Origin of the sequence: uncultured Senegalimassilia sp. (assembly GCF_934636665.1) — a bacterium.
GTDB lineage: Bacteria > Actinomycetota > Coriobacteriia > Coriobacteriales > Eggerthellaceae > Senegalimassilia.
In genome coordinates this window covers 1-57,671 of record NZ_CAKUAT010000014.1, presented here as the reverse complement: position 1 = coordinate 57,671, position 57,671 = coordinate 1, and the positions used below count along the sequence as shown (strand labels likewise).

Annotated in this window: 42 protein-coding genes and 1 tRNA gene (1 of these 43 running past the window's edge); 20 read left to right on the top strand and 23 right to left on the bottom strand. The window is 64.2% G+C overall.

The window, feature by feature from the left end:
• A protein-coding gene (locus Q0G75_RS06860) for a universal stress protein (RefSeq protein WP_114620622.1) crosses the window boundary here: on the top strand, window positions 1–186 show its end. The gene continues 258 nt to the left of window position 1, outside the view; 186 of the gene's 444 nt are visible here — the last part of the coding sequence; its start codon lies beyond the left edge, outside the window; it ends in the stop codon at window positions 184–186.
• A 236-nt stretch (window positions 187–422) separates the two neighbouring features.
• Here the strand turns inward: Q0G75_RS06860 and Q0G75_RS06855 are convergent, their stop codons facing one another.
• On the bottom strand, window positions 423–1,139 hold the full coding sequence (locus Q0G75_RS06855) for a sulfite exporter TauE/SafE family protein (RefSeq protein ID WP_294415138.1): 717 nt from the start codon (window positions 1,137–1,139) through the stop codon (window positions 423–425).
• A gap of 348 nt (window positions 1,140–1,487) precedes the next feature.
• Between Q0G75_RS06855 and pxpB the strand changes: the two genes are divergently transcribed.
• The 6 genes from pxpB to Q0G75_RS06825 all read left to right on the top strand — a co-directional run bounded on the left by pxpB (window position 1,488) and on the right by Q0G75_RS06825 (window position 7,006).
• Window positions 1,488–2,216, top strand: a complete 729-nt coding sequence (pxpB, locus tag Q0G75_RS06850) for a 5-oxoprolinase subunit PxpB (RefSeq protein WP_294415140.1) — start codon at window positions 1,488–1,490, stop codon at window positions 2,214–2,216.
• Window position 2,217: 1 nt separating this feature from the next.
• Window positions 2,218–3,351 carry a biotin-dependent carboxyltransferase family protein gene (locus tag Q0G75_RS06845; protein ID WP_294415142.1) on the top strand — a complete coding sequence of 378 codons (1,134 nt, stop codon included), beginning with the start codon at window positions 2,218–2,220 and terminating at the stop codon, window positions 3,349–3,351.
• A gap of 9 nt (window positions 3,352–3,360) precedes the next feature.
• Window positions 3,361–3,891 carry an acetyl-CoA carboxylase biotin carboxyl carrier protein gene (accB, locus tag Q0G75_RS06840; RefSeq protein WP_294415143.1) on the top strand — a complete coding sequence of 177 codons (531 nt, stop codon included), beginning with the start codon at window positions 3,361–3,363 and terminating at the stop codon, window positions 3,889–3,891.
• A gap of 15 nt (window positions 3,892–3,906) precedes the next feature.
• On the top strand, window positions 3,907–5,262 hold the full coding sequence (gene accC, locus Q0G75_RS06835) for an acetyl-CoA carboxylase biotin carboxylase subunit (protein ID WP_294415146.1): 1,356 nt from the start codon (window positions 3,907–3,909) through the stop codon (window positions 5,260–5,262).
• Between the two features lie 21 nt (window positions 5,263–5,283).
• The gene (locus Q0G75_RS06830; RefSeq protein WP_294415148.1) at window positions 5,284–6,126 is read left to right on the top strand and encodes a putative hydro-lyase; all 843 of its coding nucleotides are present in this window, start codon (window positions 5,284–5,286) and stop codon (window positions 6,124–6,126) included.
• A gap of 124 nt (window positions 6,127–6,250) precedes the next feature.
• Window positions 6,251–7,006, top strand: coding sequence for a 5-oxoprolinase subunit PxpA (locus Q0G75_RS06825; RefSeq protein WP_294415150.1), 756 nt, complete (start codon window positions 6,251–6,253; stop codon window positions 7,004–7,006).
• 128 nt (window positions 7,007–7,134) lie between these two features.
• On the opposite strand, the gene Q0G75_RS06820 is transcribed toward Q0G75_RS06825, so the two are convergent.
• Window positions 7,135–14,436, bottom strand: a complete 7,302-nt coding sequence (locus Q0G75_RS06820; protein ID WP_294415151.1) for an FctA domain-containing protein — start codon at window positions 14,434–14,436, stop codon at window positions 7,135–7,137.
• Between the two features lie 502 nt (window positions 14,437–14,938).
• Here Q0G75_RS06820 and Q0G75_RS06815 point away from each other — a divergent pair.
• Window positions 14,939–16,570 carry a helix-turn-helix domain-containing protein gene (locus Q0G75_RS06815; protein WP_294415153.1) on the top strand — a complete coding sequence of 544 codons (1,632 nt, stop codon included), beginning with the start codon at window positions 14,939–14,941 and terminating at the stop codon, window positions 16,568–16,570.
• 251 nt (window positions 16,571–16,821) lie between these two features.
• Here Q0G75_RS06815 and Q0G75_RS06810 read toward each other — a convergent pair whose 3' ends face one another.
• The 11 genes from Q0G75_RS06810 to serS all read right to left on the bottom strand — a co-directional run bounded on the left by Q0G75_RS06810 (window position 16,822) and on the right by serS (window position 28,906).
• The gene (locus Q0G75_RS06810; RefSeq protein ID WP_294415154.1) at window positions 16,822–18,627 is read right to left on the bottom strand and encodes a carbon starvation CstA family protein; all 1,806 of its coding nucleotides are present in this window, start codon (window positions 18,625–18,627) and stop codon (window positions 16,822–16,824) included.
• A 30-nt stretch (window positions 18,628–18,657) separates the two neighbouring features.
• Window positions 18,658–19,329: a hypothetical protein gene (locus Q0G75_RS06805; RefSeq protein ID WP_294415156.1), complete on the bottom strand. Its 672-nt coding sequence runs from the start codon at window positions 19,327–19,329 to the stop codon at window positions 18,658–18,660.
• A 326-nt stretch (window positions 19,330–19,655) separates the two neighbouring features.
• Complete coding sequence (locus Q0G75_RS06800; RefSeq protein ID WP_294415159.1) at window positions 19,656–20,606, bottom strand: hypothetical protein; 951 nt, start codon at window positions 20,604–20,606, stop codon at window positions 19,656–19,658.
• Window positions 20,607–21,029: 423 nt separating this feature from the next.
• On the bottom strand, window positions 21,030–21,794 hold the full coding sequence (locus Q0G75_RS06795) for a TM2 domain-containing protein (RefSeq protein WP_294415161.1): 765 nt from the start codon (window positions 21,792–21,794) through the stop codon (window positions 21,030–21,032).
• 10 nt (window positions 21,795–21,804) lie between these two features.
• The gene (locus Q0G75_RS06790) at window positions 21,805–22,686 is read right to left on the bottom strand and encodes a TVP38/TMEM64 family protein (RefSeq protein ID WP_294415164.1); all 882 of its coding nucleotides are present in this window, start codon (window positions 22,684–22,686) and stop codon (window positions 21,805–21,807) included.
• Between the two features lie 22 nt (window positions 22,687–22,708).
• Window positions 22,709–23,653 carry a PRC-barrel domain-containing protein gene (locus tag Q0G75_RS06785; RefSeq protein WP_294415167.1) on the bottom strand — a complete coding sequence of 315 codons (945 nt, stop codon included), beginning with the start codon at window positions 23,651–23,653 and terminating at the stop codon, window positions 22,709–22,711.
• 88 nt (window positions 23,654–23,741) lie between these two features.
• The gene (locus Q0G75_RS06780) at window positions 23,742–24,236 is read right to left on the bottom strand and encodes a YtxH domain-containing protein (protein WP_294415168.1); all 495 of its coding nucleotides are present in this window, start codon (window positions 24,234–24,236) and stop codon (window positions 23,742–23,744) included.
• A gap of 168 nt (window positions 24,237–24,404) precedes the next feature.
• Window positions 24,405–25,397: a hypothetical protein gene (locus Q0G75_RS06775; protein WP_294415171.1), complete on the bottom strand. Its 993-nt coding sequence runs from the start codon at window positions 25,395–25,397 to the stop codon at window positions 24,405–24,407.
• Between the two features lie 30 nt (window positions 25,398–25,427).
• Complete coding sequence (locus Q0G75_RS06770) at window positions 25,428–25,925, bottom strand: hypothetical protein (RefSeq protein WP_294415173.1); 498 nt, start codon at window positions 25,923–25,925, stop codon at window positions 25,428–25,430.
• Window positions 25,922–27,559 (bottom strand): hypothetical protein, encoded by a 1,638-nt coding sequence (locus Q0G75_RS06765; RefSeq protein WP_294415175.1) that lies wholly within the window; start codon window positions 27,557–27,559, stop codon window positions 25,922–25,924. Before Q0G75_RS06765 ends, Q0G75_RS06770 begins: the two co-directional genes overlap by 4 nt.
• A 54-nt stretch (window positions 27,560–27,613) precedes the next feature.
• A complete protein-coding gene (serS, locus tag Q0G75_RS06760; protein ID WP_294415177.1) occupies window positions 27,614–28,906 on the bottom strand; it encodes a serine--tRNA ligase in 1,293 nt (430 codons plus the stop codon).
• A 195-nt stretch (window positions 28,907–29,101) separates the two neighbouring features.
• Between serS and Q0G75_RS06755 the strand changes: the two genes are divergently transcribed.
• Both Q0G75_RS06755 and Q0G75_RS06750 read left to right on the top strand, forming a co-directional pair.
• Entirely contained in the window at window positions 29,102–31,726 is a 2,625-nt protein-coding gene (locus Q0G75_RS06755) for a molybdopterin-dependent oxidoreductase (RefSeq protein WP_294415179.1), read from the top strand.
• Window positions 31,727–32,046: 320 nt separating this feature from the next.
• Window positions 32,047–32,244, top strand: a complete 198-nt coding sequence (locus Q0G75_RS06750) for a DUF6724 family protein (protein WP_042432175.1) — start codon at window positions 32,047–32,049, stop codon at window positions 32,242–32,244.
• A 136-nt stretch (window positions 32,245–32,380) separates the two neighbouring features.
• On the opposite strand, the gene Q0G75_RS06745 is transcribed toward Q0G75_RS06750, so the two are convergent.
• Both Q0G75_RS06745 and Q0G75_RS06740 read right to left on the bottom strand, forming a co-directional pair.
• A complete protein-coding gene (locus Q0G75_RS06745) occupies window positions 32,381–33,277 on the bottom strand; it encodes an acetamidase/formamidase family protein (RefSeq protein ID WP_294382586.1) in 897 nt (298 codons plus the stop codon).
• Between the two features lie 98 nt (window positions 33,278–33,375).
• Window positions 33,376–35,421, bottom strand: coding sequence for a protein kinase (locus Q0G75_RS06740; protein WP_294415181.1), 2,046 nt, complete (start codon window positions 35,419–35,421; stop codon window positions 33,376–33,378).
• A gap of 300 nt (window positions 35,422–35,721) precedes the next feature.
• Here Q0G75_RS06740 and Q0G75_RS06735 point away from each other — a divergent pair, with 300 nt between their 5' ends.
• Both Q0G75_RS06735 and Q0G75_RS06730 read left to right on the top strand, forming a co-directional pair.
• Window positions 35,722–37,143, top strand: coding sequence for an FAD-binding oxidoreductase (locus Q0G75_RS06735; protein ID WP_294415183.1), 1,422 nt, complete (start codon window positions 35,722–35,724; stop codon window positions 37,141–37,143).
• A gap of 160 nt (window positions 37,144–37,303) precedes the next feature.
• Complete coding sequence (locus Q0G75_RS06730; protein WP_294415185.1) at window positions 37,304–38,461, top strand: DNA/RNA non-specific endonuclease; 1,158 nt, start codon at window positions 37,304–37,306, stop codon at window positions 38,459–38,461.
• Window positions 38,462–38,611: 150 nt separating this feature from the next.
• Here Q0G75_RS06730 and Q0G75_RS06725 read toward each other — a convergent pair whose 3' ends face one another.
• The 7 genes from Q0G75_RS06725 to Q0G75_RS06695 all read right to left on the bottom strand — a co-directional run bounded on the left by Q0G75_RS06725 (window position 38,612) and on the right by Q0G75_RS06695 (window position 45,722).
• Complete coding sequence (locus Q0G75_RS06725; protein WP_294415187.1) at window positions 38,612–39,691, bottom strand: HNH endonuclease; 1,080 nt, start codon at window positions 39,689–39,691, stop codon at window positions 38,612–38,614.
• Between the two features lie 149 nt (window positions 39,692–39,840).
• Entirely contained in the window at window positions 39,841–40,545 is a 705-nt protein-coding gene (locus Q0G75_RS06720) for an SOS response-associated peptidase family protein (protein WP_294415189.1), read from the bottom strand.
• A gap of 368 nt (window positions 40,546–40,913) precedes the next feature.
• Complete coding sequence (gene groL / locus Q0G75_RS06715) at window positions 40,914–42,512, bottom strand: chaperonin GroEL (protein WP_294415190.1); 1,599 nt, start codon at window positions 42,510–42,512, stop codon at window positions 40,914–40,916.
• A 126-nt stretch (window positions 42,513–42,638) separates the two neighbouring features.
• On the bottom strand, window positions 42,639–43,172 hold the full coding sequence (locus Q0G75_RS06710) for a TIGR00730 family Rossman fold protein (protein ID WP_294397104.1): 534 nt from the start codon (window positions 43,170–43,172) through the stop codon (window positions 42,639–42,641).
• A gap of 64 nt (window positions 43,173–43,236) precedes the next feature.
• Window positions 43,237–44,151 (bottom strand): transporter substrate-binding domain-containing protein, encoded by a 915-nt coding sequence (locus tag Q0G75_RS06705; RefSeq protein WP_294415192.1) that lies wholly within the window; start codon window positions 44,149–44,151, stop codon window positions 43,237–43,239.
• A gap of 44 nt (window positions 44,152–44,195) precedes the next feature.
• Window positions 44,196–44,903, bottom strand: a complete 708-nt coding sequence (locus tag Q0G75_RS06700; protein WP_294415194.1) for a molecular chaperone — start codon at window positions 44,901–44,903, stop codon at window positions 44,196–44,198.
• A 3-nt stretch (window positions 44,904–44,906) separates the two neighbouring features.
• The gene (locus Q0G75_RS06695; protein ID WP_294415196.1) at window positions 44,907–45,722 is read right to left on the bottom strand and encodes a hypothetical protein; all 816 of its coding nucleotides are present in this window, start codon (window positions 45,720–45,722) and stop codon (window positions 44,907–44,909) included.
• A 365-nt stretch (window positions 45,723–46,087) separates the two neighbouring features.
• Here Q0G75_RS06695 and Q0G75_RS06690 point away from each other — a divergent pair, with 365 nt between their 5' ends.
• A complete protein-coding gene (locus tag Q0G75_RS06690) occupies window positions 46,088–46,549 on the top strand; it encodes a hypothetical protein (protein ID WP_294415198.1) in 462 nt (153 codons plus the stop codon).
• Here Q0G75_RS06690 and Q0G75_RS06685 read toward each other — a convergent pair.
• Window positions 46,546–46,737 carry a hypothetical protein gene (locus Q0G75_RS06685; RefSeq protein WP_294417910.1) on the bottom strand — a complete coding sequence of 64 codons (192 nt, stop codon included), beginning with the start codon at window positions 46,735–46,737 and terminating at the stop codon, window positions 46,546–46,548. The genes Q0G75_RS06690 and Q0G75_RS06685 overlap by 4 nt on opposite strands.
• Window positions 46,738–46,908: 171 nt before the next feature.
• On the opposite strand from Q0G75_RS06685, the gene Q0G75_RS06680 reads away from it, so the two are divergent.
• The 7 genes from Q0G75_RS06680 (at window position 46,909) to Q0G75_RS06650 (ending at window position 57,671) form a co-directional block, all read left to right on the top strand.
• Window positions 46,909–48,990, top strand: a complete 2,082-nt coding sequence (locus tag Q0G75_RS06680; RefSeq protein WP_294415200.1) for a LuxR C-terminal-related transcriptional regulator — start codon at window positions 46,909–46,911, stop codon at window positions 48,988–48,990.
• A gap of 475 nt (window positions 48,991–49,465) precedes the next feature.
• On the top strand, window positions 49,466–50,656 hold the full coding sequence (locus tag Q0G75_RS06675) for an FhaA domain-containing protein (RefSeq protein WP_118349384.1): 1,191 nt from the start codon (window positions 49,466–49,468) through the stop codon (window positions 50,654–50,656).
• A gap of 21 nt (window positions 50,657–50,677) precedes the next feature.
• A complete protein-coding gene (locus Q0G75_RS06670) occupies window positions 50,678–51,091 on the top strand; it encodes an FHA domain-containing protein (RefSeq protein WP_042432199.1) in 414 nt (137 codons plus the stop codon).
• Window positions 51,091–52,311, top strand: a complete 1,221-nt coding sequence (locus tag Q0G75_RS06665; protein WP_294415204.1) for a Stp1/IreP family PP2C-type Ser/Thr phosphatase — start codon at window positions 51,091–51,093, stop codon at window positions 52,309–52,311. Before Q0G75_RS06670 ends, Q0G75_RS06665 begins: the two co-directional genes overlap by 1 nt.
• A gap of 6 nt (window positions 52,312–52,317) precedes the next feature.
• The gene (locus tag Q0G75_RS06660) at window positions 52,318–55,113 is read left to right on the top strand and encodes an FtsW/RodA/SpoVE family cell cycle protein (RefSeq protein WP_294415206.1); all 2,796 of its coding nucleotides are present in this window, start codon (window positions 52,318–52,320) and stop codon (window positions 55,111–55,113) included.
• A 75-nt stretch (window positions 55,114–55,188) separates the two neighbouring features.
• Complete coding sequence (gene pknB, locus Q0G75_RS06655; RefSeq protein ID WP_294415208.1) at window positions 55,189–57,231, top strand: Stk1 family PASTA domain-containing Ser/Thr kinase; 2,043 nt, start codon at window positions 55,189–55,191, stop codon at window positions 57,229–57,231.
• A 367-nt stretch (window positions 57,232–57,598) separates the two neighbouring features.
• A tRNA-Arg gene (locus Q0G75_RS06650) sits at window positions 57,599–57,671 on the top strand.

The following is a 57,671-nucleotide window of genomic DNA, read 5'->3' as shown; positions in this document are numbered from 1 at the left end:
CTGATCGTCCGTGCCGGCCGCATCACTGACACGCTGCAGAAGCAGCTCATCGAGCCCACCGAGCCCGACCTGGTCATCTGCGGCGAGCGTGGCCTGAGCAACATCAAGTACGTGTTCGTGGGCAGCGTCTCCACGTACCTCATCCGCAACGTCCGCTGCGACGTGCTGGTGGTCAAACAGGACTAACCGCGCGAAGCGGCTGGCAAAACAAGCACGAACGTGAAAGCGGGGGCCATCGGCCCCCGCTTTTCAGTTTCTAGACACTGGTCAAAACCCCAAGTCGGCTTTCCCTGCGTACGCTCTGCCCCATACGCCCCGCCCGTGAACCCCGGCACCGGATACCGCCCAAGACGGCAAAGCCCGAGCAGCGCCCTGGGCCAAACCGAGCCGGCGCTCAAGGCCGCCGAAGCGCCGAAGGACCCTTACGACGTGACCAGCAAAACGGTGCCGATGACCAGCAGCAGCACGTACGTCAGCTTCAGGAAGCGCTCCTGGCTGATGCGCTTGGCAAGCTTGCCGCCCACCACCGTGGCAAGCACGATGAGCGGGATGCAGCACAGCACCATGATCCACACCTCGTGGGTGAAGTGCCCCTGGTACAGCTGCACGCCGGCGTACAGCAGGTTGAGGATGGACCACACCGCCGACAGCGTGGCGCGGAACTGTTCCTTGTCCGTAAGCTTCTGCACCGCGTAGATGACCAGCAGCGCGCCGCCGGAAACGAACATGCCCTGGATCAGGCCCGCCGCCACCAGCACGCCCCACAGCGCCCACTCCGGCAGGAACGACTGCTTGCGCTGCACCAGGTTCTTGATGCCCACGGCAAGGATGACCAGGCCGTATATCTTCAACAGCGCATGCAGCGGCACCACGGAGTCAAGCCAGGCGCCCAGCGCCACGAACGGCAGCATGACGCCCACGATCTTGCCGAGCTCGCGCCAATGGATGCTGCGGAAGTTGAGCACCGCCAGCACCGTGCAGGCCAGAAAGCCCGTGGCGTTCAAGATGGACACCGAGCTTTGCAGCCCCAACGTGAGCGTGCCCACCGGCATGCAGAAGATGTTGCCGGCGAAACCGGTGATGGCCTGCACGGTGTAGCCGAACAAAAACACCGCCAGGAATATGACGTTCTTAACCAACCGAGACCCTCGCTCCCGTTATCTTGCGATCGGCGAAACAACGCGGCGAACGCTCCGCTGCCGCGCAACCGCCGCAACGACGCCGCAGGCGCAGCAACGCCGCGCGCTTCGGCGCCGCTGCCGGCACCCGAATGCCGCAGGCGGCTCAACGCTACGCTATCAGGCCCCGCAAACGGGAAACCCACCTGCGCAGCCGCGCCTTTTGCCGCCTATCCGCGGCTTCATCGTTATCCATGAAATAAGTTGCAAGTATATTACCAAAATGCCTATTTGCGGCTAATTGCCTTAGCATGAGGGGAAACATCATCTACCATAGGCAGGTACGCAATCCGAAAGCATAGGGGAACAGTGGCTGGATTTAACATCACCATCGCTGGCGACTCCGCTATCAACTTGGAGTTCGCCAAAACCATATCGCCGCAAACCAGCGGCATGATCCGCGTTGCCGCGCAGACGCTCACCGACGATCCCATCCCCGGGGTCACCGAGCTGGTGCCCACGTTCTGCTCGCTCATGGTCACCTACGACCCGTGCGTCATCGGCTACGACGAGCTGTGCCAGCGCGTGCAGGGCAAGCTGCGCAACCTGGCCGCCGCCGAGACGGGCGTGAAGCGCATCGTGGTCATCCCCGTCTGCTACGGCGGGGAGTTCGGCCCCGACCTGCCCACGGTGGCGCACCATGCCGGCATGTCCGAGCAGGACGTTATCAGCCTGCACTGCGCGCACGACTACCTCATCGACATGCTGGGCTTCCTGCCCGGCTTCGCCTACCTGGGCGGCCTGGACCCGCGGCTGCACACGCCGCGCCTTTCCGTTCCGCGCACCGAGATCCCTGCGGGCAGCGTGGGCATCGGCGGCGCGCAGACGGGCATCTACCCGCTGGCAAGCCCCGGAGGCTGGCAGATCATCGGCCGCAGCCCCGTGCGCCCGTACGACCCCGAGCGCGCCCAGCCCATCCTGTACCGCGCAGGCGAGTACCTTCGCTTCCAGCCCATCACGCAGAAGCAGTATGACGCCATCGAGGCGCAGATCGCCGCAGGCGGCTATGAGTGCGACGTTATCGTAGAGGAGGCCTAGCATGGGAGTCACCGCCATCAAACCCGGCATCCTGACCACCGTGCAGGACCGGGGCCGCACCGGCTATCTGGGCAGCGGCTTCAGCCCGTCGGGCGTCATGGACACCCGCGCGCTGCACACGGCCAACCTGCTGGTCGACAACGACCCCGACGCCCCCGTCCTGGAGTTCTGCCTGGCCGGTCCCACGCTTCGCTTCACCACCAGCACCTACGTCGCCATCACCGGCGGCGATTTCCGCCCCACGCTCGACGGCCGTCCCGCGCCCATGTACACCGCGCTGGCCGTGCACCGCGGCAGCGTGCTGGCCTTCGGCGCCCCGAAAACGGGCATGTACGGCTACCTGGCCATCGCGGGCGGATCGATCAACGCGCCCGAGGTCATGGGCAGCCGCTCCACCAACCTGAAGTGCGGCATCGGCGGATGGAAGGGCCGCGCGCTCATCACCGGCGACTACCTGCCGTTTTGCACGCGCAACATCGACTTCATCCCCAACCTGGGCTCGCACACCGTCGACCGCGACGATGATTTCTACGGCTTCGACGACCCCGAGATCACGCTGCGCGTGGTGCCCGGCCCGCAGGAGGACATGTTCACGCAAGACGGCGTGGACACCTTCTACGGCCAGGCCTACACCACCACCAGCCGCTGCGACCGCATGGGGTTCCGCCTGGACGGCCCCGAGATCGAGACGGTGAACGGCAGCGACATCATCTCGGACGGCATCGCGCTGGGCGCCGTGCAGATCCCCGCCGACGGCCGCCCCATCATCATGCTCTCAGACCGCCAGACCACCGGCGGCTACGCCAAGATCGGCACCGTCTGCAGCGTCGACCTGCCCAAGCTGGTGCAGTGCACGCCGGGCCGCGTCATCCGCTTCGCCCCCGTCACCATCCAGCAGGCGCAGGACCTGTACCGCCAGGAGGCGCGCCGCATGGAGGCGCTCGCCAAGATGGTCAAGCGCCCCTGCTACGGCGGCATATCGCCGCGAAGGACGGCGCGAAGGCTGACGCCCATCCTGGAAGCGCAGGCCCGCGCGCACGCGTCCGGCAGCCAGAAGCTGTGGATCGAACTGAGCAGAACCGAGCAACAACGCTTGCAGCCCGCAGAGCAGCCCGCAAGCGAGTCGAACCGATAGGAGCACCCCATGACCACGAACGAAACCAACGGCACCGCCGACGCCATGAAGCAGCGCCGCGAGAACATCCTCGACCTTCTCAACATCATGGACGAGGGCGATCTGACCGCCCTGCGCTTCAAGGACGGCCAGGTGGAGATCGAGCTCGAGCGCAAGCCCGCCGCCGGCGCGCTGTCCGGCGCCACCCTGCCCCTCATGGCCGAGCGCGTCGGCCAGCTGCTCAACGCCCGCGAGGACGCCACCGGCGTGGTGGCCGGCGCCGCAAGCGCGCCCGTGGCCGGCGACGACGACGCCAGCGTGGTCCGCAGCCCCATGGTGGGCACGTTCTACGCCGGCCCCAGCCCCGACGAGGACCCGTTCGTGAAGGTTGGCCAGGAGGTGCTGACCGGCCAGACGCTGGCCATCGTCGAGGCCATGAAGATGATGAACGAGATCACGGCCCCCGCGCCGGGCGTCATCACCGAGGTGCTGGCCGCCAACGGCACGCAGGTCGAGTACGACCAGCCGCTGTTCCGCATCTCCACCAGCGCGAACGCGTAAGGCCAGGCGAGCCCCATGTTCAACAAGATCCTCATAGCCAACCGCGGCGAGATAGCCGTGCGCATCATCCGCGCATGCCGCGCCATGGGCATCAAGACGGTTGCCGTGTACTCCACGGCCGACCGCCACGCCCTGCACACCTACCTGGCCGACGAGGCCGTGTGCATCGGCCCCGCGCCGGCGCGCGATTCGTACCTGAACACCACCGCCATCCTGGCCGCGGCCCAGGGCACGGGCGCCGACGCCATCCACCCCGGCTACGGCTTCCTGTCCGAGAACTCCACGTTCGCCAAGCTGTGCCGCGACAACGACATCGTGTTCATCGGCCCCACGCCCGAGGTCATCGACCGCATGGGCAACAAAAGCCAGGCCCGCCGCACCATGATGGACGCCGGCGTACCCGTGGTGCCCGGCACGAAGAAGGGCATCCACGACGTTGACGTGGCCCTTGAGCAGGCCCGCACCATCGGCTGGCCCATCATGATCAAGGCGTCGTCGGGCGGCGGCGGCAAGGGCATGCGCGTGTCGGAGAGCGAAGAGGACTTCGCCGACATGTTCAACATCGCCCAGCGCGAAAGCGTCAACGCCTTCGGCGACAACACCATGTACCTGGAGCGCGCCGTGCAGAACCCGCGCCACGTGGAGGTGCAGATCATCGCCGACAACCACGGCAACGTGGTGGCCCTGGGCGAGCGCGACTGCAGCGTGCAGCGCAACCACCAGAAGATGATCGAGGAAAGCCCCAGCCCGCTGCTGGACGCCGACGAGAGCCTGCGCCGCCGCATGATGGACGACGCCGTGAAGGCCGCGCGCGCCGTGGGCTACACGTCCGCCGGCACCATCGAGTTCCTCATGGACGCCGAGCGCAACTACTACTTCATGGAGATGAACACGCGTATCCAGGTGGAGCACTGCGTCACCGAGATGGTCACGCACACCGACCTGGTGGGCGAGATGATCCGCGTGGCCGCCGGCGAGCCGCTGTCGTTTTCCCAGGACGACATCGTGCTGCGCGGGCACGCCATCGAGTGCCGCATCAACGCCGAAACGCCCGAGAAGAACTTCATGCCCAGCCCCGGCACCATCTCGCAGATGCACCTGCCCGGCGGCAACGGCGTGCGCGTGGACACCGCGGCCTACGACGGCTTCGAGATCTCGCCGTACTACGACTCCATGATCGCCAAGATCATCGTGCAGGGCCGCAACCGCACCGAGGCCATCGCCAAGATGCGCACCGCGCTCGAGGAGATGGTGGTCGTGGGCGTGAACACCAACCTTGACTTCCAATACGCCATCATGGAGAACGAGACGTTCCGCGCCGGCCTGGCCGACACGGGCTTCATCGAGCAGTTCCTTGCAGGCGAAGTGTAGGGATCAACGAAAGGAAGCGTTATGGGAATCGAAATGCCGGTACCTGCAAAGCCCGAAGGCGTCGACGCCGACGTGTGGGAGCAGATGCTCCACGCCACGCCGGCCGAGGCGCGCCATCTGATCCGCGAAGGCAAGTTCGCCGCTCCCACGAGCGGCCTGTGCCCGGGTTACGCGCAGGCGAACCTGATCATCCTGCCGCGCGAGCAGGCCTATGATTTCCTGCTGTTCGCGCAGCGCAACCCCAAGCCCTGCCCCATCCTGGAGGTCACCGAGGTGGGCGAGCGCATGACGCACATCTGCGCGAAGGACTGCGACGTTGCCACCGACTTCCCCGGATACCGCATCTACAAGGACGGCGTCATGGTGGACGAGGTCGACGACGTGGTGGACTACTGGCGCGACGACCTGGTGGCGTTCATCATCGGCTGCTCGTTCAGCTTCGAGAGCGAGCTCATCGAGGCGGGCATCGAGATGCGCCACAACACGCAGGGCCGCAACGTGTCCATGTACCTGACCAACCTGGCGTGCGAACCGGCCGGCTCCATGAGCGGCAACACGGTGGTCAGCATGCGCCCCATCCCCTACGACCAGGTGGTGAAGGCGGTGCAGATCTCCGGCGCCATCCCGAAGGTGCACGGCGCACCCGTGCATATCGGCGACCCCTCCGTCATCGGCATCAAGGACATCGCCAAGCCCGACTTCGGCGACCCGGTGGACATCAACCCCGGCGAGGTGCCGGTGTTCTGGGCATGCGGCGTCACCCCGCAGTCCATCGTCATGAACAGCAAGCCGCCGTTCGCCATCACGCACGCCCCCGGCTACATGCTGATCACGGACACCAAGAACGTTGATCTGAAGGGCTAGCCGGGCTATCACGCCGATTCGCCTGAGGCTTGCCCGAGGGAGAACAACCCGAACCGACGCCGTGCGCGGTTGCGACATGCCGCAACCGCGCACGCTCATGTATATGGAAATGGAAGTGTTGAACATGCCGAGCATCGATCTTAACTCCGACCTGGGGGAAAGCTTCGGGCGATACACGCTCGGGCTTGACGATCAGGTCATCCCGCTGGTTTCCAGCGTCAACGTGGCGTGCGGCATGCACGCCGGCGACCCGGCGGTCATGCGCCGCACCGTCAAGCTTGCCGCCGATGCGGGCGTGGCCGTGGGCGCGCACCCGGGCTACCCCGACCTGCAGGGCTTCGGCCGCCGCGACATCGCCATGTCGCCCGACGAGGCCTACGACTACATCCTGTACCAGATCGGCGCGCTGCAGGCCTTCTGCCACGCCACCGGCGCGCGCATGCACCACGTCAAGCCGCACGGCCAGCTGTACAACCGCGCCGCCGTGGACCCGGAGCTTGCCCGCGCCGTGGCCGCCGCCGTGCACGACGCCAGCCTGGACCTGGTGCTGGTGGGCCTGGCGAACAGCGAGCTCATCCGCGCAGGCCAGGCGGAGGGCATCCGCACCGCGCAGGAGTTCTTCGCCGACCGCAACTACACCGACGAGGGCCTGCTGGTGTCGCGCAAGCTTCCTGACGCCGTCATCACCGACGAGGACTTCGCCGTGGCGCGCGTGGTGCGCGCCGTGAAGGAGGGCACCATCGAGTCCGCATCGGGCAAGCTGATCACCGTGAAGCCCGACACCATCTGCATCCACGGCGACAACGTGCACGCGCTCGAGTTCGCCGGCAAGATCCGCACCGCGCTGACCGAGGCCGGCATCGAGGTAAAGCCCGTGTAGGAATCCACAACATAGCGAAACGCGAAGAGGGCCGGGTATCAACCCGGCCCTCTTCTTGCATCCCGCCGCCGCCCTACCCAGGTGCGGCAGCGGGTTTCCGTATCCGGCCTTCGCCGGGTTCGGCTGCGCTAGCGCTTATCGCGACGGCGCATGATGACCAGCGCCGCGATGGACGCCGCGCCCGCCAGGGCCACCGCCGCAAGCGGCAGGACCAGGGCAAGCTTGTCGTCGCCTGTCTGCGTCAGCACCTTGCCGACCAGCCCGCTCGGCGTGAAGGTCTTGCCGCCAGGCTGCGTGGGCTGCACAGGCGTCGCGGGCTCGGTGTACGTGTTCGTGAACGCGAGCACGTCGGCATCGCCTGCCACCGTTGCATTCAAGTGGCCGAGCCCGTCATCGACGACCGTCACGGTCACCTTGTACGCGTGCTTGTCGTACGTCACGTTCGCCTGCGCATCGTCGAGCTCGGTGAGCGCGAACTCGTACGTGCCGGGCTTGTCGAACGTCAGCGCCGGGAAGGCGATCTTGCCATCGGCGGCGTTCTTCGCCTTAAGCTCGGTGCCGTCGGCCGCGGTCAGCACGAACGTGAACTGCCCGTCCTGAAGGTTCTTGCCCACCAGCGTCTTGGAGGCGCCGATGGTCACGGTCGTGGGCGCTGCCTGGTAGGCGTTGGCGAAGGTGGCCTCGCGCGCGCCTTCCAGCGCATGGGTCACGCTGAGCGTGCCGTCGCGGTTGTCCTTCACCGTGGTGACCACGGTGTACGTCGCGCCGTCATAGGTCACGCCGTTGGCGACGGCGCCGCCCCCGACCTCGTGCAACGTGTAGCGATGCGTGTTGGGATACGTGTACTCCACCGGGCTCAGCGCCACGCTGCCGTCGGCGGCGTTAGTTCCGGTCGCCACCACATCTTCGCCCTCGAGCAACTCGAACGCGAACTCGCCGGCGGCCATGTCGCGGCCCGTCAGCGTCTTGGTCACCGTCACCTGGTCGGTCACGCTGGAGCTAGCAGGCTTCACCGTGTAGGTGTTGGTGAAGGAGAACGCCGGGTTAGCTGCGGCGCCCTGGCGCTCGACCGTCAGCTTGCCGTTGCCGTCGTCGGTCACCTTGAAGCTGACCGTCTTGGTCGCCGCGGCGTCGTTGATCACGCCGGGCGCGGAACCGCTCTCCGTCACCTTATAGGTGAACACGTGAGAACGGGGCTTGCCGGACTCGGGCTCCGGGTTCGCCGGCTGGTCGGCCGGCTGGTTGCCGGGAGCGACCTCGTCAACCGTACCGTTGTCGGTATCGAGAGCCGCTACGGCACCCGCACCCTGCTCGTCGCCTGCCGCGGGCTTGTCACCCTCGTTGGAGGCAGCAGGCTTGTCGCCTTCGTCGGCTGCCTGGGCGGAAGCGTTATCCGCACCCGCGGCGGCCTTGTCAGCGTCCGCGGCAGCCTTCGATGCATCGGCATCGGCGGCCTTCGCAGCATCGGCGTCGGTTTCCTTAGCCGGTGCTGCAGCCTGGTCGGCGGCCTTCGCAGCATCCGCTTCGGCCTTGTCGGCGTCCGCGGCGGCCGTCTGGTCGTTCACGCCCAGGGCGCTGTTGAGGTCGTCCAACGTGAACTTGATGGTGCCGAAGTCCACGCTGCCGTCCGCCGCGTTCTTGGCGGTGGTGCGCTCGGGCATGGGAGCGGCCGCATCGTCGGAGGTCACCGCGAAGGTGAATTTATCCTCGATGGAGGCCGGTTCAAGCCCGGGTGCCGCCTGCAGCGTCTTCACGCCGGACAGGCCCACCTGCACCGGATCGCCCGTGGAGTACGTGTTCTCGAACTTCAGACCCTTGTCCAGGTTCGCCGTTGCCGTAAGCGAGCCGTCGCCGTTATCGACGACCGTCACCGCGAACGGGATCGGCTGCGTCTGCGCCGTGATGCCCTGGCCGGCCAGGCCGTCGGTCTTCTCGTAAGCCAGATAGTTCACCGTCCACGAGGTGACGCCCTTGTCGGAGGTCTTGGAGGCGTTACCGTCCTTCACCAGACCCTTAAGCATCTCGGTGGTGTAATGCAAGGCATCGAACGTCACGGTGCCGTCGGCCGCGTTCTTAGCCGTCCGCAGGTCATCCCCACCCGTTGCGTACTTCACCGCGAAGGTGAACTCGCCGGCGGAAAGCGGACGTCCCGTGAGCTCCTTGGTCGCCGTCACCTGAGCGGCAGTGCCGCCCGGATTGTCGGTGGAGGCGTCATACTTGTTAACGAAGAAAACCGTTGCGGGGTCCGGAGACGGATCTGCGCCGTACACGTACGTCTCGATGCCCTTAGGTCCGGCCACCTCGGTGGTGACCGTCAATGCGGCCTTCTCCGGGTTGTCCCAGACCATTACCGTTACCGTGTACTCCGTCGTGTCGTAGGTATAGCCGTCGGCCGCTGCCTGAACCTCGGCCACCTTATAGGTATACGACTTGCCCACGTCGCTCTGGCTTAGCACCACTTGCCGATCACCCAGCACGGACTTCACGGCTGGCGCGCCATCGGCAGCTGCGGGCATGGCGATCTCAGCGCCCTCCAGCGGCAGGCCCAGCACATACGCCGACGCCTCGTCGCCAGGGGTCACCTTGATCTTGAACTTCCCCTCGGCCATATCGCGGCCGAACAGGGTCTTGGCCACGTTCAGGCCGCCCGCCTCCGTGTAATTGATTTCAGCGGTGTAGCGATTCACGAACGTGACGTTCTCCGCAACCGCAGAGGCCTTGAGCTTGCCGGAGCCATCGTCGGACACCGTCACCTTCATGGTGGCCACGTGATCGTCGTACTGAATGCCCGGCAGCTTATGGCCGTCGGCGGGCACGACCTCGCGCACCTCGTAAGTGAACGTGCGCTTATGGTCGGGCGCGTCCTTCAGCATGTCAAACTCGAACTCGATCTCGCCGAATCCGAAGGCCCCCGCGGGGATCGCCTTGGTCACCGTCGCGTAGGCCACATCGGGACCAACAGCACCCTCGGGAAGCGGGGCACCATCGAGCGCCTTCAGCTCGAACGTAAACTCGTCGGTATCGGTCCAATTACGGCCCTCGAGCACCTTGTTCAGACCGGCAGTGGCGGTGTCGTAGCTGGTCGATTCGACCTTATCATAGCTATTCCCGAACGCCACAGCAGGCTTGGTCGGATGATCGACGACCTCCCCATCCAGCTTGGTGGTCAGCGTCAGATGCTTGTCGGCATCGTTGCTCATGCCCACCGTGATCTCAAGCGTGTGCACGCTGCCGTCATAGGTGACGCCGGGTTTAGCGTCGGCGGGAGCGGGCACGACCTCGCGCACTTCGTACGCGAACGTCTTGCCGATATCATCCTGCGTGAACGTGACGCCGCTCATCTTCGCCATATCGCACGCGTCGCCATCGGCACGCGCAGCGTTGGTGAAGCTGAGATCGGAATTCGCCAAGCGGGCTTCAGCGTCTTCCGCAGACACGGTATCGGACATCACGCCATGGATGCTGAAGGAGAACTCATCGGCTGCCATGTCGCGGCCGTTCAGCGTCTTCTGAACGGTGATGCCGGAGAACTGCTTCTTCTGCTTGTACTCGTTCACGAAGTTCGCCGGCCCGTTGTCGTAGCTCACCTCGGCGATCAGCTTTCCGCTGTGGTTATCGGCCACCTTGACCGTAACCTTGTGGACATGACGGTCGAACACGATGCCGCCGGTTGCGGCGCCTGGTGCGTCAAGACCCTTGCCGCAGTACTCGTTCTCCTGCACCGCGAACGAATACGTGCCAGGCTTGCTGAACGTCATCTCGCCGAAGGAGAACGTGGTCTCAACGCCCGCCTTCGCACCGCTCACCACAGCTTCGTCAGCACCCTCCGGGATGACGATGTTGCCGGCGAGCTTAGCATTCTGCGTAGCCTCATCGGCCGCGCTCAGCTTGAAGCCGAACTTCTCGCCTTCCGCCATATCGCGGCCGGTCAGCACCTTGGTGCCGCGAATCGCCGTATCGCCCTTAAGCTCAGCAGGCTTAGGCTCATAAGAGTTATTGAAGAGGAACCCAGTGCTGGGCTCCAGCCCTTCGCTGTCGTTTCCGTAGTACTCGACACCCTTCAGCTCAAGATTGCCGCCATCTTCCTCGATGGCGACCTTCGCGGTCCATACCGTCGAGTCGTACACCATGCCAGGCAAGCGGGAACCGAACGCTTGAGAGTCATTCGCAGCAAGCCATGTATCGCCGACCTTAACCACCTCTAGGATTTCGTACTCGAAGGTGGCAGCGCGCTTCTCAGGGTCAAGATCTTTGCTCTCGTACTTCGCCGGCGGCCACGCAATGTTGCCGCCCGCCTCGACCGTGGTCACAACACCGCGCCATTCGCCGCGAGCGAGATCGGTACCCGTCACGACTTCGCCATCGGGCAAAGGCGCCTCGGCATTGTACGTGCGAACGATCACGTGGAACATATCCGGCCTAAGGGGGTTCTCACCCGTCGTGTCCGTATACGTCTTCGTGCCGCTGGGGGCCCACTCCACCACATCGGGATCGTACTTGTTCACAAACGACACCGTATTGTTCTCGATGGGCTCCTCGCATTTCGCGCCCTTGTCGCTCTTCAGCTTCGTCATCACAGATTCCACCGTCAGCTTGCCGTTGTGGTCCTTGTCGGTTACCGTCACGACGACCTGGTACAGCGCCTGGGATGCGCTCACGCCGGGCCTCAAGGCGCTAGGCTCATCGGATTCCCAAATCTGGTACGTGTACATGCCCGGCTTCGTATAGTCGATGCTCTTGAAATGGAAGCCCACCGGCTCGCCAGCCTTGGTGTCCTTGCTCGTTACCACAACGCGCGTCTCACCCTTGCTGATGCCCAGGGTATCGGTCGGCGGCGACGGCATCGGTGCCTCAACGGATGTATCGGCATCCCTCATGATGAACGTGAATTCATCGGCCAACCACTCGCGACCGGTCAGCACCTTCTTGCCCTTAAGGTACATCTCGCCATCCAGCGTGCCGGATGCGGCGTACGTGTTCGTATACGTTACCGCGCTCGTCTCGCCAGCAGCGATCTTGCCCTCCGCGCCAGCGGCCTCTGCCTTGAAGCCATCGCGCGGCGTCTCGCTTACCTTATAGTCCCAGCCTGCGGAAAGCCCGTACACGTACAGGGTCTCGCCCGGCTTCAGGGAACGCTTCGCCTGGCCATCCTGGCCGAACGACAGCACGAACTTATCACCTTGCTGCTCGCCGTTCGCGTCTTTCACCACGGCGTTGAAGCTCTTGCCGACGGCATCCTGCATGGCAATGGTGAACTCGAAGGAATCGTTCGCGAAATCATCCGCGTTGTATCCATCGGGCAACTCCAGCTGCTTCGTCACCGTCAGCGTGCCGGGCACATCCATGCTCAGCTTGCCGTTGTTGCCCAGATAGGCGTTGATCAGCGTTTCCGCGGAAGACTGCTCGACGCCGCTCCACTTCGGGTTCAACACGTCCGTGGCCGTTGCCGTGCGATTCTCCTCCTTGACCTTATGCAGCTCGTTGACGTAGGTCAAGCGCGGCGTGCCAGACTTGAAGTAGCAGGCACCCGTGGAATCCTTGCCGATGGCGCCCTCGACTTGCTCAGCGGCACCGCCGGGGAAGGACACATGCTCGGTCTTCGCGACGGGCTTGCCGTTCTCCATGGCGTAGTAATCGTGCTTGTAGTAGTACGTGGAACCGCTCTCCACTGACATCGCGGGAACAGTGCATGCCTCATCGGTGTAGATGGGCGTGTCCTGCGTGAAGTAATAGTAGCTGTTACCCACAGCCGGCTCGAACGTGGCGACCGCGTCGCCTGTTTCCTCGCCGGTCCACTTGTTGGCGTAGAAGTTCACCTGGCCCGTTTCGGAGTCGGTGTTCTTCGCCATATACGCCTTCATGGCGTCATCGGGGTTCTCCAGCAGATCGAGCGCTGCCGGCTTCACGCCAGAGGAGTACAGCACCGAGATCGGCGTGGTGTTCGAGACGCTCATGGTGTCCTTCGCCAAATCGATGACGAAGTTGCGCAGCGGGATCAAGGACGCGGGTACCTTCACCTGCACCTTGTCGCCCACCGCAGGTTTGTCCGAACGCGTGACGGTGATCACGACGTCTTTCAGGTCGGCAGCGGCCAGACCGGAATGCACGTCGCCGCTGAAATGATACGTGTCGACGTTTCCGTCCGTGGTCTTGGACTTGCAGCCGTAGACCGTTCCGTTGTACACGAGCGTGGACAGGTCGGTGACCTGCATGTAATCGCCCAGCTGATCGTCAAAGGCGATGTAGCCGGTTTCGTGCTCGAAGCCTTCGCTCGTCTTCGTGGGATAGCCGGAGCCCTTCGAGATCTCCTTGGAGATGTCGTCGAACACGTGCTTCAGCTCATCGGCATTGGTCGCGCTCTTGTAGAACGTGGCGTCTTTGCCATCGGAGCCCTTCGCACGATCGCCGAAGTTCCATATATATTCGCCCGACCACCAACTCGTGCTCTCGTAAGAATACGTCGCAGACGGGTAGTTGCTCGACACGGCGTGCATGAACTTATTCTCATTGGAAACGCCCTGCCCATCGGGATTCTTTGCCGGATCGGCGCCCTGGAAGATGCCGATGGAGTACACCGCAGCACCCGCGTCCTTCATTTCCTTAGCGTGCCCAACGGCGCTCGAGGCGACGTCAGGGGAAAACTCGCTATATTCCGTCGGCGTGCCGTCGGTGAAGAAGATGACGACTTTCTTGGCATCGGAGCGATCGGAGGTCTGACCCTTCGCAAGCTCCAAGCCTGCGGCGGCATTCGTTGCACCGGCGGGCTGGATGGCGTTCACTTGGGAAGAGAAGGCGCTTTTCGTATCGTTAGTGCACGGAGCCAGCGTCTTCATCACCTGGCTGTAGTTGTACCAATACTGGCCTTCGCGATACGTGTCGTTGCCGACCTTGTCGGTCTTGTTTCCAGCGAACTTCACGATGGAGACCTGATGCTGCTTGGCGGCATCCTTGACCGTCGCGTTCTGCTTGGCGATCTCGTCGATGAACGAGTTCGCCGCGCTCTTAAGCGCGTCGATGCGCTTCGTGTCATCGCCGCTGCCCATGGGGTCGCTCATAGACCCGGAGGCGTCGAGCACCAGCACGATGTCAAGCGGCGTGGTCGCCGTATCGGACAGGTTCGACGTGGACGACAGCGCCGTGAGCGCGGTCACGAAGTCCGCACCGTTCGCCTTGGATACGGTGACGTCGTTCTTACTGATCGTATCGTTCGACACGGTCTTGTCGGTCCAGATGCGCCCGACGCTCGACGTGTCGTTCTCGACAAGCCCCTGCCAATCCCAAATGGTCGAGGGGTCCGTGACGGCGGTCTTGTTGCCGCTGTACGTTGTCGCCGACGAGTCTTCCGCAAACGCCGCGCCGCCGAACAGCGGCGACAACGCAAGCACCAGCACGGCGGCTAACGCTGCCTTGAAACGCTTCGTCGATTTCATGTCCTCGCCTCCTTCCACCGCATCGCGGCCTTCCATATCCCCATGCGCTTGCATATGCGCGCGCTCGGGCTCTTCCGGTACCCTGACGTCTTCACGGGCCCGCTCCTTCCCGCACGGTTCTCCCCATGCCATGGCGCCCGCCGACGTCGGCATTTCCCCGCCAATCGTCGAACGCGCGCACAGCCCGAAACCGCGCATCGCACCAGCGGCGCAGCCGGCATCAAGCCACTGCACCTCCTGATAACATCATTGCTAATGGGGGTACAGGGAACCACGCCGTATATGCGAACGTACGACCCCGATATTCCGTTTTCGCAGGTGGGCGAACGGGCGCCAGGGGGTCGTATAAACGACCCCCGTTGACAATGCGGCCAAGCCGCGGACGCTTCCCAAGAACTCGCGGCCAAAGTTAGCCATCTGGGAGAAATTGAAAAACGAAGGTAACGCAACACGGGATACAATAGGTTTAGGGGGCACGGACACGCCTGGAAGGAGGGGTGCGATGGGCAACGCGAAACGCGAAAATAGACTGCTGTTTTGCGCACTTGCGTTGTTCTTCTTCGTGTTCCTTGAGTCAACGCTGTTCTTCCAGGCCAACCTAGCTCAACCTGGAGGGCATAGTCCCTTCTTCTCGCAGTTCCCCATCCAAGGAGCCAGCACCCTGGGCCTGCTGGCCTTCCCCCTTAAAAACCGTCTTGTCGGGGGAAAGGGCCGGCCTGTGTTCATGGGAGTCGTCACCGTCCTTGGGGTCGCATCCCTTGTCGGCGTCGTTTTCGCGTCGTCGCCGCTGGTAATCGCATGCACGGGTGCGGTCGGATTCTTCCTTATCGGGCTTGCCGGCGCCACCGTGTACTGGGCAACATGCGTGAGGTCGCGCAGCATCGCGCGGTTCGCGACGTTGATCGGCGGCAGCCACGCGCTTGGCGTGCTCGCGCAAATCCCCCTGCTCGAATTCACGTCGAACCACCTGGTCGAAGCTGTCGTGCTTTCCGCGAGCATCATCGCCCTAGGAGTGATCAACGCGCGCATATGGCCGCCCCAATCCGTACTCGTAGACTTTTCCACGCAACGAGAACAGCGCAGAGGAAACCACCTCGAAAGCAGCAAGTTCGCCGGATGGCGTCTCGACCACATGACCCCTCGTACCGCCGTCATCGTGATCTTCGCGCTGGTGCTGTTGTTCTCCGTGCTGTTCAACACGCTCTACACCTTTATGGACATCGGCTCGCCCTGGACCAGCCAATATACCAACATAACGCCGCGCGTTCTGATGGCAGTCGGAGGCTTCGCCGGCGGCGTGCTGTTCGACCTGCACCGGGCGCGTTACCTGGGCATCGTCATGTTCTGGATGATGCTGCTCTCAGTCGGCGCGATGCTCGGGGTGGAGGCGGGCGGGCCATACGCCATCGGGGAAGTCGTCTACTTCCTGGGCTCGGGCGTTTTCATGACGTTCTATACTGCGGTGTTCGTCTGGATAGCGCAGTTCCTGCGCGCACCCGACCTGTGGTGCAGCATGGGGCGAGCGCTCAACAATGTGACCGCCATCGCAATCGGCGCACCCGCGCTGCTGGTGATCAACCTGACAAGCCCCATAGCCGTTGTCGTGCTGCTGGTCCCCCTGATCATCGGCATCAACGCGCTGCTCTTCGCCGCCGGCATGCTGGATCTGCGCCCGCGCCCGAGGGATGGCGAAACCGGAGGACGTGCCGGGCAGCAAGCCGACGCGTCCGGCTCCGCCAGCGATGCTGCGCCTGGCCAAGCGACAGCCGGTGAGCGCATGCCTGCCGCCAGCGATGCTGCGCCCGGCCCCGCCGAGGGCGAAATGCCTGCTCAGCCGGCAGTCGCCGAGCATACATCGGAAGCCGCGCAACACGCAGCACCCGACGCCGCGCCTTCCGCGGACGATGCAGCTATCGACCCCGAGGCACGCCTTAAGGATTTCGCCAGCCGCTTCTCGCTCACGCCGCGCGAGACCGAGGTACTTGCCGCCGTCACCGCCGACGAGCGCCCGCTCAAGCATGTGGCCACGGACATGGGCATCTCCCTGCGCGTGCTCCAGCGGCACCTAACTTCGCTCTACCAGAAAACCGGCACGCAATCCCGCGTCGGCCTCACGAAACTGTTCTGGGAGTAGCGCCTCTCGCCCAGCCACGTCTCCGCACCCGCCCCTTCGCCCGCGCCACCACCGCAAGAAGGCTGCACAGGCAGCCTGCAAAACCTCGCGAAACCGTGCGCCCTCTTCCCCGCCGCGGGCAGCCCCACTCACCCCGTACGGCGCAGACGCCCCATAGCACGCGAAAACCCCGCCGCAACCGAAGTTGCGACGGGGCTTCCAGTCTCACAAGGCGCAGAATCGCGCGACCTTCCCGCTAGCGAAACAGCAGCTTACGCGGCGTTGCGCTTGGCGGTGGCCACGATGGTCTTCACGCCCTTGACGGCCAGCACCACGGCCAGCACGAACAGCAGCACGGCCAGCAGCGCCTGCACGGCGGGGGCGAAGATGTCGCCGCCCTTCATGATGAGCAGGGTCTTCTGGTAGAACGTGATGCCCAGCGAGGTGAGCGTGGCGGCCAGCATAAAGGCCATGGGCACGAAGAACATCTTGTTGTTGCGGCCCGCGTTGCCCAGCCATGCGCACACGGCCAGCAGCGCCAGGGCTGCCAGCAGCTGGTTGGCGGCGCCGAACAGCGGCCAGATGATGGTGTAGCCGGTCATGCCCAGGAACACGCCGATGACCACGGTGATGATGGTGGCGACGTAGGGGTTCGTCATGACCTTGCGCACGCCCGTCAGGTCCTCGCGATTCGCGTCGACGGGGGTCCAAAGCTCCTGGAACATGTAGCGGGCCAGACGGGTGGCGGTGTCGAGCGAGGTCAGGCAGAACGCGGAAACGGCCAGGATGAGCAGCGCATATGCCAAGCCCTGCACGTTGGACAGGCCGGGGATGCATGCGAGCATCTGGGACAGGCCGTCGGCGAAGACGGCGGTCGGGGAGGCATAGCCGCCCGCGGCGTACTTGCTCCACACGAAGCCGACGGCGCACAGCGAGATGACGGCCAGCAGGCACTCGATGAGCATGCCGCCGTAGCCGATGGGCTGCGCTTCCGCTTCCCTATCCAGCTGCTTGGACGTGGTGCCGGAGGCTACCAAGCTGTGGAACCCGGAGATGGCGCCGCAGGCGATGGTGATGAACAGGGCCGGGAACAGGAAGCCCGAAGCGGCGGCCTTGTTCGTGATGGCCTTGCCGGCCTGGTCGACGAGCGCCTGGCCCGTGGAGGCGTCAAACGCGGCGTTCGTGGCGACGAAGCCCGTGAACGCGGGGATCTGCAGATTCGAAGCCGCACCCGTGAGGGATGCGCCCACGATGCCGATGACGGCCAGCAAGATCATGCCGTACAGCAGGTAGCTGGACAGGTAGTCGCGGGGCTGCAGCAAGATCCACACGGGGGCGACCGATGCGATCAGGATGTACACGCCCAGGATGATCATCCACGTGTTGTAATCCAGCGACAGGGCGATGCCCATGAGCGGCAGGTTGTAGCCGATGGCCACCATGATGACGATCAGCACGATGGCGGAGGCGATGTTGACCGGGCCGGGGATGTTGCGGCCGCGCGTGAGGACGCCGTAGACGACGGCGACGCCGATGAAGATCACCGAGATCATGGCCGTCTGCTGGTTGGCCAGGTTCGTGGCGGCCTTCGTGCCGTCCAGGTCGGGCACCACGGCGAACGTGTTCGCCACGATGGAGGCGAATGCGGCCACCACCAGCAGCAACGTCAGGTACGCGAAGATGCAGAACAGCTTCTTCGCCGTGTTGTCGATGTTCTCCGCGACCACGACGGCCAGCGTCTGGCCCTTATGGCGCAGCGATGCGAACAGGCTGCCGAAGTCGTGCATGGCGCCGAAGAAGATGCCGCCGATGAGCACCCACAGCAGCACGGGCACCCAGCCGAATACGGCCGCCTGGATGGGGCCGTTGATGGGGCCGGCGCCGGCGATGGACGAGAAATGATGACCCAGCACCACGTAGGGCGGCGCGGGAACGTAGTCCACGCCGTCTTCCAGTTCGTGTGCCGGAGTCGGATTCTTGGGATCGACCCCCCATTGCTTCGCCAGCCAACCGCCATAGCAGACATAGCCGATGACCAGGATGACCGCAGCAACAAGGAGGATAAGCAATGCGTTCATGGAACCCTCTTCTGTTTTGCGTTTCCGATGTTAGGAACGCGGCAGCAGGTTCGCCTCCAACGTGGTTTTCAGCTGCTTGCCCGCCGCGTTCGTTATCACGCGGTTCGCAGAGAGGTCGGCGACGGCCACCCGAAGGTCGGCCCAGCCACGGATGCCCAGGGCGAAGTTCTTGCGGAAACGCGTTTTGCGCACCGCCTTCGCCGCTTCCTGGGTGCAGGAATCCGCAACGATCACCAGGGATATGGCCGAGGACATATGGTTCGGCTTGGGAACCACCTTTTTGAGCCCATCATGTTCCATGAACGACACAAGATCGCGCACCTGAGTTTCATCCAAGGCATCGGCGAGGACGAAGAACAGATACTCATGCGTGTCGACTTCCCATAGCTTCGCGCTTTTGACCAGCACGTATTTTTCGCCATAGGAATGGAACTCGGCATACCCGGGGAAGGTGCGGCCGGCGTACTCGTATCCCCGTCGCACATCGAACCATTGCTCGTGTGCAGCGAGAATACGCTTCAGCACCAAGTGTTTTTCGTCCTTTGCCCGGGAGGGTTGCTCCTCGGACCGAAGGGCTGGCTCCCCAACGCGCACGGCGGCCTGTTCCTCCGCCTCACGCCTGGATTTTCCCGAAGCATCCGTCTGTTCGACTGGATGGTCGGTGCCTTTGACACCTGTCTGAATAGCCGTTCGATCGCTCAAAAACCCGCAAACTCCTTCAGCATCTTGCCTAGCTCCGCGTCTTGCGTGCTTTTTCATTGTAGTGCTTTAGTAGGATTTTGGAGGCCGAAAATGTACACATTTTCCAAAATATCGGTGAATAGTACTCATGGTTAACATCGAAAACCATATGGTTTTGCGCATATGCACAAAACCATGAAAACGTAAAGGCGCCCGGAAGGCGTACCTTCCGGGCGCTTGGTTCTGCTGCGTTGCCGGGGCCTGACGGCCCGCCTGCCCGCAAACCTTGCGTGATGGCTAGGCGCTTGCGGCAACGTTATGGTTTTGCCTTCGATCAGGCGGGGATGCTAGTCCTCCCAGGCGAAGTCGGCCTCGCCGTTGAACACCTTCAGGGCGTCGGCAACGGTGTAGTCGGCCAGCGTGATGGCGCTGATGGCCTTCGTCAGACGAACGGCCTCGTCCAGGCTGCGCTGGTGGATGTTGCGGCCGGTGGCGTTGCCGTCGGCGCCGCCCACGTGGATCTGGTCGTGCAGCTGGGTCAGGAACGTCTCGGCGTCAACGGTGGAGCCGCCGGCGCAAACCAGGCCCGTGCGGCCTGCGGCCATGGAGGCGACCTTCAGGGCCTCGGCGGCCGTACGCTTGTCGTCGCCCTCGGGCTTGGGCGGGTTGACCTTCACGAAGTCGGCGCCCAGGCACAGCGCGACGCCGGCGGCGCCCGCGATCAGGTCCGGGTCCTTCTCAGCCGCGACGGCCTTGCCGCGCGGGTAGATCCACAGCACGACCAGCAGGCCGTTGGCATGGGCGGCGGCGATGAGCTCGCCGGCCTCGGCCAGCATGGTGGATTCGTACTCGCTGCCCAGGTAGATGGTGTAGCCCAGGCCCACGATGTTCACGCCGTTCTCGCGCATGGCGAGCACGGCCTCCAGGTCGTACAGCTGCGGGCTGTACGGATCTTCCTGGGCGGTCTTGACCAGGTTGGTCTTGGAGTTCATCTTCACCAGGTAGTTGATGTTGGGGTAATCGGCGGCATACTGCGCGATAAGACCACGCTGGCCAGCCAAAACGCCGCACACGCCCTGATCGCCGATCTTGAAGAGATGCTCCGGCTCGGCATCGGCGATGTCGATGCCCTCGCCGTAGAAGTCCTTGTTCAGGTGCTCAACCTTCTGGTCGCACGCGAACAGCATGAGGCGGCCCGTGCCACGGGTGGCCTTCATGTAGTTGTCGACGTACGTCTCGCGGACGTCTGCCAGGACGTCGGCAGGCACCTTCACCTGGTCGCGAGTGATCTTGGGCATGATGTTCCTCCTTATAGGATGCAAGTTCCAAGAAAAACGGCGCAGCACGCGCCGCATGTCTGGATTCATTTTAACGAAGCAGCAACCCCGCCGCGCCTATCCACGGAAAAAAGCCGCGACCAATCCAGCAAGCGACCACTCGCCGGACCTTTCCCACCGCTGAGGACGCCAGGCGCAAGGGGCGTTCGCCATAGCCCCTCCCCCAACAAACTCAGAGACAGAAAGCAAAGCCTCCGGGGATAGAAAGTAAAAACATCCGGGACGCCAGCAAAGTCAGCGAGGGGCCCTGCGGTGCGTCGTATCGCCCTGAAGCAAGCAGGCATTGGCCTAAGGGCCATGCCTGCGCAGCTGAAGGGCGAGACGGCGTGCCGCAGGGCCCCGCAGCGTCGAGTCAATCCGCCTGCCGGCAGGCAGGCGGAACCGTTAGAACCATTCTCGTTTATTTATCACGTACATCTGCTCGAACTCGGTTTGGGACTTCGAGAGGTAGAAGATGCCCTCGACGATGGCGATGACCCAAATGGCCCATGAAGCCACCGACAACGTGAGGATACCGCCGAGGATGGACGTGCCCAGCATGATGAAGCCCGAGGTGTTATAGCCCAGGTAGAACTTGTGCACGCCGAGCCAGCCCAGGAACAGCGCGAGCAAGCCTGCCGCCACATGGTCCTTTTCGCCGACCGCGGGCGCGGCGTAGGGCTGCTGATACCCGTATTGCGTCTGCTGGCCGTACGGGTTCTGCGGCGGCACGGACCCGTAGCCCGGCTGCGCGCCATACGGCTGCTGGGCCGCCTGCGCTTGCGGCTGAGGTTGTGCGTACGGCGACCCTTGCTGCGGCGCGGCGTACGACCGAGCCGGCTGCTGGACGCCAGACTGCGTGGCATAGGGCTGGCCCTGCGCCTGTTGCGCATCGGGCTGCCAAGCGGCTGCCGGCTGAGTCGGCTGCTGGGGCTGCGGTTGCGAGCCAAACGACGCCGGCTGAGCCGGCTGAGCGGCATACGACACCTGCTGCGCTTGCGCGTACGGCTGCGGCTGAGGCTGGGTCCCTTGCGGAGCAGCAGGCGCTGCCTGCGGCTGTTCGGACGCCATGCGCAAACGCGCGGCATCAAGACGTTCCTGTGCGGCCTTCAGCTCCGCCTCGGCGGCGGCCAGCTCGTCGGCTGCGCTGCGTTCGTTCATCGGATCCATAGCGTTTCCCTTACCTTTTCTTCCCCAACTTCTCGACCACACCCATCAGCTGCTCGCGGAAAATCACGCACACCACCGCGACCACGGCGAGCACCCCGAGTATGACGATGCTCTGCCACACGTTCCCGTCGACCAGGCCGCTTGCCGCGTACGTGGACACCAAGATGCCCGGGATGCGGCCGATGTTGGACAGCAGCAGGAACGTGCGCATGCGCATGTCGGTCAACGGCACCAGGTACGTGAAGATGTCCTTCGGCATGCCGGGGATGAGGAACAGCACGAACACGATGAGCTCCAGCTTGCCGGACCGCTCGAAGCGATCGAACTTATCCATCCACTTCTCGGACACCATGTCCTTCACGAACGGCGCACCCAGGCGGTGCACCACCATGAACACGAACGCGCTCGACAAGATAGTGCCCAACAAGATGACCAGACTGCCGACCCAAGGACCGTAGAGCATGCCGGCGGCCATCTGCGTGGCCTCGCCGGGGATGAACGCCACCACGATCTGCAGGAACTGCAGCGCCAGCAGGATAAGGAAGCCCATGGGGCCGGCGTTGCGCACGCTGTCGATGACCTGGTCGATGCCGCCGGGCTCGAACATCATGTGGATGTACGGCCACACCAGCCAGCTGACCAGGCTTACGATGCCGATGAACGCCGCCAGGCCCACGATCTTGAATATATCGCCGCGGCGCACGGGCCTGCCGCGCACCTGCGTTTCCTCGTTGGCCTTCTGTTGCAGCTCTTCCTTGCGCTCGTGCGCGCGCTCGCGAAGGCCCTGATGCTGCCTTTGCTCGCGCTTCTTCTTACGGGCCGCCTTGTTCTTGCGCTTGACGGCGCCCCTTTTGCGAGTGTTCGATTGCGCCCTTGCTTCCTTGCGCTTCAATTAGCCCACTTCGCTTCCCGGCTTAGTCGCCGTTTCGTGCCTTATCGTACTCATCCTTGAACGCAGCGAACATGTTCTTCTTTTTCGGGGCGGCCTTCTTCTTGGCGCTTGAAGTCTTGCTCGAAGAAGATGCCTTGCTTGCAGAAGCAGCCTTCTTCTGCCCGTCCGACGGGGCCACGGCCTTGTCGTACTCCGCCTTGAAATCCTGGAACATGTGCTTGGACTTGCTGATCTGCTTGCCCGTGGCGTACGCGCCCTTGTTGACCGCCTCGCCGGTTGCCGCAGCCGCCTTGCTGACCACGGGTTTCGCCTTGTCGACGGTGGTTTGCACCTTGTCGACGGCGACGGCGGTGGCGGCGCCGGCCTTCTCGGCCACGCCGCCCTCGCTGTTCAGATTCGCCACCTGGGAGGAAACGAGCATGGCGCCGAGCTGCACCTCTTCGCCCTCCACGCCCTCGGCGCCCATATTGGCCAACGCGGCGCCCATGCCGCGCTTGAAGCCGCGCACCATGTCGGCGGGGATGGTGCGCTTGCCCAGCAGGGCGTTCGACGTTGCGCCGTTATCGGTTTCGAAGCAATCCACCGTGCCCGTGAGACGGTTGAACGTGACGTTGCCCACGATGCCGTAGCACTCGCCATCCTCGCTCATGACGGGAAGGCCCACCCACAGCACGCAGTCGTCCCAGTTCAGACCTTCTTTCTTGCAGTAGGCCTTGCCGCTTGCGGCGGCATCGGGGCGGATGATGACGCGGCCGTCCACCAGGTCGTAGCCGTCGATGGGGACGAACACGTCGGCGCGATGGAACATCCATAGCAGGTCGGGACGCTTCACCACGAAGCCGATGACGCGTTTCTCCTTCGGGTGGAACACGAAGCGGCGAATCTTGCCGATACGCTTCGTGCCCTTCTTGCCGCCCAGAACGCGCGTGCCGGTCAGCTCATGGGTGGTGATGAGTTTGCTTGCCATGGAAATCCCCTTATACAGCATGAAGCGGCGCGCCGAAACCTGCCTAGGGCCGGACACGCCGCTTCGGTATCACGATTGGAATAGGATGCTATTCAGCCTTCGGCTCCTCGGCCTGCTCAGCTGCCTCGGCGACCGCTTCCGCAGCGGGCTCGACGGCCTCGGCCACGGCCTCGACGACCTCCTCGGCCACCTGGCCGGTTTCCTCGGCGTTCTTGGCCACCTGGGAAGCGATGCGCTGACGCGCCGCCTCGATCTTATCGCGCAGCTCGTCGTTGTCCTGGGTGAAGGACGGCTTCAGGTTGCTGGCCACCTCCTGCACGCGGGCAGCGGCCTGACCGGCCACTTCCTGGCCCTTGGCCTGCACGGAGGAGGCGACCTCCTGGCCACGGGCGGCAGCGCTCTGATACATCTGCTGAGCGTTCACGCCGGCGTCGGCGCTGATGTTCTGCGCCTGGCCCCAGGCCTCGTTCACCTTTTCGGCCACCATGGTGCGGGCTTCCTGACCCGTACGGGGAGCGCACAGCAAAGCCGCCACGGCACCAACGGCTCCACCTGCGAGAAAGATACCAAGTTTGTTGCTCATCACGGCCTCCTAAATATGCGGGACGATCATCTGTGCTGCCATTATACGAGCAAGCCAACAAGGACTCGTCGACTTTCCAATACCTGCAGAAAAAGGTTGCCTTCTTGTTAGATTGCGAAGGGCCCGGATAAAGCTCGGAGGCCCGAAAGGCCCCCACTATCTGCCGATTTACGCGTCCAGCGCGCTTTCGACCAGCTCGTTGAGAAGGTTGGGCAACGTCAGGCCCGCGGCCTTGGCCGCCTGCGCGAACGGGGCCTCAGCGGAGAGGCACGGGTTCGCCACGGCTTCCAGGATGATGGCCTGCGCGCCGTCCCAGGTCAGATCGATGCAGCCGCAATCGCGCATGCCCAGAGCGCGATAGGTTTCCAGCACCGCGCGCTCGATTTCGGCGCGGATGGCCTGGGCGTCCGCCTCGCTCGGGGACAGCGACTCGTTGCGCACGGGAACGTGCAGCTCGACGGCGTCGGCGGCCTGTCGCGCTGCGGCGTCGTACCAGCCCTCCTTCGCCACGATCTCCACCGGAGGCAGAGCAAAGGCGTTCCAGCCCGTGCCGATGACGGGCACGCACAGCTGCACGCCCTCGACCCACGGCTGCACGAGTGCGCGCTCGCTGATCTTCAACGCCTCGCGCAGCGCCTCGGCCAGCTGCTCGGCGTCCTCGACGCGGGACACGCCGTGGGCGGAGCTGCCGGACGCGGGCTTCACGCACAGCGGAAAGCTGTCGGGGAAGCGGCTTTCCACCTGGGAAAGCGCCGCTTCCATGCCCCACAGCTCGAACGCGCGGCGCGAGAACGTCAGCGTTTGCGGAACCGTTGCCGTGACCAGGTCCTCCGTGAGGTTATGGTACGCCTGGAGCACCTCGGAAAGCGACGCCTTGTCGTAGGCGAGGCGGCACACCGCCGCGCTGCTGCCCACGCACGGCAGGCCGATCACGGAGAGCGCATCCTGGATGTCGCCGGATTCGCCGTCGCCGCCGCGCAGACAGCTGATGGCCGCATCAGGCTGCGCGCGCAGCAGATCGTCGATGAGAGAGCCGTCCGCCTGGAAAAGCTCGGGCTCGTGCTCGGCTTCCTTCAGGGCCGCCATCACGTCGTTCGCCGCGGCAAGCGAGCGCTCGGCCTCGAACGCGCCGCCTGCGATCACCGCTATCTTCAAGCCCATCTCGGGCCTCCTTCCTTTATATGTTGCGCGTTAGCCGCGCAGCAGCTTGTTGAGAAACGCCACGGAATCCCGCATGGCCCTTAGGGCCACCAGGTCGTCGGCGAAGCTCACATCTATGCGAGCGATGCCCGCCGCCTCGTCCAGCCATTCGCTGGTGCCCACGATGGGGCGTTCGCGTGTCGAACCCGTCACGGAAGGCGGGGCGCCCGGCATGGCGCCGGGCAGCGTGCCCCACCGCCCCGATTCCGCACGTACCTGCAGGTCAACCACCAAATGCTCCAGCAAATGCGGCAGCGGGGTGCAGTCCATGACCGCCGCGAAGGTGGTGCCGCGCTCGTTGACGCAGGCATGCTGCGCCAACGTGGGGACCACGTCCAGCACGCGCGACATCAGCTGGGGCGAAGTTGTGCGCGGCGCGGCGCCGAACGCCACCCGGCACACCAAGTGCCCGCGCCGCACCTCCATGCGCTCGACGCGGATGGAGCCCGCCGAAGCGTCCCCGCCCGCGCAGGCGCCATCATGCATCATCGCAGCGACCCGTTTTTCAGCTGCTCAAGGGTCACCGCGTTGCTGCCCGCCGACTCGATACCGCCCTCGGCCACCGCGCCGGTGAACCCTTGCGAGCCGGAGCCGCTGGAGCCATCGGCGGAATCGCCCGTCGCATCCGCGCCGGCAGCATCGCCGTCAGCGGTTTCGCCATCGGAGGCTTCGCCAGTGCCCGCGTCGCTCGACGCGTCGTCCGCGGAGGACGCGTCGGCGTCCTGAGCCGGAGCCGAGCTTGCCGGCGCCGCCACGGCGCCTTCGCCCGGCGTGCGGTCGAGCACCGTTACGCCGTCGACGGCCTCCTCGCGCGGGGCTTCCTTGCCCTGCAGCCCGGTGATGAGCTGGCCGAACTGCCAGCCGATATCGCTGAACAGGTTGCCCCAGAACGAGAATCCATCGCCATCGGTGATGACCAGCTCGCTGCGATCGGCGGAGAAACGGTAGCGCCCCTGCCCCTGCAGATCGCCGAACGTGAACGTGATGGTCTTCGCCCCGGTGTCGAGCGTGTAGCCGTAAGCGACGTCGCTGGTCAGATGAATCTCCTGGCCATCGACCGTCACCAGGGACGTTGTGCCGTTCGCGTACCACGCGCCTTGGAAGTCGGCGGCGTCGTCGTAGCGAAGCCAGCGGCCCCACGAGAACGAGCCCACCGTGACCACCACCACGGCGATCGCCACCAGCACGGCGACGATGGGCCAGGTCAGGTGCAGCTCGGACAGGTTGAACGGGAGCTTGCGCGCCGTTTCGCCGGCCTGTACCCCCTCGCCGGCTTCCCCACCTTGCGCGGAGTCGCCTTCGGCAGCGCCCTGAACTGCGACGTCGGCGCCTTCGCCTTCCCCGGTGCGCTTGAGCATGCGCTGCCGCCGCTCAAGCCTGCGCTTGGCGGCCTCGCCGGCGATGGCGGCACGGGCGGCATCCTTCGCTTGCTCGGCATCGGCCTCGGAGACGGTCCCCTCCACCTGCTTCGCCTGATCGGAAGCGGTTTTCTCGGCCTTCGCGACCGAGAAGCGCTTCAGACGGCGCTTCAGCGCGGCGCCCTTGCCTTCCGCCGCGGAGGCCTGCTCGGCAGTCGCAGCGGATTCCCCGGGCGCAGACGCCGGGGCATTCCCGTCCCCGCCCGGCTGCACCGAGGGGACGTTCAACGGCTTGCGCGCCTTCGTCGGCTTGCCGGTCCCGCGTTTCGCCACGGAAGGCCTGGACGGTTGCGAGACCGAAGGCCTGGTTGGCTGCGGGGCGGATGACCCCGCGGGTTGCGCAGCGGGCTGTCGTGCAGGCTGAGAACCCGAAGCCCCCGCAGGTCGCGAGACGGGCTGCCGTGCAGATTGCGCAGCGCCTGCTTCCCCAGCCTGAGCCGGGGCCGCCTGGTTCGCCGCCTGGTTCTGCTTCAGGCGCGTCGAGCTTTGCGGCATGGCGATACGCCGCTTGGGCTTGCCCGGTGCCGCCACCTGGGCGCCTGCCTGATTCGCCGCGTTCGCGGCGGCATCGTTCGACGCCGCCGCGGCCGCCTCGGGGCGCACCTCGGGACGGGCGACCGCCTTGCCCTTAACGGAAGGGCGCGCCGGTTTGCCCGGCGCGCCCTGTTCGTTATTCTGCTTCGGTGGCTTTCGTTTCGTTACCACGTGCAAAATACCTTATCTACGTGCAGTTTTCCTTCAGAAGGCCATACGCCGGCTTTACGCCTGGTCGCCGATGACCTCGATGCCGCCCATGTAGGGGACCAGCACCTCGGGGACCTTGATGGTGCCGTCGGCCTGCTGGTAGTTCTCCATGATGGCAGCCATGGTGCGGCCCACCGCCAGGCCGGAGCCGTTCAGCGTGTGGACGTAGCGCGAGCCCTTGAAGTTCTCGGGGTCGCGGTACTTGATGTTCGCGCGGCGCGCCTGGAAGTCGACGCAGTTCGAGCAGGAGCTGATCTCCTTGTAGCTGTTGTAGCTGGGCAGCCAAACCTCCAGGTCGTAGGTCTTGGCGGCGGAGAATCCGATGTCGCCGGTGCACAGGCTAATCACGCGGTACGGAAGGCCCAGCTGCTGCAGGATGTTCTCGGCGTCGTTGACCATGGCCTCCAGCTCGTCGTAGCTTTCCTCGGGCTTGGCGTACTTGACCATCTCCACCTTGTCGAACTGGTGCACGCGGATGAGGCCGCGCGTGTCGCGACCGGCGCTGCCGGCCTCCTCGCGGAAGCACGGGGTGTAAGCGCAGTAATGAAGCGGCAGGTCGGAAGCCTCAAGCACCTCGCCGGAGTGGATGTTGGTCAGCTGCACCTCGGCCGTGGGGATCAGGTAGAGGCCCTCACGGGTTTTGAACAGGTCGTCCTCGAACTTGGGCAGCTGGCCGGTGCCGGTCAGCGTGTTGGCGTTGGCCATGGCCGGGCACCACCACTCGGTGTAGCCGCGGCTGGTGTGCGTGTCGGCCATGAAGTTGATGATGGCGCGCTCCAGGCGTGCGGCCTGACCGCGCAGCAGGACGAAGCGGCTGGCAGCCAGCTTGACGGCGCGCTCGGGCTCGAGCATGTGCAGGTCGGCGCCCAGGTCCCAGTGCGGCTTCATCTGGATGCCCTCGGCCTCGAAGTCGCGCGGGGTGCCCCAGCGGCGCACCTCGGGGTTGTCGTTCTCGTCATCGCCCACGGGAGTGGTGTCGGCCGGCATGTTCGGCGTGCGCAGCAGGATGTCGTGAAGCTCGGCGTCGACGGTCTCGCGCTTGGCGGAGACGGCGGCCAGCTGGTCGTTGATCTCGCGCACGCGCTCCTTGGCGGCCTCAGCCTTGTCCTTCTCGCCGGCGGCCATCATCTGGCCGATGCTCTTGGACGTGGCGTTGCGCTCGGCCTGCAGGGCCTCCTCCTCGGTGATGGCGGCACGACGGGCTTCGTCAAGTTCGGAGAAGCGCGACGCGTCCCATGAAGCATGACGGTTCTTCATCGCCTGGGCGACGGCTTCCTGGTTTTCGCGAACGAACTTAAGATCTAGCATTGCGCGCTCCCCTTCTATGAATCGGTTGTAGTAGAGCAGTTTCCCAGTATAGCGCAGCGAACGCGCGTGCGGCGTGGGCGATAAAGAGCCTTCACGGGAGCGGCATGCGAAGGCGCAGGGATTGCAGCTATGTGATAACGGCGCAATAACAAGCGCATGCAGAGGCACGCGAAGGGCGCCGGCGATAATGGGAGCATGAAAACGATCACGAACATAGCCGACCGGCTGTTCCGCAAGGTTGAGCCGGTCGATTCCGCTTTCGGAAGCGAAGCTGCCGAAACCTGCGCGCCGGCGTTTTGCGCCATCGACTGCCCGGGTCGCTGCCCGCTTGAGCTGCACCTGCGCGACGGCGAGCTGACGCGCGTGTCGGCGAACAAGGCCGCCCCTGCCTGCCACCGCGGGCTGTCCATGCGCGCGTGGGCGAACAGCCCCGACCGCCTTATGTGGCCCATGAGGCGCGTCGGGCCACCGGGTTCCGCGCAGTTCGAACGCGTGACCTGGGACGAAGCGCTTGACGAGATAGCCGACCGGCTGGCCCGCATCCGCCGCGAGCACGGCAACGAGTCCATCTACCTGGCCTACACCACCGGGCAATCGTGCACCACCGCCGACCCGTTCGAGCGGCTCATGAACTGCTTCGGCGGCTTCCTGGACCACTACAACAACTACTCGAATCCGCAGATCAACGCCATGGTCCGTAGCATGTACGGGCCCGGTGCGCTCTACCCCGGCGGCAGCGAACTCGATGCCGCCGCCGATGCGCGGCTCGTGCTGGTGCTCGGCGCTTCGCCGGCGGAAACGGGAACGGGTCGCGCCACCTGGCACGGCGCCTGGGACCGCGTGGTCGAGCAGGTGGGCGAACGCGGCGGACGCATCGTGATGGTCGACCCGCGGCGAAACGGCTCCATCCCCAAACGCAAGAAGTCCGCGAGCGGCGGCGAGCGCGAGGGACAGGCATCAGCGCTTTGCGGCGCGGCGCTGCCGGGCAGCAGCGAACCCGAAGGGCAGCTGGCGGCACCCGCTTGCGATGGCGCGCTGCCGAACGACGCCGCGTCGAGCGGGGAAACCGTTTCCTGGTTGCCTATCAACCCTGGGACCGACGGCGCGCTGGCGGCGGCGCTCCTGCACGAGCTAGCGTTCGTGCACAACGCGCTGGATTGGGACTTCTTGCGCGAGCATTGCATCGGATTCACCGACGAGACGCTACCCGAGAACCGACGCGGCCTGGGGCTTTCCGTAATGGATTACCTGCGCGGCGCCGGCTACGACCACGTGGCGAAAACGCCCGCGTGGGCCACCGCGATCACCGGCATCGCCGCGAGCGATATTCGCGAACTTGCCGCGCAGCTTGCCACTGCACGGCCCGCGTTCATCATGCAGGGGTGGGGTCCGCAGCGTCGCAGCAACGGCGAGATGACCAGCGGCATGATCATGATGCTGGCTGCAGCGCTCGGACAGGTAGGTCTGCCCGGTACGAACAACGGCACGAACATCGCTTGGGGCGGCGGCTTCCTCACGCGAGTTTCCGCAGGTGATAACCCTGTTCCCTTCCGCATCCCGGCGTATCGGTTCCTCGATGCCATCGAGAACGGCGAAGCGCTAGGCGCGCGCGAGGGCGTTCGCGGGCTGCCGGAGGAAGGTTCCGGCGCCGCACATCTTCCCTGCAGCATCAAGGCGATCATCTGCCACGGCGGCAATTGCCTGACCAACCAGCACGGCGACGTCAACCGCGCGCACCGCGTGCTAGGCGACCCGTCGAAGTGCGAGTTCATCCTGAACGTGGACGTGGAGTTCACCGATTCCGCGCGCTACGCCGACATCGTGCTGCCCGACCTGTTCCGCATGGAGCAGGAAAGCGCGATGGACGCCGACGCCTGGGGCCGGCGCATCGCCGTCAGCACCGGGGAGCTGGGCGCGCGCTTCGAGCGTCGCGGCGCATGGGAAATGTGCTGCGACCTGGCGAAACGCTGGGGAATCGAAGACGCGTTCACCGAGGGGCGCACGGAAGGCGAGTGGATTCGCCGCCTGTACGAGAGCGACCGCGAGCGCAGCGCCGGACTGCCGGCGTTCGACCGGCTGATCGAGGAAGGGCTCGCCTGGCGGACCGACCGCAACAAGCCGTTCGTGGCGCTTGCCGATTGGCGAAGCGACCCCGATGCGCATCCACTCGACACGCCATCGGGCAAGATCGAGCTGTTCAGCGAACAGCTCGCCGCCGTGGCCGAGGCGCTGCGCGGCGCACCCGACGAGGGCGCCATCACGCCCATCCCCACCTACGTTCCCGAATGGGGCCCGGCGGAGTTCGCCGTCGAGCAGGCTGCGGACAACGGGGCGCGGGAACCGGGCGCTGGGCTATGCGCAGACGGCCAGGGGAGCAAATCAGGCACCGACCTTCCCACAAGCAGTCGCCGAAGCGAAGCAATCGCCGAACCCGCCTGCGACCAGCCGTTTCGCGTGTTCGGATTCCATAGCGTCGCACGCATCCATTCGTCATGGGGCAACGTGCCCGCGGTTTCGCGACATGTGCCGCAGATCATCTCGATCAACCCCGCGGACGCCGACACGCGAGGCATCGCGACCGGCGACCTGGTGGAGGCGTCGAACCGTTTCGGCACGCTGCGTCTTCCCGCGCACGTCACCGATGACGTGATCGCCGGCACCATCGTCATGCCGCAAGGCGCCTGGTGGCAAGCGGAAGACGCCGGCGCCGAGCCCGTCGATGTTGGCGGATGCATCAACACGCTCACCACCAGCCGGCCCTCGCCGTTGGCGTTCGGAAACCCCCAGCACACCTGCTGGTGCCGCCTCCGCAAACCCTGACACATGGGGACGGAGGCTTATCTGTCCGAAACCAACCGCTCCGCCCAGCGGTTCGGCGGCCCTGCCCTGACGGTTCGGGGGCCGAGGCACAAGGGTTCGAGGAATCAGAATCCGAACCACGGCCCATCAAGGTCGAGCTGCCAGGACTCAAAACGCAAGGGTTCAAGACACCGATCCCATATCCCTTCGAGCTGTTGCGGTTTGTTGCTGATCGTTGGTTGTTCTTCGTTCTTGGCACGACCGGAGCGGAAACGGTGTAGTATACTTTGGCTTTGTAATACGCGCCCTCGAGCGCTTGCGAACGAACCGTTAGGAACAGCATGGATTGGATCGGCCTGTACCACTTTCTTTTCGAGACATATGCCGGCATGGGCATTATGATCGGTGCGGGTCTTGTCATCAGCCTTATCGCATGCATCATCATGGAGCGTCGCACCCGCAAAACGTTCGTCGACCGCCCGAAAGGCAAGGACGACTGGTCCTTCTTCGACGATGACGACGAGGAAGATTCCGAATAACCACGCGGCGGCCACTCACTCACACCTGCCGCCGAACCGCCCCGCAACGCCAATACGCGGGGCGGTTTCTTTTTGCCCCAACGCAAAAGCGCCCGCAAGCACAACGCTTGCGGGCGCTTCGTTTCCCAACTTGCCGTTACAGCGCGAAGCCGATGGCATCCAGCACGTACTTCGGCACCATGAAACGCACCGTCTTCTGCGGGTCCACCATCTGGCACACCTGCACGTCGGCGACCAGCGACAGCAGCATGACCAGGTCGGCCTCGGACTCGTTCGTGCGAGAAGCCAGCAGGTCGACCATCTGCTGAACGGCCAGCTCAGCGGCCGCATCCAGCGATTCCGCGGACACGATGATGCCGAAATGCGTGTCGTTCTCGATCAGCGGGTTCACCAGCTTCAGCTCGGGCAGGGCCGTCAGCGTGACGGTGGCGTAGCCTGCAACCTCGGCGCCGGAGACGCTGACCTCGCCGTCGCCCATGGCAGCGTGCATGTCGCCGCAGCCGAACAGCGCGCCGTCGACCGCCACGGGAAAGTACAGCGTGGCGCCGGTGGTGATGGCCGTGTTGTCCATGTTGCCGCCGTGGCTACCCGGCGTGCCGCAGTTCACCGGCTCGCCCTCGGGAGCCACGCCGATGACGCCGATCATGGGGCGCAGCGGGATGTTCAGGCGCTCGTCCCAGGCCAGCGTGTTGCCCTGGATCTTGCAGTAATGCGTTGCCCACTCGGTGAAGCGATTGCCGCAAACGCCCTCGTCCTGACCGGTGGCGGAGCAGGTCTGCTCATCGAACTCGATGTTCTCGATGCGCACCTTCAGCGCGCCGCCCGCCTTCGCGCCCTCGACGAACACCGGGCCGGTTGCCGGGTTGATGGCATCCCAATCCAGGTCATCCATGGTGTCCTGAGGACCGGTCAGCTGGTTGCTGAAGCAGTCCTTCGTACGGATGCGCACCGTCTCGCCGGACTTCACGGTCAGCACCGGCTCAAGATCGCGGTCGAAGGAGAACAACGTCTTGTCGTCGTTAAGCTCGATCATGGGTTTCCTTCCTATCCATGTAAGGCCGCGGCACCGCGCCGACGGCCGGTCTTTCGATATCGCGCAACGCCGCTTCGCCCGAACGTCGGGAGCGGAAGCTATTCGTCGCTCTCGTCATAATACTCGGGGTCGGGCAGAAGATAGGCGGCGAACAGCATAATGCCCGCGGAAACGACCAACGAGGCAACATCGACGGGGTCGGTGAAGGCGGATGCGGAAGGAGACCCGCAAACCGCCGCCAAAACGAACCCGGCAACCAGCACCGCCGCGCCCGCCAGCACGCCGAAGGACGCGAACAGCCGCGTGGGGCGCCAACGCAGCAAGGCGCACGCGCCCGCCGCCAGCACCCAGCTTGCCGCCATGATCCACGTGCCCGGCTCCGTCAACATGGCCGCCATCCGGTCGATGACCGCATCGCTTGCGAAGGCCGCCGTCGAGAAATGCCAGGTGGAAAGCACATCCCATCCCATGAACGAGGCGCTTCCCAAGCTTGCCAGCATAAATCCACACAGCACTTGGAAGGCCGCGGTCGCCATCGCCGCAACCGGGCGCAGCGCAAAACCCGCCGCAAGCGGGCCAAGCGGCCCCAACCCGATCGCGCCGGCAAGCGGCGTCGCTAACGCGGCGTTCGCGGTCGCATCGCCCGCGCGGCCCAGGTACCACCACCATACGCCGACGCCCGCCAACAGCACGCAACCCGCAGCGGGCACGCCGCACATCACCAGCATGGCCGACAGGGAAACGAATCCCAAAAGCGCACCCAGATGAGGTCGAAGCGCTCCGGCAAGGGTGACAAGCAGCAACAACCCCCAGAACAACGGGTTGGCGAACCCTTCGGTCTGCGAGATGTTCTGCAACGGCAAAAACGCCAGCAACGCCGATCCCACCGCGCCGCACGCGTGCGAGCCGAGAAACAGCAGATCGGGCGTGATACGGTCGCGCAACGGGATGCCGGGCTCGCGATGCTGCGGCTCAGGCTCCTCCTCTTCTTCCGGACCGACGACGATGTCGGCCAGCTCCGCACGGCCCTTCACCGGGTCGCCCAAAAACGGCGAAAGCTCCTCCGCGAAATCCGCCACCGTCTCGTAGCGCTCCTCGCGCTCAGGGTCCAACGCGTAGAAGATGGGGTCGTCCGCGGCCGGGTCGAGGTTGTCCCAGCACAGCGATGGCAGCACCAATTCGCCATCCTCGATGGCCTCCTGCGCCTGGAACAGGTTCGGAGCCAAGAACGGGTTCTCGCCCGCAAGCATCTCGTACGTCACCGACGCGAGCGCCCACTCGTCGCACCGCGCGTCAAGGTTCTCCTGGCGCATCTGCTCAAGCGGCATATAACCGACGGTGCCACCGCCGGCCACGCCGAACCCCTGCGCGTCGGCCAAGGTCGCCAAGCCGAAGTCGGTCACCTTCACCTGGCCCGATGCGTTGATCAGGATGTTGTCGGGCTTGATATCCAAGTGCAGCACGCCGTTCTCGTGCGCCACCTCAAGCGCATGCGCCACCGCGTCGAACACGGCGGCGACCACATCGAGCGTCAGCTGATCGTCGTGGTCGCGCAGCAGCTCGGTGAGCGTCATACCCTCGACGTACTCCATGATCAGGTACGCCGTGGAGTCTTGAATCTCGAAGTCGTACACCGCAACGATGCTGGGGTCCGACAGCATGGCCGCCGTGCGGGCCTCGTCCAATCCCGGGATGCGCGAGAGCGTGCGCACCAGCGGGCGGCTTGCAGGGTCTGCCGTATCCGTCAGGCTGACCGACTGACCAGGCAAAAGCTGGCTGGGGAACGAATCAACGCGCGACGGGCCCGCAAAACCCGCTTCCTCGGGCAAATCCTCCCACGGGGGAACGTCCGCCGGGTCGACGGCGGCCACCGAAGAAGCCGCGGATCCCGTTGCACGCGTGCCCGACGCGCCGAATCCTTGCGATCCGGCTGAGCTTTCGCCGTGTTCATCAGGAGAAACATCAAGCGCATCGGCCCCGGGAAGGGCGGCGCGCAACAACTCGGCCTCGGAGAGGGGGATGCATTTGATGGCCACCTTGCGCTGGATGCGCGTATCCCATGCCACCTGCACCGTGCCGAAGCCGCCGGCCCCCGCCTTGGCAAGGGGCTTGTATCGATTGAGTATCAGCTGCGTTTTAGTCATGCGCACATTATATTGCAGGGCACTGCAGCACGGCCGCACACCGGCGAATACGAGCGCCTTCCCTTCCCGCGCGAAAATTTTTCGAAGATACCCTACTCGGCACCTCGGATTTATGCGGGCATGCCTATCATGGAACGGTTATCAATGGCGCGACAACGCTCGGCGAAGCCGCAACGCACCAAGGTAGACGACGCCCTCGGCCCGCAAAACGCAACGCATGCGCATGCCCGTCCAAGGAGCACAGCCCACCGGCGCACGGCCAAGCCCCGCAGCCGCAAATGGAAACGCAAGAAGGCACGCATGACCGAGTACAACGAATTGACACCTGAGCTGGTACTGGAGCTCAAGGCCATTGTCGGCAAGGACAACTGCTACCTCGCTGACGACATCAACGAGGATTTCGCGCACGACGAGATGCCCATCTACGGCACGCACATGCCCGATGCCGTGGTGATGCCCGCGGACACCGAGGAAGTGTCCGCCATCATGAAGCTGTGCAATGAGAACCGCATCCCCGTCACGGTGCGCGGCGCCGGCACCGGCCTGGTGGGCGGTAGCACCCCGGTGCTCGGCGGCGTGGTCCTGTGCACCATGCGCATGGACAAGATCATCGCCTACGACATGAGCAACCTGAACGTGCGCGTCCAGCCCGGCGTGCGCCTGTGCGACCTGGCCGCCGACGCCATCGGGCACGGCTTCATGTACCCGCCCGACCCCGGCGAGAAGACCGGCTCGCTTGGCGGCAACGTCAGCACCAACGCCGGCGGCATGCGCGCCGTAAAGTACGGCACCACGCGCGACTACGTGCTGGCCATGACCGTGGTCCTGCCGAGCGGCGAAGTGATGCAACTGGGCCGTCCCGTGACGAAGGCGAGCAGCGGCTACAGCCTGTTGCACCTGATCATCGGCTCGGAAGGCACGCTCGGCGTCATCACCGAGCTCACCATGAAGCTGATTCCCAACCCGCAGGAGGACATGAGCTTCATCCTTCCGTTCGAGAACATCGAGGGCGCCATCAGCGCGGTGCCGAAGATCAAGCTCGCCGGCCTGAACCCGCAATCCATCGAGTTCATGGAACGCGACATCGTGGATTCCGCCGCGAACTTCAGCGGCACGAAGATCATCCCCACCAAGGTCAACGATCGCGAAGTGGGCGCGTACATCCTGGTCACGCTGGACGGCAACGACGAGGATGAGATCTTCCAGCGCGCCGAGGTGCTGGCGGGCATTGCCGACGAGTCGGGCGCCTTCGACACGCTGGTACTCAGCCAGCCTTCCGACAAGCGCGACGTTTGGGCTGTTCGCAGCGCGTTTTTGACCGCCATCGAAGCCGACACGCGCTTCCTGGACGAAATGGACGTGGTAGTGCCCGTGGATAAGATCCCGTCGTTCCTCAGCTTCGTGCTGGGCGTCGGCGAGGGGCACGGCGTGCGCATCCGCTCGTTCGGCCATGCCGGCGACGGCAACCTGCACATCTACTGCTGCGGGAACGAGGACATGGACAAGGACGCATTCCTGGAGCAGTCGGCGAAGGTGATGGAGGCCGCGTACGCCAAGTGCGCCGAGCTGGGCGGCCAAGTGTCCGGCGAGCACGGCATCGGCCACGCCAAGCGCACCTATCTGCGCGAGAACTTGGGCGACACCGCCATCGAGCTGATGGCCGGCATCAAGCGCGTGTTCGACCCCAACAACATCCTGAACCCAGGCAAGGTCTGCCAATAACGCCAGATCAAACGGCGATTCGGCTAGCATCAACGTTCCAGCGGCCCGCCTGCGCCACCTGTCGCAGACGAGCCGTTCCGTATACGGGGCGCACAAGCCCCACGCGACCATCAAACGCGTCCGCTACAATCGACGCGCAACGCAAACAGAAAGGCCGCCGTTGAAAGATACCCGCACGCTCCCGCTTCCCCAGCGCATCGCTGCAGCATTAGCGGCTCTGGCGCTGGCGTTCTCGTTCGCGCTTCCCGCAACGGGCTGCTCCATCAGCATCGGCGATAGCTCCACCGGCAACGGCAGCTCCATCAGCAGCACGTACGGCGGCTCCGGCTCCACCGGCTCCGACAGCGCGCAATCCGCCCAGGCGACCATCGCCGATATTCCCGCGTACACCGGTGCGCTGTGCATCGACATCAACCACGGCGAGCCCGGGTTCACGGCGCAGGACGAGGCGCGCGGGACGTTCATGCAGTTCAGCGACCTGGATTTCGAAGGCCGTTGCGGCACCGCCTTCGCGCGCATCGGGCCCGACACCATATCCAACGAGAAACGCGGCGACATCTCGCAAGTGCACCCGAGCGGCTGGGTGCAGCGCAAATACAGCTTCGTCGACGACGGCATGCTGTACAACCGCAGCCACCTGATCGCGCACCAGCTGTGCGGGGAGAACGCCAACGAGAAGAACTTGATCACGGGCACGCGCACCTTCAACGCGGTGGGCATGCTGTATTACGAGGAGCTGGTGGGCGACTACGTGCGCAGCACGGGCAACCACGTGCTCTACCGCGTCACCCCGCTGTTCGCCGCAAACGACCTGGTAGCGCGCGGGGTTCAGATGGAAGCGAAGTCCGTTGAGGACAACGGCGAAGCCGTGCAGTTCAACGTGTTCGTGTACAACGTGGAACCGGGCGTGGCCATCGACTACGTGACCGGCGAAAGCCGGGAATCGTCCGAAACCCCGCAGGTCACCAGCAAAGGCAACGCCACCATCACCACCGCAGCAGCAGCGCGAGCAGATAAGGCAGCAGTTGGAAGCGGGAGCGAGAGCGACGCCGACGGCGGCGACGGTGGCGACGCCAACGGCGGGAGCAAGGGGAGCAAGGGCAACGGCAGCGGTGACGGAGCCAGCAGCAACAGCACCGGCAACCAAAGCACATCCGAGCAGCAGGACTACATCCTGAACGTGAAGAACAAGAAGTTCCACAAGCCCGACTGCTCCGCCGCCAACGACATCTCAAGCGCAAACAAGCAAGACTTCACCGGCACTCGCGACCAACTCATAGCCCAAGGCTACTCCCCCTGCGGCATCTGCAAACCGTAAGTTGACATGGGGAGATCCTCGAGAAGCACGACGAGCAGCCGCTTATCAACGGATCACAGCAGATAGAAATCGCTAGGGAAACAAAAGAAAGGCAAAACGGCGCGGCATTCATCTTTCATCTAAGAGAAACGCCACGGCACTACTTCGGAATCAAACGCAACACTTAAAACGCTTGTACTTCGCGATAAGGAAATTCTCGTTCGGGCGCAACGCCTTCTCTTTAGGCAAAAACAGCGGCGCACCATCAAGATCTGCGTATGGTCCGTCCGAAATCCGCGAACTTGCTTCCAGACGCATCGAAGCAGGGTTAATACCCAGCAAATAGCTATCAAATAGCAAGTGAATATCGGAACGCAGCAAAATACCGTTCTCTACAACATTGCTCTGAGTTCCGCGGTAATCAAGGATATGCGCTGCCTGCAACACCTCGTTCGTATCGAACCCCGTAACCGCACAATGCCCTTCATAAGCCTTGAACAGGTCTTTTCTAAACGCTTGCTGCCCTTGACGCACCATACGACGAGCAACGGAAAAACGGCGACGGTCCTCTTCCATGCTTTCCGGATCGCCTACCCCATTCGCTCGAAGCCACTCATCAACCGCTACCGAATCCTTCATTTCGGCTTGCGGAGCCGCGCTCGCAAACAAATGCTCGGTCTCGGGCGTAACGGGCCCGTGCAAGGTAAACAACTCGTTCTCGGGATTGAATTCCTCAACGAATGCAAGAAAGCGCAGATACGAACTCGAAGACGAGTTCTGCTGAAGGAACACGCCAACGGGAACGCCATCCATCAAGCAATTCACCAGCTTTTGGTTCCATTGCATGTCGGTCGTTCCACCGGAATTATTTTGATGGGCCGAATAGTACAAGACCCATGTCCCATCGCCCAAATCGATTCGGGCACCGTCGTTGTTCTCGCTATATAAGCTGTTATAGGCAACCGTCACCGTTGCCGCATACCTATGGCGACTCGGCACATGGATCCCACGCTGCGCCACATGCGGGAACTCAACTCCAAGCAACTTCTTACCGTGGTATCGAGAGCCTATTTTCCCCGTTTCATTCATGAACCATGCATACAGGTTTCGATGGCTCTGGGGGTCATCTTCGAGAGGGATCAAACGTAACGCACGCTCGATCGACAGGTTCGTGTATGGAAGAAAGTCGTCAACGCACATCGAGCCATCGATGCGCGTCAGAGGAAACGGCACTTCCGCCGTTTCCACCATAGTCGATATGTTTGCATCTCTCGAAGTCATACTGCAATTGTGCCAGCGCCCACCCTGTTCGACAACAAGCAATCCGGCGGAAGAGGCCAATGCGAAGCTTCATTGCACGGCAGCAAGCCCCGACTCACAGCCCGCAAACGTCGCACCCCTTAGAACAACGTTCCCTGCCCGAACGTTACCGGGGCTGGCGGTTGCTCTGGGGCGGCCGTTAACGCGAACCTTTCACGATTTGCTAGCTTTTGCCAGTTGGCTACCAGGCTGGGCCATGGCGCGCACAGCCACCAACGCGCCTCGGCAAGCGTGAGCGTCAGGGGCATGCGGTTGTGCACGGGCGCAACACTGGCGTTCGGACGCGTGGTCACCACCGAGAAGCAGCCTTGCCCGCATACCGTTGCCAGCAGCAGCGGCGTGCCTTCGCCGCTTTCGAAACGGTACTGCTGCTTAATCTTCCGCCCCGTTTTCGGGCTGCGCACCGTTTGGGTTGCATGCGCTTCAAAGAAACCGCCAGTCACCACTACGCCACGACCTTGCACGATCGGTTGTTCCCACATGCCCGGGTTCGGCCCCATCGCCGTTTCCAAGCGCGTGTTATACACGGGACGTTGCTGCCATTCGACAGGAAATCCCCAGGTCAAGCGCTCAACAGCCAGCTGACTTTCCGGCCTGCGGACAATCACGTCAACGCCTGCGCCAGGGAACGCATCCTCGCCCGGCTCCACCTGCGCCGCCGCGCCTTCGCCAACCATCGGACGCGCAGGCCAATCGGGTTGCGCGTTCACGGGTGAATCCGCCTGCAACTCGCGCACGACTTCCGCAACCTCATCCCACGTAACGACCGTGAACCTTCTGCACACGATGAACCCCTACTCGAAAGGATTGCGCCAGACCACCGGCACTACCCCGAACTCTTCCTTGAACTGCTGCGTAAGCCCGAACGTCACGGGCTTACGCTGGTTGACCTTCAGCTCTTTAGTTATACGTTTTCGCGATTCGTATAAAGAAGAGGCCTGGAATCTCATTTACTTTATACGATTTCCGGGATTCGTATAATTTAGCGCGCGTTTTCGAGCGCTTCTTTATACGATTTCGCATTCCGTATAAAAACGGGAGCCCCTGTGGGGCTCCCGTTGAGCGTGCTCTATTGAAAGGGGCTGGCGAAGCCGGGGCTTCGCGCTGGGGAAATCGCTCCCCCCTGTCAGCGCAGCAGTTGCTGGCGTTGCTGCTACTTCTCTTCCTCGTCCTTCTTGTCAGCTTCGGTGATGCTGCAGTTGGTGATGAGGATGAGCGAGGCAACGGAAGCGGCAGCCTGCAGGGCCGTGACGGTGACCTTGGCCGGATCGGCAACGCCCATGGAGATCATGTCGCCGTACTTGCCGGTCTCGCAATCCAGACCGAAGCCGGGCTGTGCCTCAAGCGCCTTGGCAACCTCGACGTCGCCGTTATAGCCGGCGTTGCTGCACAGCGCGCGCATGGGCTCCTCAAGCGCCTTGCGCAGGATGTCCACGCCGAAGCGCTCCTCCTCGTTGGCGGCTTCCACCTGGTCAAGCGCCTTGGACGCCTGGATCAGGGCAACGCCGCCGCCGGCCAGCAGGCCCTGGCTTGCAGCCGAGCGCGTTGCGCGCAGGGCGTCCTGGATGCGGCTGCGGATCTCGTTCATCTCGGTCTCGGTTGCAGCGCCGACGCTCATGACGGCGATGCCGCCGGACAGCTTCGCCAAGCGCTCGCGCATGACATCCAGCTCGTAGTCGGAATGCGGGTTCTTCAGCTCGTTGCGGATAGCCTCGCAGCGCTTCTCGATGGCCTCCTGCTTGCCCTTGCCGCCGATGATGAGCGTGCGGCTCTTCGTGATTTGCACGCTTGCGGCACGGCCGAGCATGCTCTTCTTGGCGTCTGCCAGCGACAGGCCGCGCTCGGGGGAGATGACCTCGCCGCCGGTGAGGATGGCCATGTCCTCCAGTTCCGCCTTGCGGCGCTCCTCGGCGCCAGGGCACATGACGGCTGCGCTGATGAGCGTGCCCTTCTGGCGGTTCATGAGCAGGGAGTTCAGGGATTCGCCGCGCACGTCGTCGGCAACGATGAGCAGCGGGTGACCGGACTGCATGACCTCCTCCAGCACGGGCACGACGTCCTTGAAGTTGTCGGCCAGGCGCTGGTCGGTGATCAGGATGTAGGGCTGCTCCAGCTCGCCGGTCATGGAGCCCATGTCGTCGGCCATGTACGGGGAGATGAAGCCGCGGTCGAACAGCATGCCCTTCTTGACTTCCAGGTCGATGCCGAACTTGGTGGACTTCTCAACGGAGATAACGCCGTCCTGGCCGATCTCGTCCAGGGCCTCGGCGATCTTCGCGCCGATCTCGGGGTCGCCCGAGGAGACGGTGGCGATCTCGGCCATCTGCTCGCGCGTGGTCACCTGCGTGGCGGCCTTCAGCAGCTCGTCGGATGCGACGTCGGCGGCCTTCTGGATGCCGCGGCGCAGGGCCAGCGGGTCATTGCCGGCGGTAACGTAGCGCACGCCCTCGCGCACGATGGCATCAGCGAGCAGCGTTGCCGTGGAGGTGCCGTCGCCGGCCTCGTTGTTCGCGGCGGTTGCTGCCTCGCGGACCACCTGCAGGCCCATCTTCTCCACGTGGTCGTATGCGCCCACGTGCGCAGCAACGGTAGCGCCGTCGTTGGAGACGTTGGGATGACGCTCGCCCTTCTTGGTGATGCCGACGTAACGGCCCTTCGGGCCGATGGTCACGCGCACCGCGTCGGCCAGCTTCGCCACACCGGTCGCAAGCTTCTCACGCGTCTCGTTGTCGTATGCGATTTCCTTAGCCATGCTATGAGCCCCTTCCTTGAGCACGTGCATAACAATATTTGCTACCAAAGAAAGTTAGCACTCTTTGCCCACGAGTGCTAGATGCAGGCAGGTATTTATGGGAAACGGAAGCGTTTCGTTACCTATTTACGCTTCCAGCCACGCCGCTAGCGGCTCGGGGGCGTCGAACACGTCGCAGTTGCTGCGCCAGTCGGTGGAGTTGAGGCCCGTGGCAGTCGCGCGGTCGAGCATCTCGACCAGCGGGTCGAAATAGCCGCCCACGTTCAGGATGGCGCTCTTCGCATCCAGTTCGCCGGCCTTCACCTGGGAGACAATGTCGAAGAACTCGTCGAACGTGCCCAGGCCGCCGGGCAAGGTGACGAAGGCGTCGGCCAGCGAGGTCATGCGCGTCTTGCGGGTGGCCAGGTCGGATTCGCAGATCAGCTCGGTACACGGGTAGACGGGGCGGCCCTTCTTGTTCAGGCCCTCGGTAACGACGCCTATGACGCTGCCACCCGCGTCGCCCACGCCGTGCGCCACCGCGCCCATCAGGCCCACGTCGTATCCGCCGAACACCAGACCGTGCCCGTGCTCGGCCAACGTGCGTCCCAGCTCGTAAGCGGCATCGATGTACAACGCATCCAGGTCCCGGCTCGACGAGCCGAACACGCAAACCCTCATGGCGAAACCCTTTCAACCGAAAACAGTAACGCGCCCTAGCCTACACCATCGCGCAGCGTTTCGCCTACACGCCGCCGCCTTTGTCGTGACCGGGGGCACCCTGTTCGGGCGTACGAGCTTCAACTTTGCCGCGCGAATTGTCGGCCTCGGAGAACCACGCGTCGCAAAGCTGCTGGTAGGAACTATCTTCCCGCATCGCACAAAGCGCCTGCGCCACAGCCTGCGCCAGCGCCTCGTTGTCAGCGTCGAACGCCAGCGCATAGCCCGCGTCGGCCCCTTCGATGTGCTGCACCACATGCTCATCGCCATACGACACGCGCAAGTGGTAGTTCGCGGCCTGCTCATCAGCCACAACGGCATCCACATTACGCGCCTGCAGCGCCGAAAACAGCTCACCCACGTTGTTGTACTCAACTAGTTGTACATCAGCAAGCGAAGATGCCGCCCATGCAGCGCCGGGTGAGCCTGCAAGCACGCCGACCTTACATCCGCCCAGGTCATCAACGCTTTCAACAGCGGAAGACTTCTTTGCCACCAAGCATTGGCTCACGTCTACGAACGGAACGCGCACCATGCCCGACGCGTCATCTGCAACAACGCTGCCAACCTGCCCGCTTACGGCATCCGCCACCGTCATGGCCGCGTCGGCCCGCACCTGCGCACCACGAACGGTCTGCCCTGCCACCTGCGCACGCGCAAGCGCCGCATCAGCCGAATCTGCCTTCGACCAGGCAACTTCAACGTCAAGCCGCTGCGCAACCGCATCCATCAGCTCGCAGCCGAACCCCGTTTGCACGCCGTTGGCATCCTGAAAATACGGCAGGCAGCTCAACGGGCACGCCACCGTCAACGCACCCTTGTGCACCAGCGACAACTCCGCCGCCTGCTTCTCGACACCCGCCGACGCACCACCTTGTGCATCCGCCCCCGAAACAGGGCTGAACCCGGCGCACCCGCCGAGCCCAGCAACCAGCGCCACGCACAGCGCAGCGCTTCCTATAACGCGGCGGCAACGCGCCGCCACTACGCAGCCTCTTCCACGCTGTCCAGCAGCTCTTCCAGCAGGTCAGCGTCCTCTTCCACATAGCCCATGACCAGCTGGGCCAAACCCTGGTAGAACATGGTGCGCGCGAAACGACGCATGTCTTCGGTCATCATGGGCAGCCAGTTCAGCAGGTGGTCCTGCGCGAACTTCTGCTGCGTGCGCAGTTTCTCGATGGCCTTGTCCTCGTCGCCGGCACGCAGAGCCTCGGCCGTGCGCATGGCCATACGCTGCATAAACTCCAGCTCAAGGGCAATGTGGTCCTCGCCCTCGGTCCAACGACCACGCTTCAGGTTGTTCTCGCGCAGCGTTTGCAGCACCTCGGCGCGCGCTTCCTGCATCATCAAACGACGCTCGGAGGTGTACACGCTCTCAAACGGATACGCCGCAGAAAAGCCGTTCACGCCGTGACCGATGAATGTGCGCACGTAGTCGATGGCAAGCTCGGTGATGCTGTCGTCCCAGCTGGTGCGCAGGTAGTCGTACAGCATGTGGTAGCCCTCGTCCACCTTGGCGCTGCTCGTAGCGGCCGGGAAGCGCATGCCCTGCAACTCCGTCAGCGCAGCCTTGTCAACTTCCTTCAGAAACAGGCGCGCCATCAGGCCGTACGTACGAGCGCGGCCATCCATCAGCGCAGCCAGGTCCATCTCTTCCTCAGCAGCGGGTGCTGCAGCCATGTTCTCAGCCATCGGTTACTCCCCCTTCTTCGCACACGCGGCCTCAACCTCGGGGATCATCTTGCGTCCCAGGTCGGTCAGCTGCCACGAGTGATCTTTCCAATGCAGCGCGTCGGTTTTCTCCAGCATGTCAATGAAGTGACCACCGAAGCGGCGCGGGCTTTTCACCACGTCGAACCCGTCCACCAGCGTTTCGATGTCGTCCTTCGAACGCGGCGTGGCATCCACGAAGTTCATGACCGCGCGGTATACCTCTAGGTACTTCACGTCGCGGTTGAACACCATGTCGCGGAACGCCGAACCATCAGTCATCTGGGCGAACACGGCGCTGCCGGCCTCGGTGGTGCGCCACGTGGGGTCAACGCGCTCCTTGATTTCCAGGTACTCAACGCCCTCGGCCGCGTCCTCGCGCTCTTCGGACGTTTCCGGCATCTCCAGCTCAAGCGCTCCGGCGCGCTCCAGCATACGGCACAGCGTGGTGGTGCCGTACACGGAACGGTTGTCGGCCTGCAGCGCGTCAACCTTTTCCGTAAGCTCGCTGTTCACGCAACCGCCTTCGCACCAACCCAGAATGGAAACCAGCACCGGACGACGCGCCGGGTTGTGATCGAGCATAGCCAGCACGGCCTGCACGGCACCGCCCTGGCGCTCGGGGCTGTACACCGACTCGCGCTGCATGTCCTCGGGCATATTGCGCATGGTGGGATAGTCCACCGTATCAAGCGGGTTGTCGTCGTCCATGTCCTCCTGGTTGATTTCCAGATCGTCCACGGCCAGCGGGTCGAACTCGTCCTCTTCGTCCCACAAATCAGCAATTTGATTTTCGGCCATCGCAAATCCCCCTGTTCTACGTCGGGCCCCGGCGCGCGGCGCAGGGCCGGCCGGCGTTCACCTCGAACGCGCGGCCAATCGCCTGCGAACCACCAGGTCGCAGGCGTGTTTCCTCTTCGCTGCCGCCCATTATAGGAAGCGCGGGAAGCGGGCCATCATCCCGCAAACCCTAAAATGGCGAAGTTGTCGCCACATCCGCGGCATCCAAGGCGTGTGCAGCATCATACGCGGGGGCTGATTCCTCATTTCCCCAGGTCACAGGCTTGTGAATCGGTTGCCTGGGCGGCCATGCGCCCGTATACTGCGAACCACGTTGCCGAAAGCGGGGCTTCCATTCCTCGACTCTTACGAGAAGGGAGGCTCAAATGGCAAACGTATCTTGGGGCAAGAAGCTTCTTGCCATCGCGGTCGCGTGCTGCGCGTGCGCGATGATCGCCGTGCCGGCCTATGCGTTCTACTACGTCCACAGCGATGAGGGCGTCCAGGTGGAGAGCAAGGGCGTGTACGAGGTCACGTGCGTGCTGGACGAAACCGCCCAGGGCGGCGCTGTTCGTAGCGAGCTGGTCATCGTTCCCGAGGGAAGCACGGTCAAGGACCTGCTGAACGAGGATGTCATGTCCAGCGAGAATCAGAACGGCCTTGAGGCCATTCACAACTACGACGTCACCAGCCTGGCCGACTACCTGGCCGGCAAGCAGTACACGGCAACCGTGTACGCCGCCGAGACCCAGAAGCCGGGCACGCAGACCACGCACGACGGTCAGGGCACCACGGGTGAAGACACCCAGCTCAGCCGTTACGACAACGTGGTCATCAAGGTGGCCTAGCGCCCGACGCGCATACGGGCCGGTCGGCCAGCCGGCCCGCGCGCCTTGCAGCCGCGTTCGCAGCCGAGCTGCCGCACGCGCGCGGTGAACACGTGTGCGGCCGAACCGACGGGGCGCAGCCTCGCGGGGAAGCACTCGACGCGAAACTGAATACGCTCGCGCAACATCTCGATATCGGCGGGAGCCATGCTCGCGCAGCATCATCCTCCGGGGATGATTTTTCCATTTCCGCTGGTCAAAAGTCTGACTTTGACGGGGTGATGCCGAAATCACCCCTCATCGCGCGAATCATCCCCCAATCACCCGGTATCATGGGCATCGAAGAGGATGCACAATCCAATACCGGGAGGGGTTTGCGTATGGGGGTACGCGTTCCGAAGATCACGCTCAATGCCGATTTCGGCGAAGAGAGTGCATTCGGCGAATTGAGTTTGCTATCAGTCGGCTACGGCCTACATCAAGCATGGGTGTACGCCACCATGTTCGGCACCTCATCGGTGTTCGGGCCCATGCCCTGCTTCGAGGGGCTCTACGGCAGCAGCGTCACCATGCCCTACCTGATCTCATCGATCGTCTACATATTCGCCATGCTGTTCATCGCGGCGACGGACCAGCGCTTCTTGAAGCTGTACACATCCCGCAAGCTGCTCTGCATCGGCGCCGTGCTTTCGTGCGTGGGATCGCTGCTGCTTCTGGCCACGCCCTTCTTCGGCGCCCCGTTGGCGGGCACGATTTCCGGCATCATGACCGGCATCGGCTCGGCCATCCTCATCGTGTACTGGGGCACGGCGTTCGCCCGCACCGACAGCACCTCGATCGTGCTGAACACCGCCATCGCCATCTCCATCGCCATCGGCCTGTTCGCCACCGTGCTGCACTACGCGCCCTTCCCCGTGTCCGCCCTTGCGATTGCCTGCGTTCCGCTGCTTGAGCTGGCCATCCTCCTGAAAAAAACGCCCAAGCCCTACCACGAGCGCGACGAGGTCCCCATCTTCAAACCGCTGCCCATCAACCGCGGCAAGTTCGTCATGCGCTTCGGCGCACCCGTGCTGGTGCTCGGCATCGCCCTGGGCATGCTGCGCTCGAACTCGCTGCAGAACCTTGTGACGAAGACCAGCGTTGGCGCGCAGCCCATGCTCCTGCTAGCCGCCGGCTGCGCCACCGTGCTAGTGCTTCTGACGATCATGGCCCTCGGCGCCGGCGACCGGTGGAGCCGATTCTTCCAGCCTCTCGTGCCGTTCATAGCCGTCACCGTGTTCCTCATGCCCCTCGCCAGCGCCGAGAACGCCGCACTGACCAGCGTGATCATGCTCGTAGGTTTCCTGTGCTTCGAGTCTCTCATGTGGATCTTCTTCGCCGACCTGTCGCAGCGTTTCCGCCTGTCGCCAATCCTGGTGTTCGGTCTGGGCCGCGCCACCCTGGCATTCGCCATCATGGTCGGCACTCTCATGCCCATCGCCCTCGCGAACTACGCGCACCTGCTGCCGTTCGGCGAGCAGACGCTGGTGATCTTGCTGCTGCTGATCATCGTGTTCGCCTACGCCCTGCTGCCTCGTGAGCGGGAAATCGAATCGATCATCATGCCGTGTCCCCTGGTCAAAGCGGTGTCCTCGAGCTTCGAGCACAAAGAGGAGTCCCAACGCGCGGCCGGTTTGCGCAACTGCGGCGGCGCTACGAGAGCAGACAGCGCCCTCGAGCAGGCGATTCTCGGGGATGCGCCGGGACGGGAACAGTCCGCAGGCCATCAGGTTACGGAAGGCGAAGAGGTGCCGTCGGCGAACAATCGAACCGCAGGCGGCGAAGGGATCGCATCGGCAAATGCCACCTCGGCGGCCGACGACGACGCTTGCCCGGAGGCCGTGGCGCCCTTGGCGGGCAAAGGCGCCACGGCGAGCAGTGCCGCGGTCATCGCCGCTTGCGCGGGGACCGAGACGGGTTCCCGCGAGGTTCCCGCCGCAGGCGTTAACGCCGCTGCGGATCGCGGCGGATGCGAGCGCGCCAAGGATGCGGCATTCGAGGAATCAGCCGAGGCCGCAGGCGGAACCGATGGCATCGCAGCTGCGCAGCCCGTCGGCAATGCGAGCGGAATCGATGGCGTCGCAGCTTCGACCCTGCCGACTGCGCGCGAGCGGCAAGCAACCCGGCCCGCACCCGCGGCGGTCGCGGAAGCGCGCTTCGCGAAACCCAACGAGCCCGCACGCGGCGGCGGCCGCTTCCGCGGCAAGTGCGAGACGGTGGCGAACACGTTCCTCCTATCGCGCCGCGAGACCGAGATCCTATTCTTCCTGGCCAAGGGCCATAACGCGGCCTACATCCAGGAGAAACTCTACATCTCGGAGGGCACAGCCAAAACGCACATCCGCCACATCTACCGCAAGTGCGACGTCCACAGCCAGCAGGACCTCATGCGCATGGTGGAAGACGCCCAGCCGACGGAATAGCGGCGCAAGAGCAACGCGGGGCCAAGCCCGCCCGGCGCAAACGGCGCCCACCATCACTCGAAGCAAGTTCTGGGGGGTTTCGGAGGCCGAAAACGCTCAAACGGAGAACCTGGGCGTTCGCGACCTGGGGTTTTACTGAAAGATTGTGCTACGGCGCTCGAAAAACCGCCCAGAAGTCCAGAGACCATGGCGCGAAAGGCCCTCTTTTCCTGCAGAACAACCCAGAACCAGCACCCTGCGTGCAAGCGAGGGTTTCGGCAACGAACGCCCTCGGCGAGCACCGCTCCCGCGCCCTAGACCCCCTCCCCCGCTTTCCCGGCGCTTCACCTGGCGATTCCCCGCTTTCCCCGCTTACAATAAAATGACGATTGCATAAAGGACGCCATCTCGCCATTATGTTTGTGGCATGATGGACCATCGGTAAATTCGCGGCTTATCGCCGCCATGATATGGAACAGCGTTGCAAGGAGCGGTAATGGGCATCTTCTCGAAGTTCGAAGGCAAAATGGAGGACACGTTCGAGGGCACGGCGGACAAGATGTTCGACGCCCCCATCTCCCCCGTTCAGATCGCCAAGAAGGCCGAAAAGCAGATGCGCCGCGAGAAGATGGTCGGCGCCGGCAAACAGTACGCGCCCACGCTCTACACCGTGCTGGTCAACCCCGACGACGACCGCCGTCTGTTCGGCTACTACCCCACGCTCGCGGGTGAAACGGAAACCTACCTGGCCGCGAAGGCCTCCGAGCAGGGCCTGACCATGGACGGCCAGCCGCTTGTGCGCTTCATCGTCGACGAAGGCCTCAAGCACGGCAAGTTCGACGTCATCGCCGAAGCCGTCGCCGCGCCCATCATCTCCCAGCTGCGCAACGAGGAGATGGAGCGCTACGGCCTGGGCGGAGCGAACGCCGGCTACGGCGCTGCCGCCGCATACCCTGCGCAGCAGTTCGGCCGCGCAGGCGCAGCCATGCCCGACCAGCGCTTCAACCAGTACGACCAATATGACCAGCACGATCAATACGGTCAGTACGACCAATACGATCAGTACGGCAACCAGGGCTATCAGCAGATGCCCGCCGGAAACGGCTGGGAGGCCCAGGGCTATCAGGCTCCCGCGCAGGAATCCTGGGACCAGCCCGCTGCCGCCCCCGATTACGCTGCAGCGCAGCAAGCCGCGGCCGGTGCGGTCGACCAGTTCAACGCCTATGCCGCCGGTGCCGCCCCTGCAGCAGCCGCTGCCGGCTACGCTGCAGGTCAGGCTGCCGCTGCCGCCCCGCGACCCCAGGCCATGCCGCAGCAGGCGGCACCCCAGCAGGCTGCCAACACCGTGATGTTCGCCGGCGCCGGCGTGCCCGGCCAGCAGCCCGCCCAGCCGCAGCAGGCCTCTCGCGCCCGCCTGATCGACACGGCCGCCAACCGCGCCATCGACCTGGCAAGCGCCCGCGTCACGCTCGGCCGCGAGTCGCGCAACGACATCACCATCCCCGACATCAACGTGTCGCGTACCCACGCCGAGATCTCCCTGAGCCCGCAGGGCGCATGGGTCATCACCGACCTGGGCTCCACCAACGGCACGTACGTCAACGGTCGCGCCGTCGCCAGCCAGCCGCTGAACGAGGGCGACCACATCGCCATGGGGTCCACGAACTTCGTCTTCACGTTGGCCTAAGCGAAAGCGAGAGGATTCCCCGTGATCGATTACGCGCTGCTTCTCATCCGCCTGCTGTTCGTCGCGCTGCTGTACCTGTTCCTGTTCGCCATCATGAAAACCGGCATCGGGGCAGTGCGCGGCCAGCGCAAACGCGAGCGCACGTGGAGCCTTTCGGTTGAAAAGGGCCCGAAGGAGCTGCGCGGCGTATCCATCGTGGTGCGCGGCCCGGTCATCGTGGGCCGCAACCCCGGGGCCGACATCGTCATCGGCGCGGGCTACGTCTCCGGCAGGCATGCCCGCTTCAGCCTCATGGGGCAGAACCTGTTCGTGGAGGACCTGGGGTCCACCAACGGCACGGCCGTGAACGGCCAGTTCATCAACGAGCCCACCGCCTTGCGTAACGGAGACACCGTCAACGTGGGCGACGTGGCCATTCGCGTGAGGTTTGCATAATGTCCCGTGATAAACGTTCTTACCGCTCCACTCAACGCACGCGCAGAGGCGCCGTCACCACGTTCGGAAGCCGAACCGACGTCGGCTGCGTGCGCGACCACAACGAGGACAGCCTGGTGGTGGCCCCGCCGCTGTTCGCCGTCGCCGATGGCATGGGCGGCCACGCCGCAGGCGAGGTAGCATCGGAGATAGCGGTGAACGTGCTGGCCGAGCTGGCCCCGAAGGACCTTGACGGCGCTGCCCTCGAGCACGCCGTCGAAGAAGCCAACCACGAGATCATCCGCGCGGCGCGCGATGGGCGCGGCCGCGAAGGCATGGGCACCACCCTTACCGCTTGCATGCTGGAAAACGAGCGCCTCATCATCGCACAGGTCGGCGACTCGCGCGCCTACCTGCTGCATCACGGCAAGCTGCAGCAGCTTACGCGCGACCATAGCCTTATGGCCGACATGATCGAGGCCGGCCAGCTCACCCCCGAGGAAGCGCGCCATCATCCGCAGCGCTCCGTCATCACGCGCGCGCTCGGGTCCGATCCCAACACGCGCCCCGATATGTACGAAATCAACGTCGAAACGGGCGATCGCCTGCTCGTATGCTCCGACGGCCTGTCGTCTATGATCGAGGACGAGCAGATCGAAGCCGTCATGCGACGCGTGCCCGACCCGCAACGCTGCGCATCGCAGCTGGTCAACGAGGCAATCGCCGCCGGCGGCCACGACAACGTCACCGTCATCGTCTCCAACGTCACCGGATTCGCCGAGAAGCGCCGCCGCAAGCTGGCGCGCAAGACGAAGTTCTCCGTGGCGCTGGTGCTCGTGCTGTTCCTTGCCATCCTGGGCGGCGGCGCATGGGGCGTGCACACGTGGCTTCACACCACCGCATACCTGGGCGAGGACAACGGCAAGGTTGCCGTTTACGAGGGCATTCCCGCCGATTTCCTGGGCATGCACCTATATAAGCAGCAAGAAGTCACCGACGTGAGCGTCGACAGCCTGCAACCCGGCACGGCATCGCGCCTGGAGGAGGGCATCCGCGTGGACAACATGGACGCCGCGCATGACCTGGTGCAGCAATATCGCGACGAAGCGGCCCAGCGCAGCAAGCCGGAAGGCTCGGAGCAGGCCACATCCACGCAGGCAAGCGGCACCACGACCACCAACGACGCCGCCGCGAACGCGCCGGCGGTCTCCACGCAAACCGCCACGGGAACGCAGAGGTAGCGCATCATGTCCCGTCGCAACATAGAACTCGTCCTTCTGCTGGTGGCGGCCCCGGTCGTCGCGCTGTTGTTCGTCATGATCGCCATCAACGAGGGCCAGCAGGTCAACGTCGATTCGCTCAGCGTGCCCATCGGCATCTTCGCCGCCTTCGTGGTGGCCCACCTTGCCGTGCGCAAGCTCGCACCCGGCGCCGACCCCGCCCTGCTTCCCCTGGCGTTCGGCCTATCGGGCATCGGCATCGCCTTCATCACGCGCATCGCGCCGTTCACGGACGCGCCCAACATGGCGCAAGGCCAGGTGGTCTGGCTGTTCGTGGGCGTGGCCTGCATGATTGTGGTGCTGGCTCTGTTCCGCAACCTCGATAAGATCGCCAACTATAAATACACCCTCATGCTCGTGGGCATCCTTTTGCTGCTCTCGCCGATGGTCCCCGGCCTTGGCCAGGAGATCTACGGCAGCCGCATCTGGCTGCACATCGGCGGCTTTTCCTTCCAGCCCGGCGAGATCGCCAAGATCGTCATCGTCCTGTTCATGGCAAGCTATCTGGCCGAGAACCGCGAACTGCTGTCCGTGTTCACCGTGCGCATGGGCCCGTTCCACCTGCCCGACATCCGATCGCTGCTGCCGCTCCTGCTCATGTGGGGCGTGGCCATGGTCATCGTAGTGTTCGAGAAGGACCTGGGCAGCGCCATGGTGTTCTTCTTCGTGTTCCTGCTCATGCTCTACGTTGCCACGGGCAAGAAGTTCTACCTGGTAGTCGGCCTGGGCCTGATCACCGTGGGCGCCCTTGCCGCCTACGCGGCCTTCGGCCACGTACAGGTGCGCGTGAACACCTGGCTCGACCCGTTCTCCGACGCGCAGAACACCGGCTACCAGCTGTGCCAGGCGCTCTACTCCATCGCCGACGGCGACCTGTTCGGCGTGGGCCTGGGCAACGGCCTTGCGGGCGGCACCGATGCGTTCAACGCCATCCCCGTCGTGGAGAGCGACTTCATCTTCGCCGACATCGCCGAGGAGATCGGCCTGCTCGGCGCGGCCGGCGTGCTGCTGCTGTTCCTATGCTTCGCCATCCGCGGCTTCCTGACCGCGGCGCGCGCGAAGTCCGACGTGTCCAGCTTCGTGGCCGTGGGCCTGACGGGCATGATCGTGCTGCAGGCGTTCATCATCGTGGGCGGCGTCACGCGCCTCATCCCGCTGACCGGCCTCACTCTGCCCTTCATCAGCCAGGGCGGCTCCTCGCTTTTGGGCAGCTTCATCATCGTGGGCTTCCTTTTGCGCGCGGGCGACGAGGCCACGGGCGTGGGCACCGAAATGCTCAACGGCACCACCTCCAGCCTGCACTCCAACAGCGTGCTCGGCCGCATCAGCCTGGGCAAGCGCCTGACCAACGGCATGCTGCTGTGCAGCGCGTTGTTCGCCCTGCTGGTGGCCAACCTCACCATGATCATGGTGGTGCAGGCCGACTCGTACCAAACCATGCCGGGCAACAACCACACGCTCGCCAAGGAAGCGAAGAGCGAACGCGGCACCATCTCCACCTACGACGGCATCGTGCTGGCGCGCAGCGCCGTGGACGACGACGGCAGCTACGAGCGCATCTACCCCGCCGGCGACCTGGCCACCCACGTGGTGGGCTACGTGTCGCAGCAGTACGGCACCTCGGGCATCGAGGCCTCGTACAACGAGACCCTGAAGGGCCAGGAGAGCTTCGCCAGCTGGACCGACGTGCTCAACGACATGGCGGGCGTGGGCTCCGCCGGCAACGACGTCACGCTCACCATCAACTCGAAGATCCAGCAGGCAGCTCAGGACGCGCTTGCCGGCAACAAGGGCGCCGCGGTGGTCATGGACCCGAAGACCGGAGCCATCCTAGCGCTTGCCAGCGCGCCCACTTATGATGCCGCGGACTTCGAGCAGGTGATCGCCCAGGCGAACTCCGGCACGGCCGAGACCTCGCTGATCAACCGCGCCACGGGCACGCTGTACGCGCCCGGCTCCACGTTCAAGATGGTCACCTTGGCCACGGCGCTCGAGGACGACGTGGCAAGCGAGTCCACCACGTTCTCGTCCCCGGGAACCATCACCATCGGCAACGCCACCGTGTCGAACTTCAACAAGACCAGCTACGGCACGCAAACGCTCGAGCAGGCTACGTGGTGGTCGGCGAACACCGTCTACGGCCAGCTGGGCGTGCAGATGGGCGCCGATAAGCTGGCGGAAGGCGCCGAGCGCTTCGGGTTCAACCAGGACCTGGACTTCCCCATCGTCATGTACACGTCGCTCATGGCCGACCCAAGCGAAATGACCGAATGGGAGACCGCCTGGGCCGCCGCCGGCGAGCCGGTGAACCCCATGAACCATGAAAGCCCGGCCGGCCCGCAGGCCACCGTGCTGCAGATGGCCATGGTGGGAAGCGCCATCGCCAACGACGGCGTGGAGATGAAGCCCTACCTGGTGGACGGCGTGTACAACGCCAACGGCCAGCGCAGCTTCACGGCTCAGCCGGAGAAACTGCGCACCTCCATCAGCTCCGACACCGCAAAGCGCGTCCGCGATATCCTCAAGGGCGTTGTTAAGCAAGGCACCGGCACCGCCGCGCAGATCAACGGCGTGGAAGTTGCCGGCAAGACGGGCACGGCCGAGAAGGCCAACAGCAACGACAGCTGGTTTGTGGGCATGGCACCCGCAGACAACGCCGGCGTGGTGGTTGCCGTGGTCATCGAGGACGGCGACGAAGGCGTGGGCACCCAGAAGGCTCATGACATCTTGCAAACAGCTTTGGAAGTTCAGGGGCTTATATAGAAAAACGATGCTGAGCGGGGTACTATGGGTTTTACTCAAAATTCCGCCCAGCATGTGACCTAAAGGAGTTCAAACGTGACCGGAAACATGATCGGCAGGGTGTTCAACAACCGCTACCAAATCACCGAGCGCATCGGCATCGGCGGCATGGCCGAGGTGTACCGCGCACAAGACAACGTCTTGGGTCGTTTGGTGGCAGTGAAGGTCATGCTGCCCCAATATGCCGCAGATGAAAGCTTCACGCAGCGCTTCAAGCAAGAAGCCGCTAGCGCCGCCAACCTGCAAAGCCCCTACATCGTCAACGTGTACGACTGGGGCCAGGACGAGGGTACGTACTACATCGTCATGGAATACGTGCGCGGCTCCGACCTGAAGACCGCCATCAACCAGCGCGGCGCCATCAACCAGCGCAAGGTCGCCGAGATCGGCAGCCAGGTGTGCCAGGCGCTCTCCGTCGCCCACGGCCTCGACATCATCCACCGCGACATCAAGCCGCAGAACATCATGGTGCAGCCCGACGGCAACGTGAAGGTCATGGACTTCGGCATCGCACGCGCGAAGAACTCCACCAAGGAGCAGACCTCCAGCGTGCTGGGCACCGCTCACTATATTTCCCCCGAGCAGGCGCAGGGCAAGGAGCTCACCGCCGCCAGCGACATCTACTCGCTCGGCATCGTGCTGTACGAGTCCGCCACGGGCAAGTTGCCCTTCGACGGCCCCGATGCGGTCAGCGTCGCCATGAAGCAGGTGCAGGACGAGCCCGTGCCGCCGCGCGAGCTCAACCCCGAGATCGATCCCTCCCTTGAGGCCATCATCCTCAAGGCCATGTCGAAGAACCCCATGGAGCGCTTCGCAACCGCCAAGGACATGCGCTCTGCCCTGAACGACTACCTGGCCGGCCGACCCGTCGCCCTGGGCGCGGGCTTCACCGGCGCGCAAACGCAGATCATGGGCGGCGTGCCCAACATCGGCCCCATGCCCGACGGCACCGCGGTCATGCCCGCGGTCGGCGGCGGCAACCAGCACGGCGGCAGCTCGCAAAACCATTCGTACATGTCGGACAACACCGCTCCGAAGAAAAAGGGCAAGAAGGTTGCCGCGGTAGTGGCTGCCGTCGCAGCCGTGGTCGCGCTTATCGCCATCGCCGCGTTCGCCCTGGGCGGAAACAGCGGTTCCGGCGAGCAGATCGAGGTCCCCGACGTCACCGGCCAGACGCTCGACCAGGCGAAGTCGGCCATCCAGTCCGCCGGCTTCAAGGTTGGCAACGTCACGCAGTCCTACTCCGACAGCGTCGATTCGGGCAAGGTCATCAGCCAGGACCCCACTGCCAAGACCAAGAAGGCGAAGGGCTCCACCATCAACCTGACCGTCTCGCAAGGCTCTCAGGAGATAGAGGTTCCCGACCTGGTCGGTAAAACCGCAGACGAGGCTAAGAAACTGCTGCAAGCCAACGGCTTGAAGTACAAGGCGGGCACCGCGGAATATTCCGACAGCGTCGAGAAGGACCGCATCGCGCGCCAGGATGTCGCCGCAGGCTCCAAGGTCGCCAAGGACACCGTTGTCACCTACTACCTGTCGCTCGGCTCCGAGGGCACCAGCGTGCCCGACGTCGTCGGCCAGACCCGCAGCAGCGCCACCGCAACCCTGAACAACGCCGGCTTCTACGTCACCGTCGACCAGCAGTACTCCGACACGGTCGAAGAGGGCCTCGTCATCAGCCAGACCCCGTCCAGCGGCAGCAAGCTCAAGGCCGAGGGCACCGTGAACATCGTGGTGTCGAAGGGTAAGGAGAGCAAGGCCGTGAGCGTGCCCAGCGTCGTCGGCCAGTCCGAGGGCAGCGCCATGACCACGCTCAACAACGCGGGCTTCAAGGTGACCACTGAGTACCAGGCCAGCAGCTCCGTCTCCTCGGGCAACGTCATCAGCCAGACGCCCACCAGCGGCACCGAGCTCGACCCCGGCAAAACCGTGCACCTGGTCATCAGCACGGGTTCCGGCAGCTCCACCAACGGCGGCTCCGGCAACAACAGCACGAACGGCGGCGGCTCCGGCAACAACAGCACGAACGGCGGCGGCTCCAGCTCCAACACCAACGGAGGCAGCAGCTCCAGCAACTAAAACCAACGGCAAGCATTTCCCGTTTGCCTCATAAAGAAAGGACCTCGTTAGGGGTCCTTTCTTTATGTCCGGGAACGATCGCATTCGGCTTTCGGATTTATAGGGAGGGATGCGCACCCAAGTGCACAGGGAACGCGACACGCGAACATGAACAGAACGCGAACAGGGGACGGAGGTGTGTTCACGGCAAGGTAACACGTTCCCAAAAGGCTATAGCGCGAACGCACCTCCGTCCCCTGTTCAGTCGCTCCGTCGTGTTTGCTAGCGGCACCCGGCGACGCTAATCGCAAAAAATTTGATATTGGCCGAAATTAGGTGTTGACTCATTGCCGATATACGCGCATAATATTCGTTGCTGTTTCGATGTGCGCCGTTACCTCAGCTGGATAGAGGGACTGACTACGAATCAGTACGTCGGGGGTTCGAATCCCTCACGGCGC

Bases quoted from the DNA above. Each gene is read 5' to 3' on its own strand.
- Q0G75_RS06845 (WP_294415142.1), top strand. From the start codon at position 2,218: ATGGGAGTCACCGCCATCAAACCCGGCATCCTGACCACCGTGCAGGAC.
- accB (WP_294415143.1), top strand. From the start codon at position 3,361: ATGACCACGAACGAAACCAACGGCACCGCCGACGCCATGAAGCAGCGC.
- accC (WP_294415146.1), top strand. From the start codon at position 3,907: ATGTTCAACAAGATCCTCATAGCCAACCGCGGCGAGATAGCCGTGCGC.
- Q0G75_RS06830 (WP_294415148.1), top strand. From the start codon at position 5,284: ATGGGAATCGAAATGCCGGTACCTGCAAAGCCCGAAGGCGTCGACGCC.
- Q0G75_RS06825 (WP_294415150.1), top strand. From the start codon at position 6,251: ATGCCGAGCATCGATCTTAACTCCGACCTGGGGGAAAGCTTCGGGCGA.
- Q0G75_RS06820 (WP_294415151.1), bottom strand. From the start codon at position 14,436: ATGAAATCGACGAAGCGTTTCAAGGCAGCGTTAGCCGCCGTGCTGGTG.
- Q0G75_RS06815 (WP_294415153.1), top strand. From the start codon at position 14,939: ATGGGCAACGCGAAACGCGAAAATAGACTGCTGTTTTGCGCACTTGCG.
- Q0G75_RS06810 (WP_294415154.1), bottom strand. From the start codon at position 18,627: ATGAACGCATTGCTTATCCTCCTTGTTGCTGCGGTCATCCTGGTCATC.
- Q0G75_RS06800 (WP_294415159.1), bottom strand. From the start codon at position 20,606: ATGCCCAAGATCACTCGCGACCAGGTGAAGGTGCCTGCCGACGTCCTG.
- Q0G75_RS06795 (WP_294415161.1), bottom strand. From the start codon at position 21,794: ATGGATCCGATGAACGAACGCAGCGCAGCCGACGAGCTGGCCGCCGCC.
- Q0G75_RS06785 (WP_294415167.1), bottom strand. From the start codon at position 23,653: ATGGCAAGCAAACTCATCACCACCCATGAGCTGACCGGCACGCGCGTT.
- Q0G75_RS06780 (WP_294415168.1), bottom strand. From the start codon at position 24,236: ATGAGCAACAAACTTGGTATCTTTCTCGCAGGTGGAGCCGTTGGTGCC.
- Q0G75_RS06775 (WP_294415171.1), bottom strand. From the start codon at position 25,397: ATGGGCTTGAAGATAGCGGTGATCGCAGGCGGCGCGTTCGAGGCCGAG.
- Q0G75_RS06770 (WP_294415173.1), bottom strand. From the start codon at position 25,925: ATGATGCATGATGGCGCCTGCGCGGGCGGGGACGCTTCGGCGGGCTCC.
- serS (WP_294415177.1), bottom strand. From the start codon at position 28,906: ATGCTAGATCTTAAGTTCGTTCGCGAAAACCAGGAAGCCGTCGCCCAG.
- Q0G75_RS06755 (WP_294415179.1), top strand. From the start codon at position 29,102: ATGAAAACGATCACGAACATAGCCGACCGGCTGTTCCGCAAGGTTGAG.
- Q0G75_RS06750 (WP_042432175.1), top strand. From the start codon at position 32,047: ATGGATTGGATCGGCCTGTACCACTTTCTTTTCGAGACATATGCCGGC.
- Q0G75_RS06745 (WP_294382586.1), bottom strand. From the start codon at position 33,277: ATGATCGAGCTTAACGACGACAAGACGTTGTTCTCCTTCGACCGCGAT.
- Q0G75_RS06740 (WP_294415181.1), bottom strand. From the start codon at position 35,421: ATGACTAAAACGCAGCTGATACTCAATCGATACAAGCCCCTTGCCAAG.
- Q0G75_RS06735 (WP_294415183.1), top strand. From the start codon at position 35,722: ATGACCGAGTACAACGAATTGACACCTGAGCTGGTACTGGAGCTCAAG.
- Q0G75_RS06725 (WP_294415187.1), bottom strand. From the start codon at position 39,691: ATGGTGGAAACGGCGGAAGTGCCGTTTCCTCTGACGCGCATCGATGGC.
- groL (WP_294415190.1), bottom strand. From the start codon at position 42,512: ATGGCTAAGGAAATCGCATACGACAACGAGACGCGTGAGAAGCTTGCG.
- Q0G75_RS06710 (WP_294397104.1), bottom strand. From the start codon at position 43,172: ATGAGGGTTTGCGTGTTCGGCTCGTCGAGCCGGGACCTGGATGCGTTG.
- Q0G75_RS06700 (WP_294415194.1), bottom strand. From the start codon at position 44,903: ATGGCTGAGAACATGGCTGCAGCACCCGCTGCTGAGGAAGAGATGGAC.
- Q0G75_RS06695 (WP_294415196.1), bottom strand. From the start codon at position 45,722: ATGGCCGAAAATCAAATTGCTGATTTGTGGGACGAAGAGGACGAGTTC.
- Q0G75_RS06690 (WP_294415198.1), top strand. From the start codon at position 46,088: ATGGCAAACGTATCTTGGGGCAAGAAGCTTCTTGCCATCGCGGTCGCG.
- Q0G75_RS06685 (WP_294417910.1), bottom strand. From the start codon at position 46,737: ATGGCTCCCGCCGATATCGAGATGTTGCGCGAGCGTATTCAGTTTCGC.
- Q0G75_RS06680 (WP_294415200.1), top strand. From the start codon at position 46,909: ATGGGGGTACGCGTTCCGAAGATCACGCTCAATGCCGATTTCGGCGAA.
- Q0G75_RS06675 (WP_118349384.1), top strand. From the start codon at position 49,466: ATGGGCATCTTCTCGAAGTTCGAAGGCAAAATGGAGGACACGTTCGAG.
- Q0G75_RS06665 (WP_294415204.1), top strand. From the start codon at position 51,091: ATGTCCCGTGATAAACGTTCTTACCGCTCCACTCAACGCACGCGCAGA.
- Q0G75_RS06660 (WP_294415206.1), top strand. From the start codon at position 52,318: ATGTCCCGTCGCAACATAGAACTCGTCCTTCTGCTGGTGGCGGCCCCG.